The organism is uncultured Campylobacter sp. (assembly GCF_937973075.1).
GTDB lineage: Bacteria > Campylobacterota > Campylobacteria > Campylobacterales > Campylobacteraceae > Campylobacter_B.
Genome location: NZ_CALBWL010000024.1, coordinates 1 through 57,671 on the forward strand (window position 1 = coordinate 1; position 57,671 = coordinate 57,671).

A 57,671-nucleotide genomic window follows, 5' to 3' on the forward strand; every position below is an offset into this window, starting at 1 on the left:
GTTTCTTAAATTTTAAAAATTCCGATGCGTAAAATTTCGTTCGATCCAAAATTTTAAATTCCATAGCAACCCATAAAATTACAGCTTGATTTAAAATTTTAAATTCCATAGCCTGCCGCTAAATTTAAAATTCCAAAGCTTTGCGTTTTGAGATAGCGGATAAAATTCAAAAGTGAATTACGTGTTAAAATTTTAAACGAGATTGCAACCCAAAATTTTATATAAGTTAAAATTTTAGACGAAATCCTAAACGAAATTCGGGATGAAATTCCAAAACCAAGCTCTTGATAAAAATTTTACGCTGTAAATCTAGGTAAAATTCTGCGCCGTAACTTTAGACAAAATTTCGCGCTTAAGCCGTAAGCGTAAGCCGCATAAATGCTTTAAAAACTCTAGCCCGAGCCTAAACACAGTAGCTAAGCAATCTGTCGTAGTCTAGGATCAAAAACTCGTGCTGACTGATTTTTTGAATTACGTTATCTTTTACAAGCTCGTTAAACGCGGTACTCGCGCTTTGACGCTTGAGCCCCACAAAGGATGAAAGCACCTTTAGCGAAAAGGGCAAAAAGACGTATTTGTAGCCGTTTTGATGAAAATTCTGCTCGTTTGCAAGCTCGATCAAAAAGCTCGCGATGCGCCCTTTTGCATTTTCAAAAAGAATGGAGCGAGTGATTTTGCGCTGCAGTAGTATTATTTCGGTTAAAATTTTTATATACGCCTCGCAAAAGCTGCGATTTGCCAAGATCTCCCCGAGTCCGCTCGCATCGATCGTATAAATCTCGCTGTCTTCTAAAAACTCAAGCGCGCAAATTTCATTAAGAATAGTGATATTGTCCTTGTTTAGGTAGTTTATGATGAATTCTTCGCCGTCTTCAAAAAACGAAAGCTTCGCCTGCCCGCTTTTAAAAATAAAAACTTTAGGCGCCTCGCTATAAAAAACATAGCCTTTTTTGATGACTTGGTGCTCGAACATTGCAAGCTCCTCGTCGCTAAGCGTGGCGATAGCCTCGGTTTGCAGTAGACCCAGCCGCGATTTTTCCATATAACCTCCAAAAGCTAAGAATTATACAATGAAATATTTAGATAAAGATAAAGCTGCGCGGATGAAATTTACCATCTGCACTATAGCTGCGCATCTGGGTCGCCGGAGCTAATAAATTTTATAGCTATTAAAATTCTAAATTTTGCCCGCGCTTTGCATCGCGTAAAATTTCAAAAATTAATTGAGCTTTACGCGATAATATTATAGCCAAAGCCCACGGCGCGAATTTAAAATTCTACCTCTAAATAAAAATTCATATCATTTTATTGAAATTTTATTTAGCAAGGATATAATAATGCATATTAAAAATAAGCGGCATTTTGCTCGCGATAATACCGCAAGAGAGGGAGCCTCATGCAAAAGTTAAATTTTAAAAATAACGTCTCCGAGACGTTGCTAATCAACGTTTATATGCGCCATTTGGATTTCAAAGACGTGGATCCGATTCTAAATGATCCGTTTTCAAGCGCCGTCGTAGAGCAGATCGATTATGATTTTGCAAAATTTAACGACGCGCGTCTTAGCAAGACAGGCACCGTGATCCGCGCGAAATTTTTTGACGACGAGGCGCTGCGGCTCGCGGCAGAGTTTGACCACCCTATAATCGTGCAGCTCGGCGCGGGGCTCGACACTCGCCCGCTTAGATTGCAAAAAGCCCTACCGAGCGCCCTATTTTACGATCTCGATCTGCCCGACGTCATAGCCATGCGCGACGCGCTGCTACCCAAAGCAAAGAACAATTTCAGCCTGCCCTACTCGATGCTAGATCTTTCGTGGATGAACGAGCTGGTCGCAAAGCACGGCAGCACAGGTTATATATTCATCTTAGAGGGCGTGAGTATGTATTTTGAGAAAGAGGAATTTAAGAAATTTTTTATCGCGCTTTCGCAAAAATTTAGCGGCTACGTGCTGAGCGACTTTATGAGCGAGTTTTCGGTAAGAAAATTCGACTCCAAGCGCCACGACGCGATGCGGCATATGCAAAACGTGCCCTTTAAAATGGGTATCAGTGGCGGCGCAGAGGTGCAGAGCTGGGAGCCCGCCCGCATCCGCTTCATAAAAGAAGCCGCGATGATGAAAATGTATCGCGAGCACTGGAGCCTCAAAGGGCGCCTATTTAGCCTGATACCAGCCTTTTGCAATGCGTGCAAGATGTTCGTTTTCAAAATCGAAAGCGGTGATGAATAGGCTTAAAATTTCAGTTGATTGCTTTGCAAATTTCGACAGCTAAGGCGCGAATTCTAAGCTGCTTATCTGGCAAGCTGGCATGCAGAGCAAACGGCATATACCGCTTTACTTAATGCTTGAGTAAAATTATAAAAACGCTTTAAAATTTCGCTTAAATTTACCTCGATTTATAGGAATTTAAGAGTTTTTAAAATATATTTTCGCATCTTAAATTCACGGAAAAGATCATGCAAAATTTTCTCGACAAACTCACCGCCACAATTGACGCAATCAACTCCTTTTTGTGGGGTCCATACTTTCTAATCGCCCTACTTTGCGGCACCGGCGCGTATTTTACGGCGCGCTTGCATTTAGTGCAAATTTTTAAATTTAAAATGGGCGCGCGCAAGCTTTTCGGCAACTTCTCCCTGCACGGCGCGGCCGCGGGCAAAAGCGGCATGAGCTCGTTCCAAGCCGTCGCCACGGCGATCGCGGCACAGGTCGGCACGGGCAATCTGGTAGGCGCCAGCACCGCGTTAGTTATGGGCGGACCGGGCGCGATATTTTGGATGTGGTGCGCGGCGTTTTTGGGCATGGCGACGAACTTTGCCGAGATCTGCCTGGCTCAAATTTACCGCACCAAGGATGACAGCGGACATATGATCGGAGGGCCCGCGTTTTACATCAGTCGCGGACTCAAAAGCCCCCTTGCCAAGCCTTTAGCGGCATTTTTTGCTCTAGCCATCATCTTTGCTTTGGGCTTCATGGGCAATATGGTGCAGGCAAACTCCATCTCCGACGGCTTTAGCAGTGCATTCGGGATTCCGAAGTGGGTGAGCGGCGCAGCATTGGCGCTCATCTGCTGCGTCATCTTTTTCGGCGGCGTCAAAGCAATCGCACGCGTAGCCGAAAAGGTCGTGCCACTAATGGCGATCTGCTACGTGCTGGTGGGTCTCGTCATCATCGGCTCAAATTTCGATAAAATTCCATCCGTCATCGCACTGATATTCAAAGCCGCATTCGATCCATCTGCTGCCTGGGGCGGCGCTACGGGCGCTACGATCGCTACTGCGATGAGATACGGCATCGCGCGCGGGCTCTTTTCAAACGAAGCGGGCATGGGCTCGACGCCGCACGCACACGCCGCGGCGAATGTCAAACACCCCGTAGATCAAGCCGTGCTCGGCATAATGGGCGTTTTCGTCGATACATTCATCGTGCTTAACATCACCGTTTTCGTCGTGCTTAGCACCGACGTAGTCACCTTCGAAAACGGCAAGGCGGTATTTTCGGGCATCTCGCTGGTGCAGGAAGCCTTCGGATCGCAAATTTTGGGTCGCAGCGGCGGCTACGGCTTCGTGGCGATCTGTCTGTTTTTCTTCGCATTTACCACGATTTTGGGCTGGTATTACTTTGCCGAGATTAACGTGCGATACCTCCTGGGCGCAAAATTCGTCAAGCTCTTGCAAATTTTAGTCGTCGCATTTGTATTCATAGGAAGCGTGCAAAAGATCGACCTCGTCTGGGGGCTAGCCGATATGTTTAACGGACTGATGGTGATCCCAAACCTAATCGCGATCATCCTACTTAGCCCCGTCGTCGTGCGGCTTTTGAGTGACTTTAACGACGGCAAAAGTTACGACGCGAACGACTACAAATAATGCCGCGCGCTAAATTTCAAGCCCGCGCTTGGAATTTAGCGCAAAATCATCTTAAAATTTAGAATTTTAAAATTCTTTTCGAGCTAAAATTCTTGCCTAAATTTTATGATCTAAGGAGAACGGATGCAAATTTTAAGGAGCAAAAAATGCCAATTTTAAAGGCATTACTGACCGGACAGCCGCGCGCTTACGGCGATGAGCGCGCTACGCAGCCTCTAAAAAAGCGCTGGGAAACGGCGATATTTAAGCAAGCCAGAGCGGGCGAAGTGCGCGCAAATGAGCTTGGATTCGAGGGTGACGCGGTAGCCGACACGCTGCATCATGGCGGGACGGAAAAGGCGATTTTTGCCAACTCGCTGCAAAATTACGCGGCGTGGGAAAGGTTTTTGGGACTTAAAAATCTAGCCTACGGCGCAATGGGCGAGAATCTCACGATCAGCGGACTACACGAACAAAACGTATGCATCGGCGATGTGCACCGCATAGGCTCGCTGGTACTGCAGGTAAGCCAGCCGCGCAAGCCCTGCTATAAGCTCTCGATGCGCTGGGGTAACGCGGAGATGACGGCGGAGATCGCGCGCAGCGGACTTACCGGCTGGTACTACCGCGTGCTAGAGGCGGGCTCGTGCCGCGCAGGCGACGAGATCTACGTCGTGGGGCGCGACCCCGCTATGATGAGCGTGATGGAGCTTAACCGTCTATTTTACGGCGATCGCCTCGATGAAGGGCTGTTAGCAAAATTTAACCTACTTGCGACGCTTACGCCAAAATGGCGCGAGGATATGCGCCGCAAGCTAGAGGGCAGCTACGACGACAGCTTTATGCGGCTATGAAATTTAGCCTGGAAGCGGCGTGATAAAACCAGCAAAGCAGCGCCGCACCTTGTTAGTTTTAATACACACTCTTGGTACGGATTTCAAAAATGCTTTCTTGCGTGCTAGCCTGCAAAATACTTTCTCGACTTGAGCATTTAAAACATCTTCTAGGCTTTCGGTATCAGCGCGCAAAACTACTTCTTAAGTGCGAGCCCTAAATTTGGTTAAATTTCAAAGCTGGAATTTTAATTTAATCCTCGCCTCACGCACGCAAACGATCTATTCTCTCACCATGTTTTGCGGCATGATACAGGCTGCAAGCAGAATTAAAGACGCAAATTCAACCGCACTTAGAATTTAAGCCGCTATGAAATCTAAATTTAATCGCACATTAAAAGCCGCGCGCGCCGCTCTTTGTAAATTTTAAAATTTAAAAGCGGTAAATTTAACTCTCTTGCTGAGCAGTGAATTTTCCATAAAAGCCAAAAAGCAAAAAAGCGAACTATTTTTACTCGCGTGACACTCTCATCTTGCGCATTTAGCGACGCAGCTCTTATGTATGCTGCAAAACGAGCTCCTAAGCTTTTAACGCGCGCCAAATTAGACATGTCAGATACTTCGCCAAGCGCCTTCAAAGCTCATTTATAGCGCTCGCTATAAGTAGAATTTTGCGCGGCGCGGCAACAATTACGACCTTTAAGAGCGCGCACGTAGCTCAAAAGCCTATTTCAGCCTTTAAAAAACCGCGCTCCGTATAGCTCAAAATCCACTTCTGCGCTTAATCAATTACCGCAATCCCCGCATTTGCGCAGGTTTTTTGCGCCTTTTTGGATATGCCGATGCCGGTCGTTTCGATTTTCTTAAGGTTTTTGAATTGCGCAAGCTCGGCGGCGTCAATGTTTTTAATGTCGAAAAGCTCGTCCTCGCCGTCCCAATCAGGCGCGATTTGCAGGTAAATTTCGTTTCCGCCGTCAAGATATAGCTCGCTCACCTGTTCCGCCAAATTTGCGGGGACCGGATAGTCCTTAAACCACTTTTTGGCTTGCGGCAGCGCGCCGAAGTCCGCATACGGATCGATGCCGCGCTCCTCGCAGTACTCAAACACGTCAAATTTGGGCTGTAGCAGGGATTTTTCATACATCAGCTCGTTCATCACGGCGATTTTGAAATTGAAATTTTTAAACGCTAGCGTCTCGCTCGCCGCGCGCGGAAGCTTAAATTTACGCTCGGCTTTCGCTTTACCTTTTTTGCCTTTTGATTGATGCAGACGCGTCCTATCGGCATTTTCGCAGCTCGCACGATATCTGCGATCTCGTCGGTGTCGCGCTTAGCGAAGCGCTCGGCAAAATCCATCGCGCCTATGCGCTCCTGCACAGCCTCGGCTAGAGCTAGCGAGACTTCGAATTTACCAAGGCTAAGCTCCAAAAATATATATGCGCCGCGCAGCTCCTGCTCGGATACGGCCTCAAGCGGCGGCCTGCCCTCAAGCGTGAACGCGCCGCCGTATAGCTTGCGCGGAACCTCATGCTGCACGCCCTTTGTGACCTCAAGCATCAAAATTATCTCGGTAAGCTTCTGCTCTGCGAGCTCGCCCGCGCGCACGAAGGCGAAAATCCCCGCCTCATCCCAAAAATAGCGGCTTTTGCCCTCCCCATCATCGATCACGCGCGGCTGCCCCAAGGCTTCGTTAAACTTAGCCAGATCGAACTCGCAGTTTACGCCGCCGATGAAAATGCCGTCCGAGCGCATGTCGACGTCAAATTTATCCTTTTTAAAAATGTCAAACAGTCCCATTTTATCGCTCCTGATTTTGCGTTAAATTTCGTTTTAAAATTTTTCCAAAAACCCGTAAAAATCGTCTGCGAAAAGCCTATCCTCGCCTTCTACATAGTGCGCACGAAGACCTTATATTCGCACGGCGCGTCATCTGCCCGCTCGCTCGCTATCTCTTTCGTCGCTTCGCTTGCCACCTCATCTGCCGCCTCGCCCATTGTCGCGCCCGCAGCTTTGCACGTCGTTGCGGCATTCATATCGTGCGCCGCATCCGGCGATCGCTCCGCATGCGCTTCGTCGTCCGATGCCCTGTTTTCTGCACCGTCGGCTACCGTCGCGACGACTGTATCGCTCGCAGCTTTGCCACTCGTGCTCTCCGCCGTCTTGCCGTGCGCCGTGTTTGGCGAGCCATCCGCTATGTCGCTTGCGGGCGAAATTTTAAAATAATACTCCTCGTCCTCGAGCTGCAAAAAACACGAGCTCGTCCGCGGCGAATAGCCCGTTTTTTAGATTTACCTCATACGTGTAGCAGATGTCGGCGTCGGCACTATCCGCAAACTCGGGCGGCGCGATCGTTTTTAACTCCGTCCCCGCTGCACTCACGCTGGCGTATCTTAGCAGCATCTGCTTGTAGCTCGCAGGCAGCGCGAAACCGAGCCGCCACTGCGCCTGCGCGATCCATGCGGGCTCTATGTCGCTGCGCCCCGCAGCCGTGATATTTTTAGATTTTTAAATAAGTTTTTCTATCATTTTGATCCCATTTTGAGCGAGAAATTTTAACGCCTTAGCGCACCAGACGCGCTGTTTACATAAAACCACGGGCATTTGGCGCGGCTTTGAAAATCTAAATTTAAAAGCTCGCACAGCTACAAAATCAAAGCGAGCCGTTTAAATTTCGAGCAGCCCGCGTATAAATTTTAACCGCAAACGTGAACTGACAGAGTTCTAGTGATCTAAATTTAGCGCTAAGCCCTAGCCAGCGCTATTACTTCGATCTCCACCAGCGCGCCTTTGGGGAGTTTGGCGACCTGCACCGTGCTGCGAGCGGGCTTGTGCGCGCCGAACGTCGCTGCGTATATCTCGTTCACCGCGGCAAAATCGCCCATATCGGCCAGAAAAATCGTAGTTTTGACGGCATCTTGCAGCGTCGCGCCCGCTTCTTTCAGGATCGCGGCGAGGTTTTGCAAAACCTGCCTGCTCTGCGCCTCCACGCCGCCCGCGACAAACTCGCCGTCCGGTTTAAGCGCGATCTGCCCCGAGGTAAAGATAAACCCACCCGCCTTGATCGCCTGAGAGTACGGTCCGATGGCCTGCGCCGCATCGGGAGTCGAGATAATCTGCATACTAAATCCTTTGTGAAAAATTTCGCCCATTTTATCGCAAAATATTTTAGCATTGCTTTAGACGGCGGAATTTTGCGAGCAAGATTGCGGGCGCAAAGGGTGCGACGGTGCAGCTAAAATTAATGGGCGACGAGGGGTAGATAAATTTTGCCGGAGATGGTAGAGTGAAACGGCACACAGAGTGCGCGGCGTAGCGGTGAAATTTAAAAGGCATGGATAGATAGAATTTCGCCAATCACAGCAAAGCCGAACGGCATACGTATTAAATTTATCGCACAAATACAGCGGACAATATGGCGAGAAGCTAGCGCGGAATAGCGATCCGTGGCGGCGAAACGGCAAATTTAAAAGAGCTAACGGGCGCAACAAAACAGAGTGTGAAAGTGCGGCTAAATTTAATCGATACGGGCACGGCGGCGAATCTGCACAGCAAATGGTTGAACTGTCGGCACGAGCGCAGGGCGAGTAAAACGGCTTGCTAAGGTGGCGTGTATTTTAAAAGGCAAGTAAGCGGGAAAGAGGCGTGCGTGACGGTACCCGATTAAATTTCATAGCACGGGCACGATAGCATTGTGCGCTCGGCAATACGACGACTCTATCGACGACATCGAATGAATGCATGGCGATACAACGAAATAAATACAGACAACGCGGCTAAATTTAACCGATGCGGATGGACGGAACTTCATCGGCATCGTTGCGGCAGCAAATCAAATCCTTGCACCATCAAGACCATCAATGTCGCGACAGCAAAATCAAGCCACCCACGGTAGTGATACGGACGGCGGGGCAGTAAAAGCAGCGCCAAAATTGCTACCATCGCAGCAGAAAAAACAGCGCCGTCATAAAAATCAGTGGGCACCGCACAACGCAATTAAAATCCTCGCAGTAGCAAGCGCGGTAACGAAGTCGTCGATGTAGCGGAGCAAAATCGACGATATCGAAACAATAAAATCAAGACCTCACGACAAGCGAGACCTCCGACGTAACGCCAATAGAATCAACATCGCAGCAGCGGGAAATTAGCGTAGTCGCGATAAGATCAGCACAACGCTACGATAAAATTGACACTACAATTAAAATTTACAGTGTCGCAGTAAATTTGGTGCGACACTGCGGCAAGATGGCACTGCAGCAGTGAAATCGACACTGTCGCGACAGTAAGGATCAGCGTCATCGAAATAGATCGACGAGAGCTCATAAAATTTTACATGAAATTTTATACGAAATCCTGTATAAAATTCTATGATTTTGGCTTGGGATTAGCCTGCGATCAGCCCTCAATCGGTCCTGTAATCAACTCGCAATCAGTCCCAATCAGTCCTGTATTCAGCTTGCGATCAGTCCGTAAAGTAGCTTTAAAATCGTAGCGGCAACGACGAACAGAAGCATCTTGCGCACGAATTTTACGTCGCACCGCATCACCAAGCTTGAGCCTGCGAAGCTGCCCGCGATCTGCCCGACCGCCATCACCGCTCCGACGAGCCATAAAATTTGCCCGCCGATGATAAAAACGCCCAAAGAGACGATGTTTGAGGTGAAATTTAAAACCTTCGTGTGTGCGACCGCCTTTTTCATATAAAGCCCTAAAATTCCCACGAGCGCAAACGTCCAAAACGAGCCTGTGCCTGGGCCGAAAAACCCGTCGTAAAAACCCAAAACAAGCCCGAAAATCGCGTAAAAGCTCTTTTTTGACATCTTGGGTTTGGCGGGCGCTTCGCCTAGGTTTGGCGAAAAAATCATATAAAGCAAAAGCGCCAGCAGCAGGATCGGAATGAGGTAGTTTAGGAATTTCGCATCGACTAGAAGCAGGACATAAGCGCCGACGAGTCCGCCTATGAACGTAAAAATCACGCCGCACAAGATCTCCGCTGCATCGACATAACCCTTGCGGATGAAATTTAAAGCGGCGGTGAAACTTCCGAAACTGCCTTGAAATCTATTTGTGGCGATCGCTACATGCGGCGGAACGCCCACGGCAAGCAGCGCAGGCAGCGAGATCAGTCCGCCGCCGCCCGCGATCGAGTCTATAAATCCGCCGAAAAATGCCGCCGCAAAAAGCACCGCAAACTGCCAAAGTTCAAGCTCCATTTTTGTCCTTTTTTTTCAAATCACGCAGGCACGTGCTATGAACGCCTGTCAGAATTCTCGCAATTACGATCGTAAAACTGCTCATGCACCGCAAAGTGCATACGGGCACCTGCTAGAATTTCGTGAAATCCTATAAAATTTCGCGGAATTATATCGGATTTTACTACACGGCTCCCGCTTAAATTTTATGAAATTTATCGCGCGATTGCCGTTTTAGCTCCATACATTTTATCGCGTCGCGCACAAGCTGCAAAATTCTATAAAATTTTAGCAATGCAAAGCGGCGAAATTTTACTTGAATTTCATAAAATAGCCCTATAAATTTCGCGCAGCTATCCGTGAAATTTGCAGAATTTTATAAAGCGATCTTTTGCTAAAATTTTATGAAATTTCGACGCGCTATACTTAAGGCGCGCGGCAAAATCCATAAAGCCAGCCCTACTTATGCGGCAAAACAGCGCAAAATTCCGCCGCACAGCCGCACTAAAACTTCATAAAATTTCATCGCCCCGCTCGTATCAGATAAAATTTCGCCAATTATTCCGCAGTTTTATCTAAACTCGCCGCTTAGTTCCGGCAAAATTTTATCTATCTCGCCGCTCTGTCCGAGGCGATACAGCGCGAAGTCGTATTTGATGGGATCGCTCGGATCGAAGCGCCTTAAGCTTTGCGTAAGCTGCAAAACCGCCTCAAAATCGTAACTCTTGCGATCGATCAGCCCAAGCTTAAGCGAAACTTTATGCGTATGGGTATCGAGCGGGATGAGGAGGCGCGATTTTTCGATCTTTTTGTACAGCCCCAGATCGATGTCGCTGTCGCGCACCACCCAGCGCAGGAAAAGATTGTAGCGCTTGTACGGCGACGTAGGCTTTTGCGAGAAGCCACGCCCGAAAAAAAACTCATACCCCGGGCTGCGGTAGGGATTTAATCTGTAAATCTCGCCGATTAAAAAATTTATCCCATCCTCGATCCGTCCGCTTTTTTGCATGCCGCGAAGCACGCTCTCTTCGATGCTAAGGCTATTTTTAAGCCGCTTTAAAGTTATAAAAATTTCAGCGACGTCGCGCGAGCTTTGAAATCTATACTTTTTGCTCGCAAGCTCTGCACCAATGCGCTCATCGCTCCCGTCTAAAAGCGAAAAATCAAGCGAGCGAAGAAATTTTAAAATTTGAGCCGCGCTCCCGTAAGCAAACAGCGCGCAGATAAGTGCTACGACGTCGTTTCGATGTCCCTTTGCGACCTGCAGCGGATCGGGCGCGCCGAAAAGATCCGCGTCGCAATTTTTCAAATCGGCGTAATAATCTAAAATCTGCTTTAAGCTTTTCATTTTGCGTAGTAGCTCATCGTCGTAGCGCCGAATTTGCGCGATTTAAGCAGTGCGAAATCGCCGATTTTAAGCGGCAACTCAAGCTCGCTCATATGCTCGATCGCGATTAGCAGCTCGCACTGCGCGGAGCCCAGGCGCGTTATCAGCGCCAGCACCCGCTCGTAAATCCCGCCAAAGCCCTGCCTAATCGCAAACGGTGGGTCCAGATAGACAAACACTCTGCGCGCAGGATCGAAGACGGAATTTTCTATGGAATTCGCAGTAGAATTTTTTCTTGAATCATAGATGAAATTTGCGTTTGAATGTAAATTTTCTCCGTAGCTAGCGTTAAAATTCTCGCCTAAATTTAAGATTTCTTTCTCTTCGCAGCTCGCGCCTAAGCTCGCACCGCGATTTGCGTCAAAATTAGAACTTACGCCGTATTTTGAGCTTAAATTTACGTTGCAATTAGCGGTCTCGACGTCGTTAGCGTCGTATTGCGAAGCAGAGCTAGCATCAAACTTTTCGCTAAAGTTTGCGGCGTCCGTGGCTAGCGAATTCACACAGTATTTTATACTAGAAGCGCTCGCATAATCGCCAATCTGGGCAGAACCGCCAAAGCCCTCGCCCGCGCAATCGTCATTTACGCCGCTCTGCGTACCATTTTGCGTGCCGTAAGACACGCTGTTTTGCGTACCGCATTTTGCAAAATCTTTCACGCCGCTTTGCGTGCCACCTTCCGCTTCTACGCTTTGCGCGGCGCAGTATCCGTTCTCGCCCTGCTCTACGCCGCTAAAGCTTTTGCGACAGCCCTCTTTTTCGCCGTCTAAATTTTTGCGGTAGGTGGCGGCATGGTTTTTGTCTAAATTTTTGCCGCTTAAATTTGGCGAATTCGTGCCCGAGCATCCGTTCATATTCGCTTGCAGCTCGCGCAAAATTTCTGGCAGTCGCTCGAAGCAATCGCCCAAAATCGCGTTTGCGCCTAGTCCGAAAAGCTCGAAATTTTTCCGCATTATCTTATGCGCGGCAGCGTCCTTTTCGATCGCATAAACGTTTTTTGCGCCGTTGCTTAGCGCTTCAAGCGCCATTGCACCGCTGCCGCCGAAGCACTCGATAAACACCGCGCCGCGCAACTCCGCCCGCCACGTATCGAAAAACGAGCCCTTTACGATGCTTTTCGTGCTGCGCGTGCTCGAAAGTGCGGGCAGAGCGGGCTTTTTGCCCTTATAAATGCCGCTTGAAATTTGCGTAAAGAGCGCGCCGGTGGGTTTGGAAAATTTAGCCATTTTGCCTTCTTAAAATTTCGATGATTTTTTCCTTAAACTCATCAAACAGAGCGCAAATTTCCTCTTCCGCCGCGTCGTATTCGCTAAGATCCCGCTTTAGCGAACCTTGGAAATCCTCTAGCCTGGATAGCAGAGTATTCTTTGAAAACGGTAGCGCTAAATCACCGCCCTCGCCGATCAAAAATAGCGGTTTTGCCGAGCTTTGCGGCTCATCGCTTATCACAAAGTCGCAATCCTGCGCACTTGCGGCATGATCTTTTAAAAACAGCTCCAGCGTCTTTTGCAAAATTTCGCAGTCGCAATCGATAAAAGCTTTCATCAAAGCCCCTTTTTAAATTTTATCATCTTAAACTTCTCACCAAACTCCGCGCGCAGGTGATTAAACTGCAAAAGCGCGTTGCGATAGCCCTTCTCGCCGCTTTTTTGCATAAAAAGCTCTAAAAGCTGGACCGCGCCGAAGTCTATGAGAGCCGCGATCTGTCTTTTAAAATCCGCCGTGACGGCGCCTGCGTCCTCAAACGCAGCACGCAAAATTTCAAAATTTACGTCGTAGGTAAGATCGCTCTTGCCGTAAAAATCGCTCAAGTTTTGCACCTCAAAGAAGCTAAAAACTTCGTGATTTCGGTAGATCCGCAGGCTGAAATCGCCGCTAGCGCCCATCTGTCCGTAATCAAAGGCGATGAAATAAAACCGCTGCGCGCTGGCGCAAATTTCGCGGGCGAAGCGAAAGTATTCGACAGGGATTTCGCCGCGCGAGATGCCGAATCTGCGCGCGAGGGTCAAAATTTCGCCTTCTTTTATGGGGGCAAATTTTGCCGCACCGCTCTTTACAAAAAGCATATTTTCACCGTCCACCGCCTCGCATTTAAAGGCGTCGAAGAGTTCATTTGCCACAAAGATCGCATCTTTAAATTTCGCCTCGCGCGCGCTTGTAAAGTGCTTTAGCGCAATTTCATCGCCGAAGCTCTCCGCAAAGCTCGCCCGCTGCAGCTCGCGCAGGCGCTCGTGCGGCTCGATGATCGCAAAGCTAAATTTATCAAGCGCCGCCGCGCCGCCCAGCGTAAAGATAGCTTGCGCTATGTCGCAAAGCAGCCGTCCGTCGTGCGAGCCGATCTCTACGATAGTTATTTTAGCGCTATTTTGCGGCTTTTTTACAGGCGCGGCATTTAAATTTAGCTTGCCAGGATTAGCCGCAAGATTTTGCCGCGACCTATCTGGGTTCGGCGCCGCGTCTAAGCTTAACTCTTGCGCCGCGCAAAAATCCGCGCTTAGGCGTAAAATTTCGCGCGCGATGCAGATCCCAAAGAAACTCCCTACGCTCACGGCAGTGTAAAAATCGCCGCTCTTACCGATTTTAGCGGCATTTGCGTAGTAGCTCTCGTTTAACCAGCCCTCAAAAAAATCGCTAAATTTCACGCCCGCACTATCTCGTCCAGGCTTTTGCGTAGGCGCGCGAAGCCCTCTTTGATCTCGGATTTTTTGATATTTAATGCAGGCAAAAATCTAAGGGTGCGCTTGCCGGATTTTAGGATCAAAAGTCCGTTTTGCAGGGCTTTGTTAAAGATCTCGCCCAAGTTTTTTTCATCGCGTAGCACGAGGCCTTGCATCAGACCGAGCCCCACGTGCTTTTCGATCAGGCTAGGATAGTCTGCGGCGATGGTGTCTAGTTTTTTGATAAATCTTTTTATAGTCTTATCAAGCTTGCCGCTCGCTTTTAAAAACTCTAGCTGCGAAAGCACCGCAAGCGCCGTAGAGGTCGCCAAAAAGTTACCGCCGAAGGTGCTGCCGTGCTCGCCCGGAGCGAAAATATTTTGCTGCGCCACGCACGCGCCGATCGGCACGCCGCCCGCAAGACCTTTGGCAAAGGTGATGATGTCGGGGCGGATGCCGTAAATTTGCGACGTCGCAAACTCGCCCGTGCGATATACGCCGCACTGCACCTCGTCGGTTATTAAAAGCAGCTTTTTCTCTTTCAAAACAGCCGCCAGCTTTTGCACGCTAGCCTTATCCAGAGGCTTGATACCGCCCTCGCCCTGGACTAGCTCGATCATCACGGCGACGCTGTTTTCATCGATGTGCGCGATGATCTCCTCGATATCGTCGAAAAATTTAAATCCGGGCATATAGGGCGCAAAAATTTCCGGATGAAATTTCTCCTGCCCGGTAGCTTGTAGCGTCGCTAGCGTGCGGCCGTGGAATGAATTTCGCAGAGTTAGAATTTCAAATTTTTTATTAGGGAAGTTTACGGTGCCGTATTTGCGCGCCATTTTGATCGCCGCTTCGTTAGCCTCCGCGCCCGAGTTACAAAACACCGCGTATGTGCGGTATCCTAAAAGCTCGCTAATCTTTTGAGCCAGGGCTTCTTGGGGCAGAATTCTATAGATATTTGAGCCGTGGATGATCTGCGCGGCTTGCGTGCCGATCGCTTCCAGCACGATCTCGTTTGCGTGCCCTAGGCAGTTTACGCCGATGCCCGCGCCAAAATCTACGTAGTCCTTGCCCGCTTCGTCATAGACTATCGAGCCCTCGCCTCTTACTAGCGCTACGTTTACGCGCGCGAAATTATCCATCAAATAGTTCATTTTTTATACTCCACTTTAGGCAGATGCCAAGATTTGTAATAAGCCACCATGCGAAACGCAACCCCTAAAACCAGCAAAATAATCACCGAAAAGGCGCCGCTAAGCCCCAACCCATCAAGCACGAAATATATCAAGCCCACGCCCATGCTTATCGTGCCATAAAGCCCCGTATGCAAAAACCACGGCACTTCGTTCAGCAGCACGTCGCGCAAAATACCGCCGCCCACGCCGTTGCAAAACGCGATTAGCACCACGCCAAAAACGTTGTGATTGTAACTTAGCGCGACCATCGCTCCCACGATCGAAAAGCTTACGACGTCGATCGCATCGGTTAGAATAAATAAAAATTTACCCTCTAAATCGCGATTTTCGTAAAGTTTAGCGAAAATAGCTACGGCGCTTACCGCAAGCACGATCGTTACGGGCGCATAGTGCGTAAACGAGTAGATTTCGCGGCTTACTAAGGTATCGCGCATGATTCCGCCACCAAGCGCCGTCAAAAACGCCGCGATAAAGATCCCAAGCCAATCGCAGCCCTTCTTTACGCCGAATAAAAACCCGCTAAGCGCCGCCGAAGCGATGCCCACGCACTCCGTAAGCTCTAAAATACTCATATCACAACCCGCTAAAATCCTTTTAAAAACGCATTTTACAACAACTAAATATAAATTTCGGTAAAGCGCGACGGGCTGGATAAATTTAGACGCGGCGGGATAAATTTCAGAGCGGCGGATAAAATTTGAGCGCGGTGAATTAAAATTCTACGAGATAGAATTTCATATGGCAGAATTTTAAGCGGCTAAAATACGGCGCCGTCGGGGCGTAAATATAAAATTTAGACTTGAAATTTATAAACGACTGCGGAGATAAAATTTCATAAAATTTCATAAAATTTCATAAAATTTCATAAAATTTCATAAAATTTTATCGCAGCTAAAGCATACGGCGTTGCGGCCTAGCAAAAATTTTAGTTTTAAATTTACGGCATAGCTGAGCTAGAAAGAATTTAACGCTACAAAGTCGGCTCTATGCTTACGCCAATGGCGCATAAATTTTAATTTGAAATTACGCCTCTTTTTTGGCGCCGTGTTTTGCCGCTATAAAATTTCATGCGATTTTACGAAGACCTAATCCGCGCGGAATTTTGCGTAAAATTTTAAAATTTAGCGGTCGAATTCTGCGTGAAATGTTACGCCGAGCTCCGCTATATTAGCGCAGCCTCTCTTTTAAAATCTTCCAAGTCCCGGGCATTGCCAGCAGTCCATTATGCCGCGCGTCTGGTATTTCATAAAATATATCGCCCGCCTTAAGAGATCCCGCAAGATCGCGGCAGTGTTGCACCGGTATCAGCTCATCTGCGGCTCCGTGGATGAGCGTGATCTGCGTGCCGCGTGCCGCTTGCAAAAATTCCGCAGTAGGAATCTTATAGCGGATCAAAAATTTAGGCACGAAGGGGGCTTTTTCGTGCGCGAGTCGCTCGAAGCTAAAATAGGGCGCGAGCAAAATCAGCCGCGCCGCATCCCACTTCGCAGCCTGCTGTGCCGCGATGCCGCTTCCGATCGAGTAGCCGATCATCGCGAGCTTTCTTGGCGGATGCTGCGCTAAAACGTAGCGGCTCATCGCATCGGCGCTCGCAAAAAGCTGCTGCTGCGATGAAATTTTGCCGTCCGATTTGCCGTAGCCCGGGTAATCGAAAATATAAAAATCGTATCCCAAAGCCGCAAAATCCGCGCCGTATGCGCCCCAGCCGCTCACGTCGCCGAAGTTGCCGTGAAAGAACAAAATCGCGCCTTTAGGCTCTGCCGCGCTAAATTTCAGCCCGTTTATCGACCCACCTTGAAAGGGGATATTGATCTCTTGAAATTTTATCGCAGCGGCGTTTGTCTTATTGCCCGCTGCGATGTCCTGAGAAGTATTTTCGCCGATATGCTCGCCGCTAGTTTGAGCGCTTTCGTTTTTGATCTCGCCCGCTGCGGCGCCGCTTTCTTTTGTGTCGCTCGCTGCAGAAGCGCTTTCGTCCGCAGCGCCGTTTGTCGCCGCACTATTTTGCGTAGCGGACGACGGCGTATCTAAATGTGCGCCGCTCTCGGGCGCGTTCACAAGTCCAGTAAATTCGGAATTTTCAAAGCTAAATTTGAAGTTTTTATCCAGCGGCTCGCCCAAAAATATTAGCCGTTCTTGAAAGATATAAAGTCCCGCTAGCACGCAGACATAAACACACGCCGCGATAACGCACAGCCTAAGTAAAACCCTCATCGCCGTCCTTTAAATTTAAAGCCGAGACGCAAAAGCGCGCAGCAGCACGCGAAATTCCGTCTCGCCGCTAAGCTTTAAACTCGCTCAAAAACCACTGAAACGCCAAGATCAGCCCCGGCGCGCGCACGATCTTTTCGTCAAACATAAACTCCCGCGCCTTGGCCGCAGGCAGGTAGAAAAGCTCGATCTTCTCGCCGTCCACGCCGCCACCGCGACTGATCTTCATCGATTCGTCGATGCACGCGAAATATAAAATTTGACGGTTCGCCGCAAAGCCAAGGGCGCTGTAGTAGCTCGTGATAAATTTCAGATCCTTCACGGCATAGCCCGTCTCCTCGAGCACCTCTTCGATCGCCGTTTGCTCCTCGCTGATGCCCTTGTCTAAAATGCCAGCGCAAAGCTCATAGGTGTAGCCCTTCTCGGGCGAATTTATTAAATTTTCCTCTTGATAAAACCACACGCTGGGGCGAAACTGCTTAACGAGCAAAAGCGCGTCGCGCTGCGTATGGTAGAGCAAAATCGAGACGCTATCGTGCACCTTGACGCAGTCCCACGCGCGCGCTACGCCGTCCATTTCAAAGCTCAAGCGAAAGGGTTTAACGAAATTCGAGCTTTTAAGCTCGGAAATTTTAAAATTTTTTATAGTAGTATCCATGTCGCAAGTCCTAAAAAGCTAAAAAATCCCACGATATCCGTAACCGTGGTAAGCAGCACGGAGCTGCCGACGGCTGGGTCGATATTTAATTTTTTAAGCGTGATCGGAATGACGGCGCCAAAAAGCCCCGCAAGAGTTAAATTTAGCACCATCGACATCGCAATCACTAGCCCCAAAAGCTTAATGCCGAACCAAAAATACGCCACAAACCCCATCAGCGTGGCAAAAATGAGGCCGTTTATGAAAGCGATCGTGATCTCGCGAAAGAGAACCTGCTTTTTGTCTTTAAACGCTATCTCGCCCAAAGCTAGGCGGCGCACGGTTACCGTAAGCGCCTGCGTGCCGGTGTTGCCGCCCATGGAGGCGACTATCGGCATAAGCACGGCAAGTGCGACCAGCTTTTCGATAGTGGCGTCAAAAAGTCCGATGATCGTGGAGCTTACGATCGCCGTGCATAAATTTACCGCTAGCCACACAGCGCGCGCGCGTCCCGCCTTAAAGATCGTAGTCTCATCGTCCTCCGCTTCGTCATCGACGCCCGCGAGGTTGTAAATTTGCTCGGTGGCGCGCTCTTGGATGAGATCGTGAATATCATCGGCGGTGATACGCCCGATGAGCACGCCGTTAGCATCGACTACGGGTATGACGTTAAGATCGAATTCCTCAAAGTCCTTGATCACGTCGTCGATCTTATCGGTATCGGTGGCGAAGTGGATTTTGTTTTCGGCGCCGAATTTTTGTGAAATTTGCTCCAGCGTGAGCGAAAAATCGTATAAAATCAGATCGGACGTCGAAAAGGTAGTAAGCAAATGTCCCTTTTTATCGAGCACGAAGAGCTGAAAGACGTTTTCGATCTCGTCCTTTTCGCGCATAATGCGCAGCATCTCGACCGCCTGTCCCAGGGTCTGATCCTGCCTCGCGCTAAAGACCTCAGTCTGCATATACGCGCCCGCCTCATCTTCGCTATATTTGGAGATAGTAAGAATATCGTGGCGATCGTCCTCGTCAAGCCCATAGAAAATCTGCTCGGCCTTGTCCTCGTCGATTTCGCCGATATTTTGCAAAAGCTCTGCCTGATCGTCGCTTTCGAGCTCCTCAATCGCTTTGACGATCTTTTCGTGAGGCAGAGTTTCGATGACATCTTCGAGCATATGCTCGGGCATCTCAAGCGCAGCATCGGCAAGATCCTCAGGATCTAGCTTTTTTAAGAATTCTACGTATTTTTCTTCGTCGTGCTTCTTTAGAGTTTTTAAATGCTCCGTAAGATCGGCGGCGCTTAGCTCATGCTCAAGCGTATCGTCCAAGTGCGCATCAAGAAGCGCTTTGGCTTCCTCGACATCGTCCAGCTGCTCTTTATTTTCCATTTTCAGCCTTAATTTATCGTGATAAGCGACTCGTAATTTTCAAATTTAGCAGGGTTTTTCGAGCCGTCTTTAGCCGCAGCCATTCTAGCGTCCATATCTTTGACGAGAGCTTTAAATTTAAGCTCCTCGGCACTTATGACGTTAGTTTTTTCAATCTTGACTACCTTAAGCGGATCTATCGCCTGCTTATTTTTATAAAGTCCGAAGTGCAGATGCGGTCCCGAACTAAGCCCGGTCGAGCCCACGTAGGCGATTAATTGACCTTGCTTGACGCTAACGCCTGCTTTTGTGCCGCTAGCAAAGCCACTAAGATGTGCATAAAGCGTGCTAATGCCGCCGCCGTGGTTGATTTCGACGGTATTGCCGTAGCCGTTTTTACGCCCTACAAAGCTAATCTTGCCCGCTCCTGCTGCATTTACCCTAGTGCCTTTGGGAGCTGCATAATCCACGCCCAAATGCGCACGATATCGCTTTAAAATCGGATGAAATCTTTTAGGGGTAAAATAGGATGAAATTCTAGTATAAACAAGCGGCGTAATCAGCAGAAAAGATTCGACCTTTTTGCCGCTTCGGTCGTAGTATTTATCATCGAAAAAATATAGCGATTTGGGCTTTTTATTTTCCTCGATCATTCCTGCGGTGATATTTACTCCGCCGAAAGGCTTGCCAAGGCGCGTTTTTTGCTCATACAAGATCACGAGCCGATCGCCCTTTTGCAGCTTTTTAAAATTTACCTCATTTTTAAAAACAAGCATAAACTCATTCGCTAAAGCCGCATTGCCCGTAGCTTTGATGATGTCTTGATAGGGCGAGCTTTCGATCTGAATTCCTAAAGAGTAGCTGTTTTCCTCATAAACTATCGGAGTATAAACGAATCTAAAAGTGCCGAATTTATCGCGGTAGATGTGGATCTGAAGCTCCTCACTGACGGGGATTAACAGCTGGGAGACGCGACCTGCTGGATCACGCAAAATTTGACACTCCACGCCCGCTCGCACCTCAGCGGCAAGCTCTTGATCCTCTTTATCCAGGTCGTAATATACAGATGCGGGGATGCCCGCAGTTTCCATAAATTGCAGCAGACTCACGCCATCGGGCCAGGCAAACTTCTCTACGCTAGGGTTGTTCGCAAAAACTACGCCTATCCACAGAAAAAGCAATATAAAAATTCTAGTCATATAAAACCGCTTTGAAATATTATTTTAAGGCGGGATTGTAACGAAAAAACGCTTATATTTCGTAAATACCGCGGAATTTTATCGCTAATTTCAAAGTTTTATGTATAATTAGCCGAAATTTTATTCAGGAGCAGAATTTTGAAAAAAGCTTTACTTATTTTGAGTCTATTTTTAAGCGCGGCGATAGGGGCGGAATTTAACATGCCGCGATACGAGACCGCCCTACTTAGCGTAACTGATGGTTCGGGCGAGATTGCAGATAGCCCTACGATTGCCGTAGGTAGCAGCGGAGTAGTGATGCATAATTTCGGTAGCGGCGCAAGCTCCATCATCGCGCGCGCAGTCGTGACGCAAAAAAGCTCAGGCAAGGCAAAGGTGCGATTTGAGGTCTTTGATATGTTAGCTCAAGAGGCGCTGCCACTGCCTAAAATTTTACCCTCAAGCGGCGATAAAGTGATCTTAAATTTCCTCTATGACCGCGCCATAATCGTCGCACCTAACGCCGAAATTTACGAGCAGGTTATCAAGGCTTTTCCAAATATAAATTTTATCCACCCAGATCTTGGTGGCACCTATCTTAGCTACAACCACAAGCCAAATCCCAGCCGCGACGATTTTCGTAAAATTTGCGCGCAAAACAGCGCCGGACTGATTTTTATCGCGATGGATAAACAAGGCGTATTTGCCGACTGCGGTAGTTTCAAGCCTTTGCGCACGTTCGCTAGCGGCAGCGTGGCTTATTATCAGCTGCCGTTTTACTCACGCGTGGGCGAGATAAAGACCGTCATTTGGGACTTTACTAACGGCCCGATCAGCGATTACGACAAGCACTACCGCTATTTGCTGGGCTTAGACGGCGATGAATAGCGCTGCGCAAGCGTTTTTTACAAATCTATTAGGCGCGGATAATGCCTATTTTGACGAGGCTCATCGCACAGCATACTGCTACGACGCGACGAAAAGACGCTGCCTGCCGGACGGCGTGCTTTTCCCGCAAAGTGAGGACGATGTCAGTCAAATTTTAAAATTCTGCAACGAAAATTTAATCCCCATAGTTCCAAGAGGCGCAGGTAGCGGTTTTACGGGTGGATCTTTAGCCGCAAACGGCGGAGTGATTTTAGCATTTGAAAAACATATGAATAAAATTCTAGAAATCGACATGCAAAATCTACTCGCCGTAGTCCAACCCGGCTGCATAAATATCGATCTGCAAAAAGCAGCCGCAGCGCGCGGGCTTTTTTATCCGCCCGATCCCGCAAGCCAGGATTATTCCACGCTAGGAGGCAATGTCGCCGAAAACTCCGGCGGTATGCGCGCCGCAAAATACGGCATCACCAAAGACTATGTAATGGCACTGCGTGCGGTACTGCCTAATGGAGAGGTGATCCGAGCGGGCAAACGCACTATCAAAGATGTCGCAGGCTTCAACGTGGCAGGAATTTTAATCGCAAGCGAAGGTGCACTTGCCGTCATTACCGAAATCACACTCAAGCTCATCCCGATGCCAAAGCTTAAAAAGACTGCGATGGGCGTCTTTCCTAGCGTAGATGCAGCAATGAATGCCGTGTATAAGACGATGGCTGCCGGTATCACGCCCGTGGCGATGGAATTTTTAGACGCGCTGTGCATAGCCGCGGTCGAGGAGAAATTTCATAAGGGCTTGCCGAAGGGTGCGGGCGCGATTTTGATCTGCGAAACCGACGGCAATTTAGAAGCGGTGCTTTTGGAGGAGCTCGCACTCATAAAAGAAATTTTCGTTCAAAACGGCGCGAGCGACTTTCGCATCGCAGAAAGCGAAGAAGAGCGTGCGGGCATTTGGTTTGCGAGACGCAACTGCTCGCAGGCGATCAATATCTACGGCACGCTTAAGCTAAATGAGGACATCACCGTCCCGCGCTCGCAGCTGCCCGAGCTACTGCGCCGTATCGCGCGCATCGGCGATAAATACGGCGTGCGCGTGCCATGCTTCGGGCATACGGGCGACGGCAATGTCCACACCAACGTCATGGTCGCCGACAAAAAAGATGAAGCTCAAGTGCGACGCGGACATGACGCAATCACCGAAATTTTCAAAGCTGCAGTTGATCTTGGCGGTACGCTCAGCGGCGAGCACGGCATCGGGCTAAACAAAGCAGAATTTATGCCACTAGCTTTTAGCGCAGCAGAGATGGAACTATTTCGCGCAATCAAAAGGGCGTTCGATCCAAAAGGTATCTTAAATCCCGGAAAAATGGGGCTTTAAATTAGGATCGTCATCCAACTTCTACGGTGATTTGAAATCGATTTATCCCACTTATCTCATCTAAAATTTTACTTTCTTACAATATGCCTACTTAAAATTTATCTTGCTTGCAATTTAGCTTATTTACAGGCTACTTCGAGTTAGATTAAGCTTGATCTACCCATTTACAGATCGATTTTGCTTACTTTGCAATTAATAATTTTACTTGTTTATTGATAGATTCCATCCACTTGATAATTGATTTTACTTACTTCGCAGATTGATTATCCGTGTGATCTTTTCGGATATTTTTGCCATATCAGCTGTGATTGCATAGCTACTCGCTAGTTTGCGCAATTTTTTCTCCTTCAACGATATATAATTTAGCACCATGATTATGATGAAATCCCTATATCGCGATGGGTAAGTCTATGACAAATTAAAATTATGTCAATAAAATCCCCAGCATAGATTAAATTCTAAACTTCCAAAATACTGAAATTTTAAAACCACTATCTATAGATATTATCGCAATATGCGGAATTTCAGCAATAAAATTTAGAAATAAAATTCCACAGAATTTCGTAAAATCCCATAAAGCTCCGCAAAATTTCTATACTAATTTCGATCTCGCCGGTATTATCTAGCTAGCCCTGCCATCTATTTAGTCGCATTAGCCTCGCTTGCATTTATTTTATTCATCGCGGCTACTACATTGCAGCTAAACTCAGCTCCCAGCTTGCAGGCCTTGTCGTAGTATATCATCGCCTTATCCAGATCCGGCTCGCCAAATTCCTTCTTTGAATACGCTAGCCCGACCCTTTGGCATCCCTCCGCCAAAGCAGCATCGCAAGATTTGAGGAAAAACTTAAGAGCGCCCTGATAGTCTTTTTCTTCGTAGCTAGCGACCGCAGTATTTAAGCAGCCCTCGCCTAATCCCAAATCGCATGATTTGGCAAAAAATGCGAACGTATTTTTCTTATCGGCATTTTTATAAGAGATTATCGCGGCGTTGTAGCAAGCTTTGGCAGCTCCCAGCTCGCACGCTTTGGAATAAAACCGCGCAGACTTGCCCTTATCTTTCGTAGTTTTATATAAATTTTGCTCGTCGTAATATAAATCCCCCGCGATAGCACAGCTATTTTCCAGCCCCGCTTCACAAGCTTTTTCAAACGGCTTTTTTGCTGCCTCATAATCGCGCTCTTCAAGCAAATACGCTCCATAGTCTTCGCACGAATTAGCCCTACCGACGCCGCATCCGACAAACGAGACCCCTTGCGGGAAAAATATCTGCGCGAGCAAGTAGGCTGCTACGATTAGTGCGGCAATCGATGCTAAAATTTTCATTTTTGCTCCTTTTAAATTTTAAAAATAATTATAGCAAAAAGCGAGGGATAAAATTTTAATTTTTGATAATAGCTGTGAAATTTGCGGCGAAATTCCTGCAAAATTCCTATCAAAATCCTAAGCAAAATTTTAAATAAAATTTTAAACGGAGCTTTGAGCTGAATTTTAAAAAGACAAATTAAAATTTTACTTGCAAGATTGTTTTTATGGCTGGCCGCCCCACTTTTTACTCGCACCGTCTATGCGGCATCCACGGCGCCTGCAGTATTTATAATAACTAAAGCATTTAATCCTTTAGGTCTAAAACGCCTACAGCCTCTGCAATGGTAATTTATCAGGGCGATAATCTAGTGTGTAAAATATTTTGTTGCATACCAAGCCCATGGTGAGCATCTTGCCGCGCCATAGAAAACTTTTGAAAATTTTGCATTGCTGCTTAGAAATTTTAAACAATTTTATACTGCCAGCCTTTAAATTTTATCTTAGAAATAGGCTTGCCTATGCCAAAACTGCAGGCGTAATGCGTCTTTAGGCGTTTTGGCTCCAATACCCAGACTTCTTAGATCGCACCAATTAGATATGGTGAGTCTTAAAATAATCAAGACTGCGCGATATCTGTATTGCGTACGTAAATTTCATCTATGTAGGTTGCGACTGAGATTTCAGCCGCGCAAGCCCAGCTCGTAAAATTCTGCTAGTTTTAAAACCCAAATGCCACGTAGAATTGCTTTACTTCAAAATTTTATTCGCTGCAAAGCGCAAGCCGCGCTCCCTAGCGCTCAAACTCTATCACAGCCTCCTCCTCGCCGAACCACATCACGGAGTTTTTCATATCGCAAAACTTCGCCTCATCCGCCATCAGCTCCGCTAGCACCGCTCGCGCCGCCTCACTGTTTCGCGCATCCGCAAACGCCTGCACGCTCTCATACCACAGCTCGCCCATCGCATCGTAGTCAAACGCCGCCGTCTCGCGCTTGGTGCTCTGCCTCTCTGGAAAGATGGGCATCGTTTTTGCATAGCGGACGATATTTAGTACCTTTTGATTAGCTAAAACCTTTTGTGAATGCGCCGCTCAGTGTGCCACAAACTCCTGCTGCGTGATGCCCGGTGCCCTTTTTACCAACATCGCGATCTTAAACATAACCGCTCCCTAAATGAAATTTATCGCAAAATTTGCGCCCTATTCTATGATGCATCCGCGTTTTTGCAATTTTGCTTAGCATTCTTTGCGTCTAAATAGACCTTTAAAGAAACTTAAATAGTAGCCGTACACGCGAACGCAGATCCCAAAATACATAAGCCTCACTACTTGAAGCTCAAACCACCGTCAATCTCACTTGATTTAACTACATAAAGCGTCATTTACGACTACAGCCAAAATAAATTCCGCAGGCTCTTTGCGGGCAAAGTAAAATTCTGCCAAACCTTAGTGGACAATAAAATTTTACCGACTTTCGGCGCGCATGAATTCCGTCTATTTTAGGCGAGCGAGTAAAATTCTGCGGCCTTTCAAACGGCGACAAAACAGACGAGCGGCGGTTTTATCTTTCACCGCCGCGTGTAAATTACGTTGCTACGCGCCTAACCCTTGCTCGACAAAAACCTTTGCAAAATTATCGTCGCGGCGATGCTATCAAAGCGCGGATCCTTGCCGCCGCCTTTAGCGCCTTTACTCGCAAACTCCGCCGCTTCGGCGCTCGAAAAGCTCTCGTCTTGAAATTTTATCTCGCCATCAAAATCCAGCAGCGAGGCGAAGTGGCGTATGCGCCTGCTCATCTCCTCCTCGCTCGCCCCGCCGCGCGGTACGCCAAGCACCAGCACGCTGGCACCCTTTTCGCGCAGCAGTTCGCTTAGCTCGCGCGCGGCTTGGGTGCGGTTTTTGCGCAGGATCGGCTCGCACGGAAGCGGCGTCTTATCATCCGGTGCCGCCGCCACGCCGATACGTTTAAGCCCAAGATCGATCGCAACTATCAAAATTTATCCTTTGCTAACATCAAATTTTGCGGAATTCCGCCATTAAAATTCTATCGCCGAAATTCCGCGATCGGAATTTCATAGCTAAATTTTATCGCAGAATTCCACCGTGGAATTTTATGAAATTTCATACAAAATAGGCATAATAAATTTCACTCGCTCGCGCCGCTTACGAGCTATTAAATTTAGTGTGCCGCGAGCTTCAAATTCCAAAATTTCGATCGCCGCACCTGGCAGGTACATCCGCACTGAGTCCGCGTGAGCTGCACGTAAGCGACACCCAAACTCACGGCGGGCATAAATCCTGCCGTGCAGGTACCGGACGTGCAACCAACCCACCCCACGTAAAACCAAAATTTTAAAGCAAACCCGCACTCACGCGACGGAGCAGACACAGCCCCTCTGCGCTTTATAGCTCGTAAAATTTTGCCGCCACGCTCAAAATTTTTCCTTGCGGCAAATTCAGCCTACCACGCTTGCGCTGAAATCCGCAGCCAAATTTACCCGCAAAAATTTAGCACGATAGGCAAACAAACATTTAAACGCTATTTCAGAAAATTTGATGCATTTTAAAGCTTAAATTCTGCGCCGCAAAGTATTTATAGATCGCGAGAAGCATTCACAAACCGATCATTACCGCAAGCGGAGGCAAGCGGCGCTGCACAAAAACAAGCCGCGCGGGTTTGTTTTAAGCTCAAGTGCTACTTGCGGAAAGTAAAATTCTACCGAGCAGCCTTTTTCTAAATTTAAACACCGACTGCGCAGACTACGCGCCGTGCAAACACGCTGTGCCGGCGGGCGGCGCCGATTAAATCATGGCGAGCAAGCGCCTGCCGCCGGCTACTTTGCCACGATCTTTGCGCCTAAAATTTCGATCCTGCCTTCAAGCTCGTATTCGTAAATTTTATCTCCGAAGCGCTCGATCGCCGCTTGCAAATCGGAATTTAGAGCTAAAAATTCTATCACCTCATCCTGCGCGCGCTCAGTGTTTTTCGGCGTCTGCGGAGCCAAAGAGGCGACAAACTCGCCAAAATCCGCAATCAGTCGCGCCTGGGATTTTGCGAGCAGATCATTCGTGCCCGCGCTCTCGTCCATTCGGTGCGGCAGCACGTACACGGGCACGCCCATCTCGCGAGCTAGGCGCGCGCTTTGCAGTGAGCCGCTGCGGGGCTCTGCCTGAGCGACGATCAGCGCTTCGGACAGCGCCACGACGATGCGGTTGCGCTGCAAAAACTGAAATCCGCGCGCACTCACGCCGTCCTCATACTCGCTAAGCGCGAGGCTACGCTCGTAAATTTTGCCGATCATAGCAGCGTTTTGCGCGGGATAAATTTGATCAAGACCGTTGCCAAAAACCGCGATCGTGTTTGGAAACGCCCCTTCGTGCGCGGCTATGTCACAGCCGATCGCCGCGCCGCTTACGACGCAAAAGTCCGCATCACTCAAAGCGCGCGCGAGGCGCAGAATCAAATTTTTGCTATAAACGCTCATCTTGCGCGAGCCCACGATCGAGATGCGGCGCTTTTGTAACATCGCCGGCTCGCCCCTAAAATACAGCCGCGCGGGCTCGCTTGCGCCGAGCCTTTTTAAGCCCTGGATTTTAAAACCGAGCTCACTCGTAGTACTCATAAATTTCGTCCAAATAGACCAAATCGACCTCGCTTAGGATGTCGGCGCTGTTTGCAAGCGCGCGCAGAGTGGAGCTTTTGGGATGGCCGATGGCGATGGCATAGCCCTGTTTTTTAGCAAGCGTCACGGCTTCACGCAGCTTTTTACGCACCGCAGCGACGCTGTTTTGATTATCTAAAAACACATCGCGATGCACGTATCGCATGCCGAGCCCCTTCATCGCCGCCTTAGCCTTCGTAGCGGGGCTAGTGCGCGAGTCGATAAATAAAAATCCATGCTCGTTCATCGCGCGCAGCAGGTTTTGCATCGCGCGCTCGTCGGCGGTAAATTTAGAACCGGTGTGGTTGTTTATAAATTTAGCGTTCGGAAAGTCCGCGCGCAGCTTGGCTATGACGCCGCGAAGCTTCTCGTAATTATCCGAGGCTCGCAGCGTCGCGGAGTTATTTTTCGCAGAGCTAGCCTCCATCGGCAGGTGGATCGCGTAATGCTCAAAGCCGCGAGCGAGCGAGCTCGTGTCCTTGCGCTGATATTCGGGTGGAAAGATGGACGGCGTCACGCGCACGGGCAGAGCGGCGATCTTTTGTGCCTGCTCGCCGGTGCCTACGTCGTCGATGATGATCGCTAGCTTTGCGCGAGAGCCTGCGGGCAAAGCCTTGCGCGGCGATTTAGAAAGATCGTCCGCGCCGCTAGAAGCGTGGCTTTGCGCGGTAGAATTTATGGAATTTTCTAAAGCGGAATTTGACGCGGTAAAATTTACGTCCGATCCGTCACTCGCCGAATTTACGGCGGCGAAATTTGAGGAAGCCATAGAATTTACGGAATTTTGCAAATTGCCGTTTGTAGAATTTTGTCCTGCAAAATTCTGCCGTGCGGGCTCTATGCTCATCTTGGGCGCGGTTACGTTTTGCTCGGCGATCTTATCAAGCTCCTTTTGAATCAGCGCTTCCTTCTCCGCAACGCTTAAACGAGGCTTTTTACCGCGAGAATCGGAAGTGCTCTCAGGAGTTTGTTTGCGCGAGCTTTGCTGCAACGCAGCCTTATTGCCCGAAAATACGAGATCCAAAACCCCGTAGGTAACCGCGCCGCTTAAAAAGCATAAGATTACGACAAAGGCGATCGCTATGTAATTGATCGGGCGCTTTTTGCGGCGCCCGCGTGGATTTGTATTAGCCAAAGCTCAGCCGAAATTAGTTTTTATCTTTATTTACGAGCTTGCCTTTGGCGATCCACGGCATCATCGCGCGAAGCTTCTCGCCGGTTTTGCTAAGCAAGCTATTTGCCGTGATGTTGCGCTCGGCGTTCATTCGCACGTAGCCAGCTTTGCGCTCGAGGATGAAGTCTTTTGCAAATTTGCCGTTTTGGATCTCCTTTAGCACCTCTTTCATCGCCGCTTTGCTGCTTTCGTTTACGACGCGGTTTCCGCTTACGTAATCGCCGTATTCTGCGGTGTTTGAGATCGAGTAGCGCATATCTGCCATGCCGCCTTGATAGATGAGATCCACGATCAGCTTCATCTCGTGCTGGCACTCAAAATACGCCATCTCAGGCTCATATCCCGCCTCGACGAGAGTTTCAAAGCCCGCGTTGATGAGCGCGCAAAGTCCGCCGCAAAGCACAGCCTGCTCGCCGAAAAGATCGGTCTCAGTTTCTGCTTTAAAAGTCGTTTCGATGATGCCGGTGCGGCCGCCGCCGATCGCGCTTGCGTAGCTTAGAGCAAGCTCTTTGGCTCTGCCGCTTTCGTTTTGCGAAACAGCGATCAGCATCGGCACGCCGCCGCCGCTTACGAACTCGTTGCGGACGGTGTGGCCCGGGGCTTTCGGAGCGATCATAATGCAGTCAATACCCTTTGGAGGGACGATCTGTCCGAAGTGGATATTAAAGCCGTGCGCAAACGCTATCGCGTTGCCCTCGCTTAAATTTGGCTCGATCTCCGCTTTGAAAATGTCGCTTTGAAACTCATCAGGCGTTAGGATCATCACAAGATCGGCTGCCTTCGTAGCCTCGCCGACGCTCATTACTTTAAAACCCTTCGCCTCGGCCTTGCTCCAGCTCGCGCCGCCCTTTTTAAGGCCCACGATAACCTCTACGCCGCTATCTCGCAAATTTTCGGCGTGAGCGTGTCCCTGCGAGCCAAAGCCGATCATAGCGACCTTTTTAGCTTTAATCAAACCTAAATCGCAATCTTTGTCGTAAAAAACATTTATTGCCATAACGCATCCTTTTTTTTAAAAATTTAGGCGAGATTGTAGCTAAAATTTGCTTTTACGTAGATAAACCGCGCGCCGCAAGGGCGGATAAAGAAATTTTGAGCTATCATTGAGGCATAATTTAGCTTTGAAGGAGCGAAAATGAAAGTGGGATTTATCGGCGGCGGAAATATGGGCGAGGCGATGATCGCGGCACTTTGCGGAGTCGGCGGACGAGATTGCACGGCGGGCGCAGAAAATTTTGCAGAGGATAAAGAAAATTTCGCGCGCGGCGAGCGGAATTTTATGTCCGATACTCAAAATTTTACCGCTTGCGGGCAGAATTCCGAGCCCAATATACAAAATTCCGCTAGCGACGGGCAAAATTCCTCTTGCGCGCAGTCCGGCTCCGATACGAAGTTTCAAGTCCTAGCTTATGCCAGAAGTAAAAACGAATTTTTGCGCAAGCGCTACGGCGTGCAAATTTTACAAGACGAGACGCAGCTGGCGCACGCAGCGGATATGATCGTGCTCGCGACCAAGCCCGCCAGCTACGAGGGGATTTTGCACCTGATCGCGCCCGAGCTTGCGGGCAAAATCCTGCTTCTTTTAGCGCCGAATTTCAAGCTAGAGCGCGCCCAAAATATCGTAGGTGCGGACGTTTTCGTAGCCCGCGCGATGCCAAACGTCGCCGCGGGCATCGGCGCGTCGGCTACGGCGCTGTGCTACGGCGAGTATTTTGATGAGGCTAGTCGGGAGATCGTGCGAGCGCTAGCCGCCAAAATCGGCAAATTTTACGAGATAGACGAGGCTGGCTTTGCTGCATTTACTGGGATTGCAGGTAGCCTGCCTGCGTATGTGTGCGCCTTTATCGAGGCGGCGGCGGACGCGGGCGTGCGGGGCGGACTGCCGCGGGCGCTGTGCTACGACGCGGTAGCGGCGGCGGTAGAGGGCACGGCGCGCCTACTGCAAAGCGGCAAGCGCCCATCGGAGCTCAAAGACGCGGTCTGCTCGCCTGCGGGCACGACGATAGAGGGACTCGCGGCGCTCGAGGCGGCGGGGTTTCGCGCAGCGGTGATGGCGGCGATCGAGGCGTGCATCGCCAAAGCTCGCGGCTAGCCTTTCACCGCACCTCGTCGGTTTCGGATTTCAAACACAGCGCGTTTGCGGTCGCGCTAATATCGGAATTCTTTTCGGGCGCTCTCTAGAGAAAATTTTGTCTTATTTTTATCGAATAAATTCGTCGCTTCTGCGGCGGTGGAGTTTACGAACCTTATAACAAGCGAGCCGACAAGCTCGTATCGCATTTAAAATTTTAAAATTTAGAGATTTTAGAAATTTTAGTTCAAAATTTTACGCTTAAAATTCTAAATTTACAGGATTATAAATTTAGTGATCGCAACAGAGCTAAATTTTGATTTTTAGTGCAGCGAGCTTGGCGTCCACAACCATTAAAATCAAAATTTAGCGCAACATGAACGGATACGTCCACGACTGCGAACTTGAGAAGCAAGAACGCAAGAGCGGAACGTAAGCGCTAAAAGAGCGCGTCCTGCGCTGCGGTCTTGCGAGATACAAATGCAAGCCGCGAATTTAGCCGCTCACGCAAACAGCAAAGCAAAACAAGCCGCGCCGAAGCGTATTTTACTACCAAAGCGAGCCGCATCAAACATATTCCGCCGCCCAAGCAAGCATTAAATTTAAACTGCGTTTCGCCGCCGAGTCGCAAACCAAATCCATGCGCTAAATCCTGCCGAGTTGCGCAATAAAATTTAACTTTTCATCCGGCCAGAACTTCGTACGCAAAACCGCGATAAGCAAGATCAGATAAATTCCTTCTCTAAAGGCTGCATAGCATTGCCGTCTGCGTCGAAAAGTACCCGCCCGCACACCTCGCAAACCTCATCTCTAGGAGAGAGCTCGTCCGCATCCAGCTGCCACGCGGACATCTCGCCGCACTCGCAGTTTATGACGTAAAGGATCTGCCTTTTGCGGCGCTTGCCCCACGGCGCGATATCCCAAAATAGCTCCTCGCGCTTGCCTAGCTTTTTAAAATCTTTCTCGGCGTCCTTGTGCGCGACGAGCAGATAATAAGCGTCGCTATGAAGATCCAAAGTAAAGAGCCTAAAATCGCTCTTTTTGAGCGCCTTTTGAAACTCGTTCATCAAAAATAGGCTCGCATCGCCGCGCTCGAAACCCTCTTTTTTCGCTTCTTTTTCGAGCCTTGCGTAAATTTTATCGCACTCTAGTGACACGCCGCCTTGCAGCGCACCAAGCCTAGAGCGGACAAATTTACCCACATCGCCCGTCTCGTCCTCGCCGGCCCAGTCAAGCATCCAAACAAGCCCTTTTCCGATAAGCGCATCCAAAAACTCGCCGTCATTCATCTCGCCTATCTTGTCAAAACCGCCCGTATCGCCCGCCGTCAAATGCTTTAGGACGCAGCACTGATCTTTCGTCATTTTCGCTCCTTTGATTAAATTTACCGCCTGTGTGACCCACTTAAATTCTACTCCCAAAAAGCTTTAAGCTTACTTTTCGCAACTCCTTGCGCTGCAAATTTAGCCCGCAGCGGCAGGTAAAATTTCGCTATAATTTTGCCAATTTAACAAAGGAGAAAAGGGTGAGCGTAGAATTTAGCGTCAAAAATAAAAAGCGCCCGCTATTTATGGGCTATTCGGACGCCATGAGCGTAGGCAAGGCATTGGATCTCCTGCCCGATCTATCGGTATTTGACATAGACGAGAGCGCCGAAGGCTTTGACGAGAGGGCGTTTTTAAAATCACCTTTGAGCGAGCAGGAGTGCTTGATTTTGGGCGTGCAGGGCAAGAGCGGGCGCGGAATGGAGCTAAGATATGACGAGGAGCGACAAGGCTACGCCGTGCGCGTAAATACGCCCGCGACGGTCTTTGATTGGGTTTTGGCGATCTCATATCTGCAGGCGCTATCCAAGCAGCTACAAAGCGAGATCGCGGATGAAAACGGCGAAATTTACACCCACGACAGTATAGAACAATTCGACTACGAGCGCGATATATCGGCGGGACTGCATTCGATAGATCAGCATTTAAGCGGCGATACGGAGGTAAATTTTTGCTACTGGGTAGAGAGGCCTTTTGCGATAAACCGCGCGATGATGGATGAAATTTTAGCCTCATACAACCCCTCTGCCGAGTTTAGCAAGCGACTAACCGAGGTGCAGTACCTTGGCGCTTACAGCGCGCACCAAAGGTTTTATCGAAATGGGGATGACGGCACGATAATGGGCTCATACGCGCTCACGCAGGACCTACCTACTATCCTGCCCTACAAACCGTTTGTGGAATGGCAAAACACCGAGATGCTGAAAAATAACGACGTAGCGCGCTGGCAGATCGCACTCATAGGCATAGAGGGCGACGAAAACGACGCAGGTAACTACCGCGCGATCGCCGAGCTGGAATACGACGAGTTTATCGCGCGCCTACCGAAGCAAAACTACCGCTTCATCGATGCAAGCTATATTTTGGTGGATGGGCTAAGCGCCGAACAGCTAAAGGCGCTGGCAGGTTAAATTTTACTTGCAGTGAAATTCTACAGAATTTTACCGAGGATTGACGCCGCAAAATTTAAAGGGGCGGAATTTACAGCAAATTTCGTGGCGCATGGAATTTTAAAATTCTAAATCTGGCTTACAGAATTCTATCTCAGTAAAATTTTAAGAAAGTAGAATTTTATCGCGGCAGAATTCCGTAGATATAAAATTTAGAAAGGTTAAAAATGGAAATGACTTATTATGATTTAAAAATTTACGATAACGGCACAATGCGAGGTGTACTGCAAGATGACATCGAAGCGTTGCCGTTTTTCGACTACTGGCAAAAGATGAGCCTATGCTCGACGCAAGGCATCTACATAGACGAAAATGGTAAAGAGCACAGGCTCGTCTATCTGCACGACTGGGAAAAATTTTGCAGATTATTCGCTCGAGAACAGGAGCTACTTAAGCACGCCCCCGCCGGTAGCAAAAATGAGCGATCTGATCCGTAGCGCATCTCGGTAAGTAGCATAGAAGCAATCCAGGCTTTAGCGCATTTTGGTAGGCGGTGGAGAATACGACCAAAGCGTAGCACATTTTAGCTGGTGGAGAAATAGCACTCGAGCGACAATGTATTTCGATAGTCGACAAGTAATGCGCTCTCTTACAGTGCAAGCGGATTTTATCCGCCAAATAGCGGCGCGCGTTAATCAGCCAAAATCGCCGCCCCGCTTAAATCCGGGTTCAAATTTAGCTCGTCTATGATAGATAAAAGCTCTGAAATTTCCTTTTTGATCCCTGCGGCGTCCTCAAGGCTCGGCGGCGGTGAAAAAAGCGTCGTCTCAAACTTATTTTTCGCTCCGTTTAAAAATAGGTAAAATTTATCGTCCATAAACGCCGCGCTCACGCCCATTTTCCCCGCGAATTTTTCCTTTAGCTCTCGCAGGCGCTCCATAAGCGCGGGCGTCAAAAGATACCTCGCCTCTACTTTATCATCCGCAAAAACTCGAAATTCTTTGCTAAAAAACACGTCGTCCATCTGCTCTTTTTCGCCTAAAAATCTGGTGTTTAGCGTGCGGCTCGCGACTATAGTTTGCCCGCTAAATTTCTTGTAAAACTCGCAGACCAAGACCGAGCCGCTGAACGCCTGCATATCCTTCATGGCCTCCCATGCAAAAATTATCGCGGATAGCAAATTTAGCGCCGCCGAGTCGCCGATTTCCAGCGTCGCGCCGTTTGGGATGCGGATCGCTTCGCTAAGGTTAAATTTGACGCCGTTATAAATGCCACTGATTTGATCTTCAGCGCGAAACTCACCTGGCGAATAGATGCCGATTTTGCGAAATTCTTTACGGCTGATGCCGGCATTCGGATCGTAGTTAAAATTTGGATCTGTGCTCCGAATAGCGGCGCGGACGAAAACATCTTTATAAAACGCTTTGTAATCCCCCAGCTCGCTGGTCACTCGGCCCCTGTTAGCCATTAGCGCGGCTTGAAAAAACGGGATATAGATAATGATGAAAAATAGCGGTGCAAGGCGATTTTCAAAAAGATATCCTACGGCAAATCCGCCGCCCACGGGCAGTGCTATTATAAATAAAATTCCCAAAAACAGATACTTTAGAAATGCTAGTCGACACTCTTTTTGCTTTTTGGCGGTGGCAACTATGGCTTCGTTTATATTCAAAATTTTACTTTTTTCTAAATTTACGCAGCGGATTTCGCGCTCGGAGCGAATTTTAGCAAAATTTACGCCGCAAAGATACGGCGGCGCGAGTAAATTTTATTCGGCGGATTTGTAAATCTATGAAATTTGCGTCGCGGCGGCGATCTACTCGGACGTGCGCTGATTTAGCCACATTTTAAGATTGCCCGCGCCCTCTTTTAGCACCCCAAATCCTGCGGCGGCAACACAGACAAAATTAATTAGAGAGCCCCTCCCGCCGACGTTTAAAATCCCAAAGCCTACAATCCACAGCGCCGCGCCGAAACCCAGCGTGCACACGGCGGTCGCGATCCCCAGCTTGCGGCGCAAAGGGCTTGGTTTGCACACCACCTGAACTCGAGTGATCACGTAGCTGCCCGCATATCCTCCGCGGATGAAATACGCGCGCGCAAGCTCGCCCTCCTCCACTGGGATATCGTTAAACTCGCCGCGCAGCTTCACGCCGTCTATTTCGAAAAATACCCAAATTTTGCTATTTCCTCTTGCAGCGTGGACGCGGAGATTTCGAACCTCGCCCGTGATCTTATATTCCAATTTACCTCCTCAAACACAGCTTCGCGCTTTGCTTCCGCACTAAATTTCGCGCCGTAAAATTTTAAAATCTAAAATTTGCCTTGCTCGCAGCGCTGCCCATGAAATTTTAAAGTTGAGATTCTGCAAGCCCTGAATTTAGAGCTAAGCTTTAAAATTTCATAGCGATAGATTTCAAGTAAAACTCCGCCGCTAAATTTAACTAATCGCATGCATGGGCTATCTACGCCTTGCCGAATTTCGCACGTCGCAAAATCGCGGCGAAATTGCACGCGCTGTAAAAGCTCATAAACCCGTCGCGGCAATATCGCAGACAACCTCATATCGCAAAATGAGCATACTATGACTAGCAGCGCAAATATGCGGTGCAAGGCAGACAGCGTAAAACAGACGGCGCGCACGGCAGGCAGTACAAACCGAAACATGAACGGGGCTACCAAGCGCCTACTTCTTTAAAATTTGCTCTTTCATGAATTCGTAGAGCTGGCAGGATTTTTTATTGCCCGCGTCGCAGCCCTTTTTGACCCATCCAAGCCCCTTGGAAAATCCGCGCAAATCCCCCTTGCTCACATACAAATAGCCTAAATTATTGCAGGCATCGCCGTAGCCCAGCTCGCAGGATTTGGTGTAAAGCTTCTCCGCCTTGTCGCGATCCTGCGGCGCGCCGAGGCCCTTATCATACGCAACGCCGGCGTTATAGCAGCTATCCACTAGCCCGCCGTCGCAACCTCGCTCAAAAAAGCTCACTGCCTTTGCCGGATCCGCCGCAAACCCAAAACCGCCCGTGAAATAGACCACGGCCGCATTGTGGCAGCTTTTGGCATAGCCCAAATCGCAGGCCTTGACATAGTACCGAGCTGCCGCGGCGAAGTCTCTACTCAGGCGCCCTCGCTGATATAGGTTGCCTAGCTTGTGGCAGGCTACGGCGACATTTTTATCGCACGCTGCGGCATAAAATACGCCCGCTTGCGTCGCATTGCCCTCGCCGTCGTATAGGGCACCCAAATCAAAGCAGCTATCTTTCTCACCCGCCTCGCAAGCTTTAGCAAGAGCGAGCCTGGCGCCGTCGTAATCTCCGCGGGAGAGTTTGTCGCGCCCCAATTGCGCGCAGCTTACGCCATCGTCGCGGTAGCACTTAAACGATAAAACGGGCGACGGCCAAAAAAGCACCATAACCAAGATGCAAACGGCAATCGAAAGCGCCGCTATGTCGATGATCTTTCTCATATCTATCCTTTTTGCGCCGATGCGCAAATTTTAAATAACGCACAAGTAAACCTATAGTGCATTATTGCAAGCAAGACGTTAAAATTTAAATAGCACAAGAAAGCGCCTAGTTTAAACCAACCCGCAAGTCTATGATATTTTTTACGCAATAGCTTATCGCATTAAATTTAAACTGCTCAACCGTCTTTTGTGCCAATGATGAAGTAAAATTTTAATTTTGCGGTTGATCTATTGAAATCGTGTCTTTTATCCATTGAAGCTTTTCACAAATTTTTTCATTCCCTAAGTCGCAAGCCCTCACAAAATAGTCTAACGCCTTGCGGAGATCTTGCTTTACATTCTGACTACCGCCAACGTACAAAACTCCGAGATTACCGCAAGCATAGGAAAAGCCTAAATCGCAGGCTTTCGTGTAAAATTCTATAGCTTTATCATAGTTCATCTGCGTCCCGTCGCCTTGCTGATATGAAAATGCGACGTTATAGCAGCTATCGGGTAAGCCACTTTCACAGCCTTTTTTAAAAAGCTCAAACGCCTTTTCGTGATCTACTTCTAGTCCAAAACCGCCCATAATGTATACACTTCCACCGTTGTGGCAACTTTTGCCATAGCCTAAATCACATGCTTTTTCATAAAATTTTACTGCTTTTTTATAATCCTTCTCTAGGAGACCTTTTTGGTATAAATTTCCTAGCTTGTGGCAACTTACTACTTTACTTTTCTCGCATGCTTTTAAATAAAATTCGCTTGCTTTTATAGCATCTACTTTATCGCCGTTATCATACAAGATACCCACTTCAAAGCAGCTATCGATATCTCCTAAATCACATGCTTTTGCGAATATTGTCCTTGAGCTTTCATAATCACCTCTTGATTGTTTATCTCGCCCTAGCTCCACGCAGCTTTTATTGTCGTCAAAATGGCATTTTAACGATAAAATCGGCGTAGGAAAAAGAATTTTAATTAAAACGCAAACGGCAATAACAAGAGCTACGATGCTAATTGTCTTTCTCATATCTAATCCTTAAATTATCCACTCATATCCATTAAAATTTGCCAGCAACTTTATGCTTATTGCAGAAAAACACAAACGGAAAAGATTTCATATCGAAACACGATTTGAGTGAAATTAATATAAAATCAACTGATATGAGCCTACATCTTCTCTTTTGCGCTTAGGCCCATCAGAGCAAACGCCGTGCGGATACTAAGCGCCACGAGCGCGAACAGCTTGAGTTTCGCGTCCTCGTTCTCGCTACCTACGACGCGGTTTTCGTTGTAGTATTTGTGAAAGTCCGCCGCGAGCGCCTTTAGGAAATCTGGCAACTTCTGCAAGCCGCGCGAATTAAAAGCGTCGTTTAAAATTTCATTCAAGCCAAGCGCCGCAAAAGCTAGGACGAGCCCCGCTTCATCTAGCGTGCCGAAGTCCGCGCCCAAGACGTCTGCCTCACGCTTGCCCGCTTTGGTAAAAATTTGATTGACCCGCGCGTGAGCGTAGTTGATGTAAAAGATCGGATTGCTGTTGTCCTCGCGCGCGAGCTCGTCCACGTCGAACTCAAGCGGCGTCTCGCCCTTTTTGCTGATGAAGATAAATCGCATCGCGTCCCTGCCGATCGCGGCGAGCACGTCGCTCATCAAAATCGCGTTGCCCGCGCGCTTACTCATCTTGTAGGTCTGCCCGTCTTTGAGCAAATTTACCATCTGCATTAGGATGATCTCGAGCCTGCTTTCGTCGTAGCCCAGAAAATGCACGGCGGCCTTTAATCGCGCGATGTAGCCGTGGTGATCGGCCCCCCAGATGTTGATGCAGCGCTCATATCCGCGCTCAAATTTGTTGTTGTGATAGACGATGTCGCCCGCAAGATAGGTCGGGCGCGCATCCTCGCGGATGACGACGCGATCTTTTTCGTCGCCAAGCTGCGATGAGCGGATCCAAATTTTGCCATCCTGCTCATACATCTTGCCGCTACACTCAAGCTTCCTAATCGTTGGCTCAAGCTCGCCGTAGAGGCTCTTTTCGCTAGCCCAGTTTTGGATATGGATGCCCGCGTCTGCGAGATCTTTTTGGATGATCTTTAGCACTTCGTCCTTAGCAAACTCCGCAAGCTGCAAGATCCGCGATTCGTCGCGGAAAATTTCATCGCCGAATTGGGCGCGCACAAGAGGGATGATCTCGTCGATATACTCGCCGCGATAGTATTTCTCGGGATAGCTCACGTCCTCGCCCGCAAGCTCGCGCGCACGAAGCGCGATCGAAGTGCCCAAAAGTTCGATCTGATTGCCCGCGTCGTTGATGTAGTACTCGGTATCGACGCGGTGCCCTAGATAGCCTCCGATGCGCGCGAATGTATCGCCGTAAACGGCGCCGCGCACGTGCCCGATATGAAGCGGGCCTGTAGGATTAGCGCTAATGTATTCAAGCAGAATTTTTTGCGGCATAGCGGCGGAATTCCGCGCCTCATCGTAATTTGATGCTGCGATGGAATTTCTCGCCTCTTCGGAATTCTGCGAAATAAAATTTTGCCTAGCGTCGGAATTCTGCGATTTAGCGGCGTCATTGCCGCTCGCAGCCAGATTTGCAGCGGAGCTTTTGCTAGCAAGCTCGCTCGCGTAAATCCTTTCCGAAGCTGGTAAAATTCTGCGTCCAAGCTCGGCGTCGTTTTTTGCAAAATCGCCGCCCAGTCTAAGGGCATTTTCAGCAAGAGCGCCCAACACGGCGGGCTTTAGATGAAAATTTAGATAGCCGTTCACCGCCGTAGCGCTTAGAATTTCGCTATCTTTAAATTTAGCCGCAAGCTCCTCAGCGATGAGCTTAGGCGCCTTTCGCAGCTCCTTAGCCAGCGCAAAAGCCTCGGGCGAGGCGTAATGAGCCAAACTTTTATCTTTGGGTTTTTCTAAAACGACTTTGCGAGATAAAATTTTAAAAATTTCATTTAAGACTAAATTTTTCAAATCCTTTACGCCTTTTTAGTATCGCTGATTTCGGCGTCTTTAACCTCTTGCTCCATCTTTTTCTCGACCTTTTGCGGTTCGTCGTCCTCTTCCATCTCTTTTTTGAAGGTCTTTATGCCCTGTCCTAGACCCTTTGCAAGCTCTGGGATTTTTTTTGCTCCGAACAGCAACACAACAACAATCAAAACAATCAGCCAGTGTCCAATACTCATAGAACCCATTTTTTCTCCTTTAAATTTTCCAAATTTCGATTAGCTTGCCTATGTCGCGGCTCGCCGTTTCTAGTTTGATAGTTTTGTAGATTGATCTTAAATTTTCATACGCCGCTTCTAGGCGGTCGTTTATTATGAAATAATCATACTCACCTAGGCGTTCCATCTCCTCTTGCGCGTTTTGTAGGCGCAAAGCAATATCGGCAGGATCATTATCGCCACGAGCGCGCAACCTATCTCTAAGCTCCGACAAGCTCGGCGTAGTAATAAATACACTAGTAAGTTCGTTTTTAGGTACTTTCCCGCGCACGATCTCATAGCCCTGAACATCGATGTCAAAAATCACGATCTTACCCCGCTCAAGCTCGCTCGTAGCGGCTTTTAGCGAAGTACCGTAGTATTTGCCGTGGACCAACGCCCACTCTAAAAACTCCCCGCGCTCAATACCTGCGCGAAACTCGCTCTCGCTTATGAAATGATAATTCACGCCGTCCGCTTCACCCGCACGCATTTCACGCGTCGTAGAGGAGATCGAGAAGTATATCTGCTCGCCAAATTCTGCGATAAGACGCTTTATGAGCGTGCTTTTGCCGCTGCCGCTGGGACCGGAGACGAGCAAAATTTTGCCTTTCACTATCTATCTCCAAACGATATGTCAATATTGATCTTAAAGTCCTTCAGCGCGTCTTTAGCATCCTTACTGCCCGCAAATTTCTCGATCGTGTTTGCGATGCCCGCTTCCAGATCATCGCGCAACTTGGTTTTCAGCTCCTCGGCGCTCGGTTTTTTACCATGCTCGTTACGCAGCAGCTCGCTTTTAGAGCTAGGCTCTAACTCGCTTGCCATAAGGCTGGCAAACTCCGCCGCAGCCGAAGCGGCAAGCTCATTCGACATAGCTTGCGCGCCAAATTTCATCTCATTTGCCTGCTCGGACGCACCGAATTTAGGAGATTTAAATTCTGTGCGCTCCGAAGCCTTTGATATAGGCTTTGAAGCATTAAATTTTATCTGCTGCGCGGCGCTCTTTGCGAGCTTACCGGATTTAAATTGCTCACCATCCGCAGAGTTTGCGGCAAACGAATTTGCAAAATCGCCCTCCATAGCGCGCAAAAATCCATCCGCAAACCCGCTAGCAACACTATCAGCTTGCTCGCTTTGCTTCGGTAAATCTGAGGCATCTAATATGTGCGGCAAGTTTAGCTCCGAAAAATTCGGCGCAGGAGTAGAATTTATAATCCCGGTATTGCTAGAATTTGTAGAGGCTACGGAATTCGCGGAAGCCGCAAAATTTGCGCCAATTGAATTCCATGCTTCATTATGAGCAGACATAGGCGTATTCTGTGCAAGTCCATCAGTAAATTCCATGCTTTGAAACGGAACGGCGTTATAAAGATTTTCACGAGGTATATCGCCCGCACCCGCTAACGCAATCGGCGTATCTGAAGCGACCTCGTATTGAGACGAAATTTGCGTTTTTTGAAAATCCGTAGCCGCTTTATTTTTATCATGCGCAGATTTTTTATCCTCTTTTTCATCGGAAGCAAACGCAGCCGCGGCAAAATTATCATATCCGCCAAACTCCTCCACGGGCATGCCGGCACTATCGAAAAGCCTAGAAAAATCCATATCAAATCCACTGTTAACAGACGCGCCAGCCGCATCTTGCACTACCTGCGAGGCAGAATTTTTTTCATCTGTTTTATAGGCAAATGAGCCGTCTGATTCATGCTGTTTAAGCGTAACATCCGCAGGATCTTTCGCTTCCTCTAGATTAGGCGCAGCGTCTGCCTTTTTTTCAACAGCAGTTTCATTAGAGCTGCCAGCTCTTTGCGGCTCATCTTGCTGCGCAAGCGGTAGAGTTTCGCTTGCCCGTGTGGCAGGAATTTCATCTTCTGTCTGCGATTTATCTGTTTTGAAATTCTTAGGATTTTCATCATCTAGCGCCGCTAGAGCTATCGGAGCGTCATCCTTTGCGAGTGGAATTTCGCCCTGGAGCGTATGATTATTTTCAGCAGGCTCGCTTGTGCCGATACTATTTAGCGGCACATCCTCAGGGATATCGCTAGCAGCCAAGCTTAGAGGCATATCGTCTGCGATATTATCCGCAATCTTTTCTGCGACGGCGTTAAGCGGCGTATCATCGGCGATGGTGTCCGCAAGAGCCGCTTCATCTACAAGCTGTGAGAGCGGAATATCATCTGCGATCTCGTCCGTGCGCGGCATATCACCTACCAACTGCGAAAGCGGCACATCATCTGCAATCTCGGGCGCTATATCGTTTGCCAGCTGCGAAAGCGGTATATCTTTGCCAGAGTCATAAAAGCTATCCACAAGCTCTTCAAAATTACTGCCCGAAGCGGAATTTGCCTGGTCAATCGCATCGATCTCTTTCATTACAGAGCTTGCATCGGCAAATTCTTTCGCCATTTTTTCTTTCGCCTGCACGCTCATATTTTGAACCGAAAACTCGCTGATAAATGTAATGAGCTCAAGCGGCGAAAAAGGCTTAGTAAGGGTATATCGCGCTCCTGGCACCGAGACATTTTTAGGCGTCAGAAACAGCGTCTTATTAAGATCAAATTTTGAAATATCATCGCCATCTTCATAATTTTTTATCGTCAAATCATATTCACTCTCGTCTGCACTATATGCTACCAGGTCCGCACCGATGCGCTCGCAGCAAATATTTACGACACTTGCAACCTGCTCATTGTGATTGTCAAGTAGAATTTTCATTTATGACCTTTTAGAAAGAATTTGGGCTATTGTAAGATATTTTTGGTTATTAATTGCTTATATTTGCGCTAAATTTCGGTTATTTAGGCGATAAACTTTGCAGCATTTTTGCGCTAAATTCTCATCGTGAGTCACAAGCACGAGTGCGCCACGGCTGGATTTTACGTAATCAAAGATCACGCCCATGACCTCGTTTGCGGTATCCTTATCTAAATTTCCAGTAGGCTCGTCGGCGAAGATTATGCGCGGCTTTTTGCAAAGTATACGAGCGATACTCACGCGCTGCTGCTGCCCGCCGCTAAGCTCGCCCACGCCTTGCTTTAAAGTATGTTCGATCTGAAGCTTTTTTAAAATTCCATCATCTATCGCATTATTCGTAAGTTTAGCAGCGAGTTCAATATTTTCGCCAGAGGAGAAACCCTTAAAAAGGTAGTGGGATTGAAATATTATGCCAAAGTCGTTGCGGCGGACTTTAAGTCTCTCATCGGAGTTTAGTTCGTAAATACTGCGCCCGTTATAGATTACCTCGCCCGAGTTCGGTTTTAAGAGCGTGCATAAAATATGAAGCAGGGTCGATTTGCCGCAGCCGCTAACGCCCAAAATAGCGATACTCTCGCCCTCCCCAACGCTTAAGCTTACATTTTCAAAGAGCGTATAATCATACGCGTGAGTAAGATTTACGCCCTTTAGAAGTTCCATATTTAGCCGATTTGAGCCGCTACTTCGGCTGCGAAGTCTTCGCTCTTTTTCTCTAGGCCTTCGCCCACTTCGAAGCGGACGTATTTTACGATCTCGATCTTGCCGCCTAGTTTTTTAGCTTCTTCGTCGATCACCTGCTCGACGGTTTTCTTGTCGTCCATTACATAAAATTGCCCTAGCAGCGTGAGGCGCTGATCGATTTGAGTATTATCGGCGATGAAGCGATCGATCTGACCCGGCAAAATTTTATCCCAAATTTTTTCAGGTTTATTTTGCTTGCGAAGCTCGTCTTTTAAAGCTTCGATCTCTTTGGCTAAAATTTCATCGCTTAGATGCGCGCGCGAGCCGAACTGCGGGATCTTATGAAGCGGTTTGCCCAAGCGCACGAACTCCTCATTTTCCTTCTCAAACTCGCCTTTAAGAGCTAAGAATTCTTTTTCGATAAAATCGGGGTCAAGTTCTTTATAACTGATGACCTGCGGTTTCATAGCAGCTGCGTGCATGCAGAGATTTTTTATAAACTCCTTCGCACCCTCCGCAGTCTGCTCGCTATCGCAAGCTGCGGCGATGATGACGCCTACGCGGCCGTTTGAGTGTAGGTAGCCGTTTACCACGCCGTTTGCGCCGGCTTTGATCGTCTCAAATCTTCTAACAACCAAATTTTCTCCGATCGTAGCGATCTGGCTCTTTAGATGCTCATCAAATTTAACGCCGTTAATGACGCTGGAATTTAGCTCTTCAACGCTGCTAATACCCTTAGTTTGGATATGTAGAGTGGTGTTTTTAACTAAATTTATAAAATTTTGATTTTTAGCTACGAAGTCGGTTTCAGAATTTATCTCGCTTATGGTTGCGATTTTATGATCCGCGCTCACTTCGACGCTCACTAGGCCCTCGCTAGCTAGGCGGTCAGCTTTTTTAGCGGCCTTTCCGAGGCCCTTTTCGCGAAGTAGATCGACGGCTTTGTCCATATCGCCGTCTGTTTCAACCAAAGCCTTTTTGCAATCCATCATCCCTGCTCCGGTGCTTTCGCGGAGCTCTTTTACCATTTGTGCGCTAATTTCCATTACTCTTCGTCCTCGCTCACTTCAAAATCCTCTTCGCTCATCGCCTCGGCTACGACTTCCTCTTTCTCCTCGTCGCTGACGGCTTCGCTCTGCTCGCCATCCTCGCTCGCATCTTGATCGCGAAGCGCCTTGCCTTCGTTGATAGCCTCTGCCATCTCTTGGCAGAAAAGCTGAACCGAGCGGATCGCATCGTCGTTGCCCGGTATTGGAAAATCGACTACGTCCGGATCGCAGTTCGTATCCAAAGGCGCGATAACCGGCATTTTTAGGCGGTTAGCTTCCGCTACGGCGATCTTTTCTTTAACTACGTCGATGACGAAGATCATATCAGGAAGACCCTTCATATTGCGAATGCCGCCTAAATAAAGCTCAAGCTTCTCTTTTTTGCGGCGAAGCATTAGCGCCTCTTTTTTGGTTAGTAAATTTATCGAGCCGTCCTCTTCCATAGTCTCGATTACTTCGAGCTTGCGGATCGATTGCTTGATAGTAGAAAAATTCGTCAGCATGCCGCCTAGCCATCTGTGGCTTACATAAGGCATGCCGCATTTTTCGGCGTACTCTTTTAGCGTCGCGCCGGCTTGTTTTTTGGTGCCTACGAAAAGTATAGTCTTGCCCTCGGCAGCCGCGTCGCGCACGATATTATAAGTGTAGCGAAAGTAGCGGATAGTTTTTTGTAGATCTATGATATAGATACCTTTTCTCTCGCCGAAAATGAATTTTTTCATCTTCGGATTCCATCTGCGCGTTTGATGTCCGAAATGAACGCCGCACTCTAGCAAATCTCTCATTGTTACCATGAGTTTTCTCCTTGTGGGTTGCCCCGAAATTTAGGTTTCTCCTCCACACCCGTTAACATTTGTTTTTGACAAACGCAACCAAATTTTAGGATTGGTGTGTGTGAATTGAAGGTGGGATTATATTTAAAAATAGCTAAATTAAAGCTAAATTTAATATAATCCAGGCCCCTGCGCGGTTAAATTTTGCGCTGCAAAGATGAGATGGCTGCAAGTGGCGTGAGCGAAATTATTCATTCAATTTAGCGAGCGCAAACCGCCCGCGAAATTTAAGAAAACGGCAAATTCGCTCTAAATTTTACTCAAAAAATCCCTTTTTCACGAGCTTGCCCTCTTTCACGCAAAACTCCCCTTTCGCGATCACGCTATCTAGGTTTAGAGCTTCGTCAAATACCGCAAAATCAGCGTCAAAACCTACTTTTATCTCGCCTTTGCCGTTTAAATTTAGATATTTTGCGACGTTTTTGCCCATCATGCTTAGCGCTTGCGGGATGGTTAGGATTTTATTTTTCACGCAGGCCTGCAAGACCTCCAAATTCGTCTCGCACGAAGCGCAGCCGTAGCCGACCAATGCGCCGTTTTCGTCAAATCTAGGCACGCTACCGTTGCCGTCGGAACTCATCGTTAGGCGCTCTAAATTTAGCCCGTTAGCAAGCCCGTAGGCGATGGCTTCGTGAAGCGGCATAAACTGGCTTCCGCCGCTCGTGATGTCGATGTAGCCGCCCATTTTTTGAAATTTAATCGCCTCGTCAAAGAGCTCCTTCGTCCGCGCGCAGTGCGTCGGCGAGAAGTAATTAACCGGGAACGAATAATCCTTGATCACGCTAAAAATCAGGTCAAATTTATCCGCAAGCCCGCCCATGTGCATATGCAGCACGCCGCCTTTTTTCGAGATCATGCCGCCGATGCGTATCTGCGTCAGGGTTTTGATGAGCTCCTGGGAGGTCGGGTAGCTGCCGCGGTTGTCGCTCATCGCGATCTTACAGCCGATGACCTTGTCGATGAGCACCAGATCGCGCGTGACGGAGCCCGTAAATGTAACGCTAGGCAGCGCGTAAGAGCCCGTGTGGATGAAGGTCGAGATGCCCTCGTACTCAAGCGCCTTAGCCTTTGGGTAGAGATTCTCTAAGCTCCTCGTGCACCCGTCCGTACCCAGCGTGCCTACGACCGTCGTCGTACCGTAGCGGATGATTTGCGATAGCGTTATTTCGGGCGTGCGCGAGTGATAACCCGCCTCGCCTCCGCCGCCCGTGATATGCACGTGCTGATCGATGAGACCGGGCGCTAAAATTTTGCCATCCAGATCGTAAATTTCAAGCCCATCGACTCGAAAATCAAGCCCCTTGTAAACGGCTAAAATTTTACCTCCGCCGAGCAAAACGTCGCTCCTGCCGATATGCTCGGGCGCGTATAGATCGGCATTTTTAAGTAACAGCATATTTTCTCCTTTGCTTTGGATTTTTATAAATTTTACGTTTTTTGGCTTTCTTGACTGCGATGTCACGCCACAATCTCGCCTCTTTTTCGCCGCTTCGTTTTACAGCGCCTCTACGTCAAATTCTATAGTGCTTCGAGAAATTTTAGCAGGCTTTACGGAGAAATTTTATATCCTGTTTTGCTTTTCATCGGCATGGCTTATTCATCACAAAGCCGCAGAAGCGCCCCGTGACGCCGTCTCTACGGTATGAAAAATGCCGCTCGCTCTCAAAAGTGCAGCGCGGATCAAATTTAACGTTTCGTACTCCCGCAGCTGCGAGCTCGTCGCGCAGCGCAGCGTTTATATCGAAACACCCCTGCGTTTTGTAGCGCTCAAACTCGCCCAGATCAAGCCCGCCTAGCTCGTAGTTTCGCACCTTGATATTCGCGCCTACGAATACCTTCAGCTCCGCAGCGACGCAGCCGAAGCGCTCGCTCATCAAATTTATCGCATTCGTGCAGATCCGCCCTATCACGCCCGCGCGCCCCGCATGCACCGCGGCAACCACGCCGCGCCGCTCATCGGCAATCAGCACTGGCGAGCAGTCCGCTACCAGCACGCACAGCGCCGCGCCGCGCAAATCGGTCACAAGCCCGTCGCAGGGCGGGATTTCATCGATAGCTGCGCGTAAAATTTCAACTTTGTTTGAGTGGATCTGACGCATAAATTTTAAATTTCGCGGCGCGATACCGAGTGCGGCAGCTAAAATTTCACGATTTTGCGCGACGTTTTGCGGATCATCGCCCACGTGATCTCCTAAATTTAAGCTCGCGTAAGCTCCGCTGCTTACGCCGCCTTCGCGCGTGCTAAAGCCCGCCAGCACGCCGCGTCCGTCTAATACAAACTCAAGATTTTCTATACAAATTTCGATTTTAGCCATCATGCGCCGCTTAATACAGGCTCAAAATTTTATCTACCGCATCCCACGAAAGCCCCTCTTTTTCGCCCTCAGCGTTCATATCGCGTGCCGCGACAGTATCGCAACCGACGAGCTGTCCGCCGGCAAAGCCCAGCTGTGCCGCGACGTATCGCGCGAGCAGATCGGTTTCGATATTTACGCGGCGCCCGATTTTGTAGGATCCAAAGAGTGTATCTTTGAGCGTCAGCGGGATGATCGTAAGGCGAATGGCGCAGCTTTGCGCTCCGCTTTTTAAATTTACGCCCAGTGAGCTCGGATCGCAAACGGAATTCGAGCTGCTAGAATTTGGCCCGTGCGAGCTTGCGCCGTTAAAATTTGCGCCGCGCAGCTCTTTATGAGTAAAATTTCCGCCGTCAAGACCTTGGCTGTTAAAATTTCGCCCGGGCGTGCCGCTGCCCTCAAGCACTTCGTTGATCGTTAGGCTCACGCCATCGATCGCCACCGAGCCCTTCGGCGCTAGTAGCGGCGCTATGTGCAGCGGTGCGCGGATAAAAAAATCGACGCCACTTGCAAGCTTTGAAATTTTATAAATTTCGCCCACGGCATCGACGTGCCCTTGGATCAAATGCCCGTCTATGCGATCTCCAATCCGCATCGCAGGCTCGATATGCACAGGTCCGCGCAAGTTTTGTGTGGCGATGACGCGTGCTGTCTCGCTCGAAAGCTGAACCGCAAATCCGTCCGCAAAAAGCCGCGTCACGCTCAGGCATGCACCATTTACCGCGACGCTATCGCCGAGCGCGGGGCGGTATCTCGCGCGCAGTCGCAGCGAATCACCGCTAAAGCTCGCGACCTGCGCGATCTCTCTGATCAGTCCGTTAAACATTATGAGCCTTTGGAATTTTTACGTGATATTAGCGTAGAATTTTGAAATTTAAGGTTAAGCGAAGCTCGGCGAGCGCGAAGCCCGCCGAATGAAGTTTTGAAATTATTTTTTAGAGACGATGAAATCGGCTAGCGCTTCGATCGATTCGTCGTTAAGCGAAGCTGCTTGACCTTTCATAACACCCATCATGCCAAATTTTCCCTTGCCTTCGCCCAAGCTGCCGTCTTTGTAGCCTTTTAGGCTAGCGATGATATCTTCCTTGCTTAAGGTGTTTAGCGCAGGTACTTTGCCGCCAAGATAAGGCTTCTCGGCGTTAGCTCCATGACAGGCCACGCATTTTTTATATAAAGTAGCGCCGTCAGCGGCGAATACACTCGAACTAAACGCCGCAACCGCAGCACATGCAATAAGAACTTTTTCCATTCCTATCCTTTCTTTTTAAATTGTGGGTGCAGTATAATCAAAATTTAGTAAATTTCGGCTAAATTTTTGCAATTTGCGCTAAAGAGGCGAAATTCTATCTACTGCGAACTTTAGCGTAGGGGCTTGAAGCGGAATTTGCGCTGTAAAATTTTAAGCGAATTTCGCCTTGCCACTTAAATTTCAATCGTAGAATTTCGTGGCAAAATCCTAAGGCGGAATTTCATCTAGACGCCAAATTCCATCGCGAAGTTCTGCGTAGAATTTTAAAATTTCGCCTCTTTACTTTATGCGCGAAATTTCGCCTTTTTGCATCTTATAAATTTTATCTGCGGCGCCGAAGTATTTATCATCGTGCGAGATCGCAAAGATCGTGTATCCGCGCGATTTCAGCTCGGGCAAAATCCGCTCGTAAAACTCCGCGCGAAACTGCGGATCGAGATCGGCCGCAAACTCATCGAGCATCAAAAATTTTCGCCCGTCCATCAGCACACTTACGAGCGCCAAACGCTTGCGCTGCCCGCTAGATAGGCTCGTGGTGCTAAATTTAGCCCCCTTTAGCTCAACCTTATCCTTCAGGTGCGTAAGCGCTAGCCACTCGCGCGCGATGTCCGGATCGCCAGTAGCGTAGTCGAAAAGATAAAAATCGCTGAAAACCGCGCTTATGTTGTTGCTGTAGGCGCGCAGATCAGAGGGTTTAAGAGCCGCGCCGTCGGCTAAAATTTCGCCCGCTTGCGGCGTATAAAGGCCCGCTAAAATCATAAAAAGCGTCGATTTTCCGCTGCCGTTTTCGCCGATTAAAAACACCGTCTCGCCCGCATTTAGCTGTAAGTTTACCCCTTTGATGCCGAATTTCCCGTCGGGATACGAAAAGCCCACGTCTTTAAGCTCCAGGCTGCGCCACGGCTGCATTTGCGCAAACTCAAAGCCCTGCACGAATGGGTCTAAATTTAACTCATTGATCTTTGCGTAGGCGATCTTGGCGCGCAGCACGCTAGGAAGCGAGAATATGAGCATCATCAAAGGCGCGCGCAAAAAAAGCACCGTAAGCGCGATCGTTACGGCGTTTGCAAGCTCCGCTTTGCCGCCGCTAAGCCCGAAATAAAGCACAAATCCCACCGCGCCGAGCATCATTACGTTCATAAAATTGCTCGCAAACGCGCCGTAGACCTCGGCTTGCAGCGAGCTTTGGCGTAAATTTTGCGCGTTGGGCAAAAAGTCGTTTTCGTATAGGCTCTTTGCTTTGGCTAGGCTTAGCGACAGCTCCTTGTGCCCCTCGATCGCCGCGGCGTAGTTTTTATACAAAACGTCCTCATTTTGGCGATACAGATCGTAATTTTGCATGACCTTTTTCATCAAAAAATGGTTGAATATCATCAGCGCGCCGATCCAGACGAATAAAAACGCAAACATCATAGGCGCGATGTACAGCACGTAGATGCCGCAAAATAGCACGATCATCGCGCCTTGAATGAGCTCTGAGATGCGCATAAAGCCCTCGGTCAAGCGCGAAATATCGCTGGAGAGGGACGCAAGCAGGTTCGCCTTCGACGCAGCCTCGATGCGCTCGAACTTCGTATCGATGATCTGCTTGATGATCTTGGTGCGCAGATCGAATACGAAGTCGTTTTCCATCTTGCAAAGCATGATGCGGCTTAGCACCGAAAGCAGCAGAAATATCGCCAAGAGTGCAAAAAATAGCGCGATGATGCGCCCGCCTCTTTCGGCGCCGTCAAGTAGATATTTATTGATAAAGCTTAAAATCAAGATCCCCGAGCCGCTGTAGATCGCGTTTAGCGCGAGCATCGCGAGGATTTGTTTGGTATATTTTTTCATCTTTCGCCCCAACAAAATTTGAGCGCAATTGTGGCAAAATTCGCTTGAAAAAACGGTTAAATTTTAAATCCGTTCTCATTTCGCGAATAAAATTTTACCCGGGACGCGCAAAATTCCGCCGCCAATCTGCGCGGGATTGAGCGGCAAGCCCGCGTGAAATTTCATCGCGAATCTGCGTTAAATTTCATTTTAATCACGCACCTTTTGCAGAGCATACGCGCTGTCGTTTATATAACGTAATTCTGCGCAAAGCAACGCGCAAAAACAAAATTTACCGCAAGTACGTTAAATTTTACCTTCTCACGCCAGACGCGCAGCTTATTTCAAGCCAAAATTTTGCTTGATGTAAATGTGCAAAATATCGATCGCGGCGGGCGTTACGCCGCTGATCTCGCTCGCGGCAAAAAGCGTCGGCGGCGCAAAGCGATTTAGCTTCTGCACGATCTCGTTGCTAAGCCCTCCGATCTTGCTAAAATCGATCTGCGGCGGGATCGCGACGCCCAGCAGCCCCTTCATCCTCTCGACCTCGGCGCGCTGCATCGCGATGTAGAAATGATACTTGCACTGCGTTAAAATTTCATCCAAAACCTCATCGCTAAAACTCTCAAAATGCGGCACCAGAGCAAGCAAGCTCGCCTTTGAAAAGCCGCTTTTGGCTACAATTTTTTGCAAGCTGCAGCTTTGCGAAATGGGCCCTGCGCCGATACTTTGTAGCAGGCTAAGCGTCTGTTTCGAAGGGGTAATCTGCGTTTTTAGCAAAAATTCCATTCCGCTCTGCGCGTCGTGCTTAAACTTGCGCGCCCGCTCGTAGCTCGCCTCGTCTAAAAGCCCGATCTCGCGGCCGTATTCGCTTAGACGCAGCACGGCGTTACCCTCGCGCAGCAGCAGGCGAAATTCCGCGCGCGAAGTAAACATTCGGTAGGGCTCATTCGTGCCCTTGGTAACCAGATCGTCGATCAAAACGCCGATATACGCCTCATCCCTACGCAAAATCAAAGGCTGCCGCCCGCGCAAATCAAGCACGGCGTTGATGCCCGCCATCAGCCCCTGCGCCGCGGCTTCTTCGTAGCCGGTGGTGCCGTTGATCTGGCCTGCCAAAAACAGCCCGCGGATCTTTTTGGTATCGAGGCTGTGTTTAAGCTCGGTAGGATCGATAAAATCGTACTCGATCGCATATCCGGGGCGGACGATTTTAGCATTTTCAAAGCCCCTGATCGTGCGCAGAAACGCAATCTGCACGTCGTAAGGAAGGCTCGTAGAAAGGCCGTTTACGTAATACTCCGTAGCCTCGCGCGTCTGCGGCTCGACGAAGACGTGGTGGCGGTCGCGATTTGGAAATTCATAAATTTTAGTCTCGATGCTAGGGCAGTAGCGCGGGCCGGTGCTTGAAATTTGCCCCGTAAACATCGGCGCGCGGGCGAAATTTTCGCGGATGATCTCGTGCGTGCGCTCGTTCGTATAAGCGATGAAGCAAGCAAGCTGCTTCGGCGCAAAATCTTTGCTGCGGAAGCTGAAAGGGCGCGGATCCGCGTCGCCGTCTTGGCGCTCAAGTACGCTAAAATCGATCGTCTTAGCATCGATCCTTGGGCAGGTGCCCGTCTTTAGCCGCCCCATTTGCAGACCCAAGCTTCGCAGCGACTCGGCTAGCTCGACGCTTGCTAGCTCGCCCACGCGCCCCGCTTGCAGCTTGTTTTCGCCCACGTGAATTAGCCCGTTTAAAAAAGTACCGGCGGTGATTATCAGACGCTCGGTCTCATAAACGTTGCCAAGATGGGTCTTAACGCCGCAAACGCTCGGAACGCCATCCTGCTCGCAGGTTAAAATTTCGCTCGCGATCTCTTGGCTTACATCCAGCCCCTGCGTGTTTAGCAGCAAATTTCGCATGTAGATGCGGTATTCGTCCATATCGATCTGAGCGCGCGAACCGCGCACGGCTGGACCCTTGCTCTCGTTTAAAATTCTAAACTGCAGCCCGCACGCATCCGCCGCAAGCCCCATTTGACCACCCAGTGCATCGATCTCCTTTACTAGATGCCCCTTAGCAAGGCCGCCGATTGCGGGGTTACAGCTCGCAGCGCCGATCTGCTCGGCTAAGATCGTAATTAGCAGCGTCTTTGCGCCCATTTTTGCGGCGGCTAAGCTCGCCTCGATACCAGCGTGCCCGCCACCCACAACGATAACGTCGTATTTCATTTTTTACCTTTAAATTTAAAGCCGCATTTTAGCCAAAATAAAATTTCAAAACGATAAATCGCGCGCAGATTTCGCAGATAGCGGCTCGATATGTATTTTCATACGCGTAAAATTTTACCGCGCCGCGACTTTTAAGTGATTTTAATTTGCGTCGCCGAAGCGCACAGACAAACCGTCCGCAAAAGCTACGGCACAAAATCGGCGCGCAAAGGGCATAAAATTCCGCGCAAAATTTTTAGCGGAAAATTCCTATGCCAAAATTTCGCGCTCGAGCTTTGCTTTAAATTTAGCGTTGTATAATTACGCATTTTTTCAAAAAGGCTAAGTATTGATAGACAAATTTTATATTTCCGAGCTGAAAGATCGCGTGATAGGCGGCTGCGAGATTGCAAAGCAGCAGGCGCTAGAGCTGGCGCGATGCGAGGATTTGGGCGCGCTTTTTGCGGCGGCGGATGAGATCAGGCGCGCTTTTTGCGGCGATAAATTCAATCTCTGCACGATCATAAACGTAAAATCGGGGCGCTGTAGCGAGGACTGCAAATACTGCGCGCAGTCGGCGCATTTTAACACGGGCTGCGAGACTTACGGAATTTTGAGCGAACAGCAGGTGCTAAGCGCCGCGCTTGCAAACGAAGCCGAGCAGACGCACCGCTTCTCGCTCGTCGCCAGCGGGCGCGGAATTTCTCAAAAAAACTCCGATCTAGGGGCATACTGCGAGATCTATGAGCGGCTGCGAAGTAAGACGCGGCTGCATCTGTGCGCCTCGCTGGGAATCGCCTCAAAGCCCGCGCTAGCGCTGCTTAAAGCTAGCGGCGTGCAGACCTATCATCACAATCTCGAGACTTCGCGCAAATTTTATCCGCAGATCTGCACGACGCACAGCTACGACGACCGCATTCAAACTATCGAGAATTGCCGCGCCGTAGGGCTTGACGTATGTAGCGGCGGGATTTTCGGGCTGGGCGAGGGTATGGAGGATCGCATCGATATGGCACTGCAGCTGCGAGAGCTGGGCGTTAGCTCCGTGCCGATCAATATCCTGACCCCGATCAAAGGCACTCCGCTGCAAAACGCCGCACCGCTAGCGCACGATGAAATTTTAAAATCGATCGCAATCTACCGCTTCATCTTGCCGCGCGCGTATCTGCGTTTCGCAGGCGGCAGACGGAATTTGGGTGAGCATGTGCGCACGGCGCTTGGATGCGGCATCAACTCGGCGCTTACGGGCAATTTCCTAACCACCACCGGCGATAGCATCGCAAGCGACAAAGCGCTTGTGGCGCAGTGCGGGTTCGACCTCGCAAAGGGCGCAGATTAGCGGCTGCGGGGAATTAAAGATAAAATTTAAGAGGCGGCTATGAAGTTAAAATTTTTCCTTGCCCTTATTTTGGTCGTCTTGCTTGGCGGTTGCTCGCTACTCTCACAGGACGACGAGGAGGCTCCATTCTTGGCGGACGCGAGCAGATGCGACGTCGCAAGCCCGCTAAGCAAGGAGCAGCCAAACCGCTGCGCGAAGCGGCAAAAAATTGACGCCGAAGTCGCGCGAGCGGAGCAAGAACAGGCAGTGTCGCGAGACACGTTTAATTCATTCAAGGAGAATAGCGCGCAAGCTCAGCAAATAGCGCAAGAGCAATATATTGCCGCGCGGCAAAGCCTAATGCAACAGCAATCGCAGCAGCAACTGGAGCAGATGCAGCAGCGGCAAAATATGAGAAATTTGCAAAACGAACAAAACTGGAACAGGCTGCGTAATCTTGAAAATATAAGCAGCGGCGGGATTTAGCCGCAAGCGCTAGCTAAATTTATAAAACGCGTAAAATTTAGATGCGAGAGCTTTAGAGGCTGCGGCGAAATTTTGAAATTTAATTTAGCCAAGATTTAAAGGAATTTTTGAGCCAAATTTCGCCAAGAAATTTATGTAGCAAAATTTAATTTATCTGCTTTATCTGCGGCGCGCCAAATCACAAAGCTGGCACAGCGATGAAATTTTAATCAAGACGAAGCCTGGTCGTATTGATCCGCATTTGCCGCCGAATTTTAAAATTTATTTCACCGGCACTTCAAATCCTACCTCTATCTGCGGCCACGTCTTTTTGCCGTGAAGCCCCTGGATCACCTTGTCCGCGGCGAATTTATCGAAGGCTTCTTTGACGTCAAAGTCGTTTTGCAGATCGATCTGCCCCATCGCGACGAGCTTGCCGCCTTTGATCTCGTATTTGAGCGCGACCTCTTTTGAGGCGCCGTTGAAGTTTATTAATGCGTTCGCAGTGCCGCTCGTATCGTCGCCCGCGACGGACACGATCTTACCGCTGACCTTTTGCGTCGTAAGCAGCGCGAAAAATTTACTCTTTACGTTGTTATCGCGCACGACGTTTTTGCCAGTATCGATCGAGCTCAGATCAAACTCCACGCTCGCATCCTGCAGGATTTCCGCCACGCTACCGCTAGTTTTTGCGAAGCTAAATTTCGCGTCTTTAAAGGTAGCCGGCGCGCCGCTTTCCGGCACCCTGATCTTACTAGCCATCTTATAAGAGATAAAATCGATTCTAGCGGCATCTGCGTCGATTTGCAAGGCGCCGCACGAAGCCCACATAAATAGCGCAACGGCGCAAAGCGATAAAGATAACTTTTTCATTGCAATCCTTTACGATGGAATGAACCAAATTATCAAACATTCCGCCTTAAAATTCTATTAAATAAGATATTGGCTAAAAAATACTTTTAAATTTTGAAATTTAGAAAAACAAACGACCTTTAAAGGCGATATGCGATTGGAATACGATGATTGTAAAGTTTGAAAATGGTGACCCACAGGAGATTTGAACTCCTGTTACCGGCGTGAGAGGCCAGCGTCCTAACCACTAGACGAGTGGGCCGTGAAATTGAAAATGGGATAATAGCGAAGTGTATATAAATTTTGGATTAAATTATATATTTTCGGCAAAAATAACGCAAAATAAAATTTCATAAGCCCTATGAAATGCCGCTTTAGGCGTAGGCAACTTTATTTTAGCTTCCAGCGCGACGGATCTAATATGGATGACAAATTAAATTTAGCCCGCACCACGATTCTATCGATATCAAAGTAAAATTTTATGCCTTAAATTTAGCACTTCTTTCAAAAATAAAATCCAAAATTTTGATATAAATTTATTTTATCTTAAACTTTTTTTGCATAAAATCACCGCCAAATTTTACTCGAAAGGTACGCTATGAAAAACGATATGTGCGACATGTGTTGCTGCGAAATGAAAAAGCTAGGGCGCTAGGCACGAATATCTTTTTAAGTGCTTAGCAAGTCGCTAAACATTTAAAAAGATATTTTCAACTCCGCGCTCGCGGGCCTTTTTAGATGAATAGCCAACGATAAATTTAAAAAGGACAAAAAATGAAAAAACTACTAAAATCTTCTCTGCTTGCTTTGGCGAGCTTCGCTCTTTTAACCGGTGCAAATGCAAAAACTCTCGAAAACGGCGTTTTGAAAATCGCGACAGAAGGCACGTATTCGCCCTACTCCTACCACGATAAAAACGACGCGCTAACCGGCTACGACGTAGAAGTAGCACGCGAAGTGGCAAAGAAGTTAAATTTAAAAGCGGAATTCGTCGAAGCTCCGTGGGATGCTATGCTGGCGGCATTTGATGCAGGCAAGGCCGATATCGTGTTCAATCAAGTAAGCATCACGGACGAGCGTAAGAAAAAATACGATTACACCGTTCCCTACACCGTCGCCTACGCCGCGCTAGTCACGCACAAAGATAACAACGAAATCAAAAGCTTCGAGGATCTAAAAGACAAGAAAAGCGCGCATTCGGCGACTAGCAACTGGACCGGCATCGCGCAAAAATACGGCGCGCAAATCGTCACCGTAGACGGCTTTAGTAAAGGGGTGGAGCTCATCATCAGCCGCCGTGCGGATGCGACGATAAACGATAGCGTGACCTTCTACGACTACATAAATCAGCGTCCAAACGCCCCGCTAAAAATAGCCGCTAGCGGTAATGAGCCGATCTACTCCGCAGCCATCGTAAAAAAGGGCAACGAAGAGCTCGTAAACGACGTAAACAAGGCTCTTAGCGAGCTAAAAAGCGAAGGCAAGCTAAAAGAGATTTCGGTCAAATATTTCGGTAAAGATATCTCTGAGTAAAATTTACTCGCATAAAAGCAGCTAAATTTAAAGGATAAAAGATGGTTTCAAAACTACTAAAAATTTTGGCTCTAGGTGCGCTTCTTACGCTAAATTTAAACGCCAAAACCATAAAAGAGGGCGTTTTAACGATCGCTACGGAGGGCACTTACGCGCCGTTTTCATACTACGACGATAAAAACGAGCTAAAGGGCTACGACGTAGATATCGCCCGCGAAGTCGCTAAGAAGCTAAATTTAAAGATCGAATTCTTAACCGCTCCGTGGGATGCGATGCTTGCGGCATTTGATGCGGGTAAGGCCGATGCGGTGTTTAATCAAGTAAGCGTTACCGATGAGCGCAAGAAAAAATATGATTACGCGCAGCCCTATACGGTCGTGCACGGCGTTATCATCACTCATAAAGATAACGACGATATCAAAAGCTTTGATGATCTAAAAGGTAAGAAAAACGCCGACTCCGCTACCAGCAACTGGGCGAAGGTGGCTGCTAGCTACGGGGCGCAAAACGTCACGG

Annotated in this window: 55 protein-coding genes, 1 tRNA gene and 4 pseudogenes (1 of these 60 running past the window's edge); 12 read left to right on the forward strand and 48 right to left on the reverse strand. The window is 48.7% G+C overall.

Going from position 1 to position 57,671, the window contains the following annotated elements; translation table 11 throughout:
- Positions 1-403 precede the first annotated feature (403 nt).
- A complete protein-coding gene (locus tag Q0274_RS02535; RefSeq protein ID WP_005871915.1) occupies positions 404-1,042 on the reverse strand; it encodes a Crp/Fnr family transcriptional regulator in 639 nt (212 codons plus the stop codon).
- 354 nt (positions 1,043-1,396) lie between these two features.
- Between Q0274_RS02535 and Q0274_RS02540 the strand changes: the two genes are divergently transcribed.
- The 3 genes from Q0274_RS02540 to Q0274_RS02550 all read left to right on the forward strand — a co-directional run bounded on the left by Q0274_RS02540 (position 1,397) and on the right by Q0274_RS02550 (position 4,703).
- Positions 1,397-2,230: a class I SAM-dependent methyltransferase gene (locus Q0274_RS02540; protein WP_298027453.1), complete on the forward strand. Its 834-nt coding sequence runs from the start codon at positions 1,397-1,399 to the stop codon at positions 2,228-2,230.
- A gap of 227 nt (positions 2,231-2,457) precedes the next feature.
- Complete coding sequence (locus tag Q0274_RS02545; RefSeq protein ID WP_298027454.1) at positions 2,458-3,870, forward strand: sodium:alanine symporter family protein; 1,413 nt, start codon at positions 2,458-2,460, stop codon at positions 3,868-3,870.
- Between the two features lie 146 nt (positions 3,871-4,016).
- Positions 4,017-4,703, forward strand: a complete 687-nt coding sequence (locus tag Q0274_RS02550; RefSeq protein WP_298027456.1) for an MOSC domain-containing protein — start codon at positions 4,017-4,019, stop codon at positions 4,701-4,703.
- Positions 4,704-5,463: 760 nt separating this feature from the next.
- On the opposite strand, the gene Q0274_RS02555 is transcribed toward Q0274_RS02550, so the two are convergent.
- The 18 genes and pseudogenes from Q0274_RS02555 to Q0274_RS02635 all read right to left on the reverse strand — a co-directional run bounded on the left by Q0274_RS02555 (position 5,464) and on the right by Q0274_RS02635 (position 20,519).
- Positions 5,464-5,838 carry a hypothetical protein gene (locus tag Q0274_RS02555; protein ID WP_298027457.1) on the reverse strand — a complete coding sequence of 125 codons (375 nt, stop codon included), beginning with the start codon at positions 5,836-5,838 and terminating at the stop codon, positions 5,464-5,466.
- A 32-nt stretch (positions 5,839-5,870) separates the two neighbouring features.
- Positions 5,871-6,479 carry a hypothetical protein gene (locus Q0274_RS02560; protein WP_298027458.1) on the reverse strand — a complete coding sequence of 203 codons (609 nt, stop codon included), beginning with the start codon at positions 6,477-6,479 and terminating at the stop codon, positions 5,871-5,873.
- Between the two features lie 89 nt (positions 6,480-6,568).
- The gene (locus tag Q0274_RS02565; protein ID WP_298027459.1) at positions 6,569-6,928 is read right to left on the reverse strand and encodes a hypothetical protein; all 360 of its coding nucleotides are present in this window, start codon (positions 6,926-6,928) and stop codon (positions 6,569-6,571) included.
- Positions 6,897-7,082 carry a hypothetical protein gene (locus Q0274_RS02570; protein WP_298027460.1) on the reverse strand — a complete coding sequence of 62 codons (186 nt, stop codon included), beginning with the start codon at positions 7,080-7,082 and terminating at the stop codon, positions 6,897-6,899. The genes Q0274_RS02565 and Q0274_RS02570 overlap by 32 nt, the downstream gene beginning before the upstream one ends.
- Before the next feature lie 341 nt (positions 7,083-7,423).
- On the reverse strand, positions 7,424-7,801 hold the full coding sequence (locus tag Q0274_RS02575) for a RidA family protein (RefSeq protein ID WP_298027461.1): 378 nt from the start codon (positions 7,799-7,801) through the stop codon (positions 7,424-7,426).
- 1,329 nt (positions 7,802-9,130) lie between these two features.
- Entirely contained in the window at positions 9,131-9,892 is a 762-nt protein-coding gene (locus Q0274_RS02580; RefSeq protein ID WP_298027462.1) for a TSUP family transporter, read from the reverse strand.
- Positions 9,893-10,442: 550 nt separating this feature from the next.
- Positions 10,443-11,219, reverse strand: a complete 777-nt coding sequence (locus Q0274_RS02585; protein WP_298027463.1) for a TIGR02757 family protein — start codon at positions 11,217-11,219, stop codon at positions 10,443-10,445.
- Positions 11,216-12,112 carry an RsmD family RNA methyltransferase gene (locus Q0274_RS02590; RefSeq protein ID WP_367271905.1) on the reverse strand — a complete coding sequence of 299 codons (897 nt, stop codon included), beginning with the start codon at positions 12,110-12,112 and terminating at the stop codon, positions 11,216-11,218. Before Q0274_RS02590 ends, Q0274_RS02585 begins: the two co-directional genes overlap by 4 nt.
- Positions 12,113-12,130: 18 nt before the next feature.
- Positions 12,131-12,484 (reverse strand): annotated as a pseudogene (locus Q0274_RS11080) (RsmD family RNA methyltransferase); the annotation flags it as partial.
- A complete protein-coding gene (locus Q0274_RS02595) occupies positions 12,477-12,803 on the reverse strand; it encodes a hypothetical protein (RefSeq protein ID WP_298027465.1) in 327 nt (108 codons plus the stop codon). The gene Q0274_RS02595 and the pseudogene Q0274_RS11080, both read right to left, overlap by 8 nt.
- Positions 12,803-13,900 (reverse strand): SAM-dependent methyltransferase, encoded by a 1,098-nt coding sequence (locus Q0274_RS02600; protein WP_298027467.1) that lies wholly within the window; start codon positions 13,898-13,900, stop codon positions 12,803-12,805. The genes Q0274_RS02595 and Q0274_RS02600 overlap by 1 nt, the downstream gene beginning before the upstream one ends.
- On the reverse strand, positions 13,897-15,066 hold the full coding sequence (locus tag Q0274_RS02605) for an acetylornithine transaminase (protein ID WP_298027469.1): 1,170 nt from the start codon (positions 15,064-15,066) through the stop codon (positions 13,897-13,899). Before Q0274_RS02605 ends, Q0274_RS02600 begins: the two co-directional genes overlap by 4 nt.
- Complete coding sequence (locus Q0274_RS02610) at positions 15,063-15,680, reverse strand: TRIC cation channel family protein (protein ID WP_297963907.1); 618 nt, start codon at positions 15,678-15,680, stop codon at positions 15,063-15,065. Before Q0274_RS02610 ends, Q0274_RS02605 begins: the two co-directional genes overlap by 4 nt.
- A gap of 139 nt (positions 15,681-15,819) precedes the next feature.
- Positions 15,820-15,954 (reverse strand): hypothetical protein, encoded by a 135-nt coding sequence (locus Q0274_RS02615; RefSeq protein ID WP_298027475.1) that lies wholly within the window; start codon positions 15,952-15,954, stop codon positions 15,820-15,822.
- A gap of 321 nt (positions 15,955-16,275) precedes the next feature.
- The gene (locus Q0274_RS02620) at positions 16,276-17,322 is read right to left on the reverse strand and encodes an alpha/beta fold hydrolase (RefSeq protein ID WP_298027477.1); all 1,047 of its coding nucleotides are present in this window, start codon (positions 17,320-17,322) and stop codon (positions 16,276-16,278) included.
- A gap of 67 nt (positions 17,323-17,389) precedes the next feature.
- Positions 17,390-17,977 (reverse strand): NUDIX hydrolase, encoded by a 588-nt coding sequence (locus tag Q0274_RS02625; protein WP_298027478.1) that lies wholly within the window; start codon positions 17,975-17,977, stop codon positions 17,390-17,392.
- Complete coding sequence (gene mgtE / locus Q0274_RS02630; protein ID WP_298027480.1) at positions 17,962-19,341, reverse strand: magnesium transporter; 1,380 nt, start codon at positions 19,339-19,341, stop codon at positions 17,962-17,964. The genes Q0274_RS02625 and mgtE overlap by 16 nt, the downstream gene beginning before the upstream one ends.
- Positions 19,342-19,349: 8 nt before the next feature.
- Positions 19,350-20,519: a peptidoglycan DD-metalloendopeptidase family protein gene (locus Q0274_RS02635; protein WP_005871954.1), complete on the reverse strand. Its 1,170-nt coding sequence runs from the start codon at positions 20,517-20,519 to the stop codon at positions 19,350-19,352.
- 138 nt (positions 20,520-20,657) lie between these two features.
- On the opposite strand from Q0274_RS02635, the gene Q0274_RS02640 reads away from it, so the two are divergent.
- A complete protein-coding gene (locus Q0274_RS02640) occupies positions 20,658-21,386 on the forward strand; it encodes a plasminogen-binding N-terminal domain-containing protein (RefSeq protein ID WP_298027482.1) in 729 nt (242 codons plus the stop codon).
- Complete coding sequence (locus tag Q0274_RS02645) at positions 21,379-22,761, forward strand: FAD-linked oxidase C-terminal domain-containing protein (RefSeq protein ID WP_298027483.1); 1,383 nt, start codon at positions 21,379-21,381, stop codon at positions 22,759-22,761. The genes Q0274_RS02640 and Q0274_RS02645 overlap by 8 nt, the downstream gene beginning before the upstream one ends.
- 639 nt (positions 22,762-23,400) lie before the next feature.
- Here the strand turns inward: Q0274_RS02645 and Q0274_RS02650 are convergent.
- The 6 genes and pseudogenes from Q0274_RS02650 to ilvC form a co-directional block, all read right to left on the reverse strand.
- Complete coding sequence (locus Q0274_RS02650; RefSeq protein ID WP_298027485.1) at positions 23,401-24,087, reverse strand: tetratricopeptide repeat protein; 687 nt, start codon at positions 24,085-24,087, stop codon at positions 23,401-23,403.
- Positions 24,088-24,859: 772 nt separating this feature from the next.
- Positions 24,860-25,144, reverse strand: a pseudogene (locus Q0274_RS02655) (EthD domain-containing protein); the annotation flags it as partial.
- A 524-nt stretch (positions 25,145-25,668) separates the two neighbouring features.
- On the reverse strand, positions 25,669-26,061 hold the full coding sequence (gene ruvX, locus Q0274_RS02660) for a Holliday junction resolvase RuvX (RefSeq protein ID WP_297960499.1): 393 nt from the start codon (positions 26,059-26,061) through the stop codon (positions 25,669-25,671).
- Positions 26,062-26,901: 840 nt separating this feature from the next.
- A complete protein-coding gene (locus Q0274_RS02665) occupies positions 26,902-27,690 on the reverse strand; it encodes a DNA-processing protein DprA (RefSeq protein ID WP_298027487.1) in 789 nt (262 codons plus the stop codon).
- Complete coding sequence (locus tag Q0274_RS02670; RefSeq protein ID WP_298027489.1) at positions 27,674-28,864, reverse strand: divergent polysaccharide deacetylase family protein; 1,191 nt, start codon at positions 28,862-28,864, stop codon at positions 27,674-27,676. Before Q0274_RS02670 ends, Q0274_RS02665 begins: the two co-directional genes overlap by 17 nt.
- Positions 28,865-28,877: 13 nt before the next feature.
- A complete protein-coding gene (ilvC, locus tag Q0274_RS02675; RefSeq protein WP_298027491.1) occupies positions 28,878-29,900 on the reverse strand; it encodes a ketol-acid reductoisomerase in 1,023 nt (340 codons plus the stop codon).
- Positions 29,901-30,038: 138 nt separating this feature from the next.
- Here ilvC and proC point away from each other — a divergent pair, with 138 nt between their 5' ends.
- Positions 30,039-30,995: a pyrroline-5-carboxylate reductase gene (gene proC / locus Q0274_RS02680; protein ID WP_298027493.1), complete on the forward strand. Its 957-nt coding sequence runs from the start codon at positions 30,039-30,041 to the stop codon at positions 30,993-30,995.
- A gap of 418 nt (positions 30,996-31,413) precedes the next feature.
- On the opposite strand, the gene Q0274_RS02685 is transcribed toward proC, so the two are convergent.
- Positions 31,414-31,605, reverse strand: coding sequence for a hypothetical protein (locus tag Q0274_RS02685; RefSeq protein ID WP_298027494.1), 192 nt, complete (start codon positions 31,603-31,605; stop codon positions 31,414-31,416).
- Positions 31,606-31,699: 94 nt separating this feature from the next.
- A complete protein-coding gene (locus Q0274_RS02690) occupies positions 31,700-32,338 on the reverse strand; it encodes a hypothetical protein (protein ID WP_298027496.1) in 639 nt (212 codons plus the stop codon).
- 161 nt (positions 32,339-32,499) lie between these two features.
- Between Q0274_RS02690 and Q0274_RS02695 the strand changes: the two genes are divergently transcribed.
- Together Q0274_RS02695 and Q0274_RS02700 are read left to right on the forward strand one after the other, a co-directional pair.
- On the forward strand, positions 32,500-33,429 hold the full coding sequence (locus Q0274_RS02695; protein WP_298027497.1) for a DUF4299 family protein: 930 nt from the start codon (positions 32,500-32,502) through the stop codon (positions 33,427-33,429).
- 206 nt (positions 33,430-33,635) lie between these two features.
- Positions 33,636-33,905, forward strand: a complete 270-nt coding sequence (locus Q0274_RS02700) for a hypothetical protein (protein ID WP_298027498.1) — start codon at positions 33,636-33,638, stop codon at positions 33,903-33,905.
- Between the two features lie 194 nt (positions 33,906-34,099).
- On the opposite strand, the gene Q0274_RS02705 is transcribed toward Q0274_RS02700, so the two are convergent.
- The 19 genes and pseudogenes from Q0274_RS02705 to mnmG form a co-directional block, all read right to left on the reverse strand.
- Positions 34,100-35,080 carry a DUF3137 domain-containing protein gene (locus Q0274_RS02705; protein WP_298027500.1) on the reverse strand — a complete coding sequence of 327 codons (981 nt, stop codon included), beginning with the start codon at positions 35,078-35,080 and terminating at the stop codon, positions 34,100-34,102.
- Between the two features lie 144 nt (positions 35,081-35,224).
- Positions 35,225-35,653 carry a hypothetical protein gene (locus tag Q0274_RS02710; protein WP_298027501.1) on the reverse strand — a complete coding sequence of 143 codons (429 nt, stop codon included), beginning with the start codon at positions 35,651-35,653 and terminating at the stop codon, positions 35,225-35,227.
- Between the two features lie 68 nt (positions 35,654-35,721).
- Complete coding sequence (locus Q0274_RS02715; RefSeq protein ID WP_298027503.1) at positions 35,722-36,090, reverse strand: hypothetical protein; 369 nt, start codon at positions 36,088-36,090, stop codon at positions 35,722-35,724.
- A 4-nt stretch (positions 36,091-36,094) separates the two neighbouring features.
- Complete coding sequence (locus Q0274_RS02720; protein WP_298027504.1) at positions 36,095-36,877, reverse strand: tetratricopeptide repeat protein; 783 nt, start codon at positions 36,875-36,877, stop codon at positions 36,095-36,097.
- 211 nt (positions 36,878-37,088) lie between these two features.
- Positions 37,089-37,892, reverse strand: a complete 804-nt coding sequence (locus Q0274_RS02725; RefSeq protein WP_298027506.1) for a tetratricopeptide repeat protein — start codon at positions 37,890-37,892, stop codon at positions 37,089-37,091.
- Between the two features lie 140 nt (positions 37,893-38,032).
- A pseudogene (argS, locus tag Q0274_RS02730) lies at positions 38,033-39,346 on the reverse strand (arginine--tRNA ligase); the annotation flags it as partial.
- Between the two features lie 195 nt (positions 39,347-39,541).
- A pseudogene (locus Q0274_RS11085) lies at positions 39,542-39,829 on the reverse strand (arginine--tRNA ligase); the annotation flags it as partial.
- 5 nt (positions 39,830-39,834) lie between these two features.
- On the reverse strand, positions 39,835-40,050 hold the full coding sequence (gene tatA / locus Q0274_RS02735; RefSeq protein WP_177388991.1) for a twin-arginine translocase TatA/TatE family subunit: 216 nt from the start codon (positions 40,048-40,050) through the stop codon (positions 39,835-39,837).
- A gap of 10 nt (positions 40,051-40,060) precedes the next feature.
- Entirely contained in the window at positions 40,061-40,675 is a 615-nt protein-coding gene (gmk, locus tag Q0274_RS02740) for a guanylate kinase (RefSeq protein ID WP_298027510.1), read from the reverse strand.
- The gene (locus Q0274_RS02745) at positions 40,675-42,777 is read right to left on the reverse strand and encodes a hypothetical protein (RefSeq protein ID WP_298027512.1); all 2,103 of its coding nucleotides are present in this window, start codon (positions 42,775-42,777) and stop codon (positions 40,675-40,677) included. The genes gmk and Q0274_RS02745 overlap by 1 nt, the downstream gene beginning before the upstream one ends.
- A 57-nt stretch (positions 42,778-42,834) precedes the next feature.
- Positions 42,835-43,476 (reverse strand): ABC transporter ATP-binding protein, encoded by a 642-nt coding sequence (locus tag Q0274_RS02750; RefSeq protein WP_298027514.1) that lies wholly within the window; start codon positions 43,474-43,476, stop codon positions 42,835-42,837.
- 2 nt (positions 43,477-43,478) lie between these two features.
- Positions 43,479-44,543, reverse strand: a complete 1,065-nt coding sequence (tsf, locus tag Q0274_RS02755; protein ID WP_298027515.1) for a translation elongation factor Ts — start codon at positions 44,541-44,543, stop codon at positions 43,479-43,481.
- Positions 44,543-45,340, reverse strand: coding sequence for a 30S ribosomal protein S2 (rpsB, locus tag Q0274_RS02760; protein ID WP_298027516.1), 798 nt, complete (start codon positions 45,338-45,340; stop codon positions 44,543-44,545). Before rpsB ends, tsf begins: the two co-directional genes overlap by 1 nt.
- Before the next feature lie 295 nt (positions 45,341-45,635).
- A complete protein-coding gene (iadA, locus tag Q0274_RS02765; RefSeq protein ID WP_298027517.1) occupies positions 45,636-46,775 on the reverse strand; it encodes a beta-aspartyl-peptidase in 1,140 nt (379 codons plus the stop codon).
- Positions 46,776-46,959: 184 nt separating this feature from the next.
- Positions 46,960-47,694 carry a polyphenol oxidase family protein gene (locus tag Q0274_RS02770; protein ID WP_298027519.1) on the reverse strand — a complete coding sequence of 245 codons (735 nt, stop codon included), beginning with the start codon at positions 47,692-47,694 and terminating at the stop codon, positions 46,960-46,962.
- Positions 47,695-47,704: 10 nt separating this feature from the next.
- The gene (locus tag Q0274_RS11090; protein WP_367271904.1) at positions 47,705-48,559 is read right to left on the reverse strand and encodes a riboflavin synthase; all 855 of its coding nucleotides are present in this window, start codon (positions 48,557-48,559) and stop codon (positions 47,705-47,707) included.
- A gap of 102 nt (positions 48,560-48,661) precedes the next feature.
- Complete coding sequence (locus tag Q0274_RS02785) at positions 48,662-48,982, reverse strand: c-type cytochrome (RefSeq protein ID WP_298027520.1); 321 nt, start codon at positions 48,980-48,982, stop codon at positions 48,662-48,664.
- 279 nt (positions 48,983-49,261) lie between these two features.
- Positions 49,262-50,815 (reverse strand): cyclic peptide export ABC transporter, encoded by a 1,554-nt coding sequence (locus Q0274_RS02790; RefSeq protein WP_298027522.1) that lies wholly within the window; start codon positions 50,813-50,815, stop codon positions 49,262-49,264.
- Between the two features lie 318 nt (positions 50,816-51,133).
- Entirely contained in the window at positions 51,134-53,008 is a 1,875-nt protein-coding gene (gene mnmG / locus Q0274_RS02795) for a tRNA uridine-5-carboxymethylaminomethyl(34) synthesis enzyme MnmG (protein WP_298027523.1), read from the reverse strand.
- A gap of 328 nt (positions 53,009-53,336) precedes the next feature.
- Between mnmG and bioB the strand changes: the two genes are divergently transcribed.
- The gene (bioB, locus tag Q0274_RS02800; protein ID WP_298027525.1) at positions 53,337-54,326 is read left to right on the forward strand and encodes a biotin synthase BioB; all 990 of its coding nucleotides are present in this window, start codon (positions 53,337-53,339) and stop codon (positions 54,324-54,326) included.
- Positions 54,327-54,365: 39 nt separating this feature from the next.
- A complete protein-coding gene (locus Q0274_RS02805) occupies positions 54,366-54,791 on the forward strand; it encodes a hypothetical protein (RefSeq protein WP_298027526.1) in 426 nt (141 codons plus the stop codon).
- A 261-nt stretch (positions 54,792-55,052) separates the two neighbouring features.
- Here Q0274_RS02805 and Q0274_RS02810 read toward each other — a convergent pair whose 3' ends face one another.
- Together Q0274_RS02810 and Q0274_RS02815 are read right to left on the reverse strand one after the other, a co-directional pair.
- Entirely contained in the window at positions 55,053-55,643 is a 591-nt protein-coding gene (locus Q0274_RS02810; RefSeq protein WP_298027527.1) for a YceI family protein, read from the reverse strand.
- Between the two features lie 166 nt (positions 55,644-55,809).
- A tRNA-Glu gene (locus tag Q0274_RS02815) sits at positions 55,810-55,884 on the reverse strand.
- Positions 55,885-56,396: 512 nt separating this feature from the next.
- Between Q0274_RS02815 and Q0274_RS02820 the strand changes: the two genes are divergently transcribed.
- A complete protein-coding gene (locus Q0274_RS02820) occupies positions 56,397-57,155 on the forward strand; it encodes an amino acid ABC transporter substrate-binding protein (protein ID WP_298027529.1) in 759 nt (252 codons plus the stop codon).
- A gap of 41 nt (positions 57,156-57,196) precedes the next feature.
- A protein-coding gene (locus Q0274_RS02825; protein ID WP_298027530.1) for an amino acid ABC transporter substrate-binding protein crosses the window boundary here: on the forward strand, positions 57,197-57,671 show its 5' portion. The gene runs 278 nt beyond the window's last position; the window shows 475 of its 753 coding nt (coding positions 1-475); its start codon is at positions 57,197-57,199; its stop codon lies beyond the right edge, outside the window.

Bases quoted from the DNA above. Each gene is read 5' to 3' on its own strand.
- Q0274_RS02535 (WP_005871915.1), bottom strand. From the start codon at position 1,042: ATGGAAAAATCGCGGCTGGGTCTACTGCAAACCGAGGCTATCGCCACG.
- Q0274_RS02540 (WP_298027453.1), top strand. From the start codon at position 1,397: ATGCAAAAGTTAAATTTTAAAAATAACGTCTCCGAGACGTTGCTAATC.
- Q0274_RS02545 (WP_298027454.1), top strand. From the start codon at position 2,458: ATGCAAAATTTTCTCGACAAACTCACCGCCACAATTGACGCAATCAAC.
- Q0274_RS02550 (WP_298027456.1), top strand. From the start codon at position 4,017: ATGCCAATTTTAAAGGCATTACTGACCGGACAGCCGCGCGCTTACGGC.
- Q0274_RS02555 (WP_298027457.1), bottom strand. From the start codon at position 5,838: ATGAACGAGCTGATGTATGAAAAATCCCTGCTACAGCCCAAATTTGAC.
- Q0274_RS02560 (WP_298027458.1), bottom strand. From the start codon at position 6,479: ATGGGACTGTTTGACATTTTTAAAAAGGATAAATTTGACGTCGACATG.
- Q0274_RS02570 (WP_298027460.1), bottom strand. From the start codon at position 7,082: ATGCTGCTAAGATACGCCAGCGTGAGTGCAGCGGGGACGGAGTTAAAA.
- Q0274_RS02575 (WP_298027461.1), bottom strand. From the start codon at position 7,801: ATGCAGATTATCTCGACTCCCGATGCGGCGCAGGCCATCGGACCGTAC.
- Q0274_RS02580 (WP_298027462.1), bottom strand. From the start codon at position 9,892: ATGGAGCTTGAACTTTGGCAGTTTGCGGTGCTTTTTGCGGCGGCATTT.
- Q0274_RS02585 (WP_298027463.1), bottom strand. From the start codon at position 11,219: ATGAAAAGCTTAAAGCAGATTTTAGATTATTACGCCGATTTGAAAAAT.
- Q0274_RS02590 (WP_367271905.1), bottom strand. From the start codon at position 12,112: ATGAACGGATGCTCGGGCACGAATTCGCCAAATTTAAGCGGCAAAAAT.
- Q0274_RS02595 (WP_298027465.1), bottom strand. From the start codon at position 12,803: ATGAAAGCTTTTATCGATTGCGACTGCGAAATTTTGCAAAAGACGCTG.
- Q0274_RS02605 (WP_298027469.1), bottom strand. From the start codon at position 15,066: ATGAACTATTTGATGGATAATTTCGCGCGCGTAAACGTAGCGCTAGTA.
- Q0274_RS02610 (WP_297963907.1), bottom strand. From the start codon at position 15,680: ATGAGTATTTTAGAGCTTACGGAGTGCGTGGGCATCGCTTCGGCGGCG.
- Q0274_RS02615 (WP_298027475.1), bottom strand. From the start codon at position 15,954: ATGAAATTTTATGAAATTTTATCTCCGCAGTCGTTTATAAATTTCAAG.
- Q0274_RS02620 (WP_298027477.1), bottom strand. From the start codon at position 17,322: ATGAGGGTTTTACTTAGGCTGTGCGTTATCGCGGCGTGTGTTTATGTC.
- Q0274_RS02625 (WP_298027478.1), bottom strand. From the start codon at position 17,977: ATGGATACTACTATAAAAAATTTTAAAATTTCCGAGCTTAAAAGCTCG.
- mgtE (WP_298027480.1), bottom strand. From the start codon at position 19,341: ATGGAAAATAAAGAGCAGCTGGACGATGTCGAGGAAGCCAAAGCGCTT.
- Q0274_RS02635 (WP_005871954.1), bottom strand. From the start codon at position 20,519: ATGACTAGAATTTTTATATTGCTTTTTCTGTGGATAGGCGTAGTTTTT.
- Q0274_RS02645 (WP_298027483.1), top strand. From the start codon at position 21,379: ATGAATAGCGCTGCGCAAGCGTTTTTTACAAATCTATTAGGCGCGGAT.
- Q0274_RS02650 (WP_298027485.1), bottom strand. From the start codon at position 24,087: ATGAAAATTTTAGCATCGATTGCCGCACTAATCGTAGCAGCCTACTTG.
- Q0274_RS02665 (WP_298027487.1), bottom strand. From the start codon at position 27,690: ATGAGTACTACGAGTGAGCTCGGTTTTAAAATCCAGGGCTTAAAAAGG.
- ilvC (WP_298027491.1), bottom strand. From the start codon at position 29,900: ATGGCAATAAATGTTTTTTACGACAAAGATTGCGATTTAGGTTTGATT.
- proC (WP_298027493.1), top strand. From the start codon at position 30,039: ATGAAAGTGGGATTTATCGGCGGCGGAAATATGGGCGAGGCGATGATC.
- Q0274_RS02690 (WP_298027496.1), bottom strand. From the start codon at position 32,338: ATGACGAAAGATCAGTGCTGCGTCCTAAAGCATTTGACGGCGGGCGAT.
- Q0274_RS02700 (WP_298027498.1), top strand. From the start codon at position 33,636: ATGGAAATGACTTATTATGATTTAAAAATTTACGATAACGGCACAATG.
- Q0274_RS02720 (WP_298027504.1), bottom strand. From the start codon at position 36,877: ATGAGAAAGATCATCGACATAGCGGCGCTTTCGATTGCCGTTTGCATC.
- Q0274_RS02725 (WP_298027506.1), bottom strand. From the start codon at position 37,892: ATGAGAAAGACAATTAGCATCGTAGCTCTTGTTATTGCCGTTTGCGTT.
- tatA (WP_177388991.1), bottom strand. From the start codon at position 40,050: ATGGGTTCTATGAGTATTGGACACTGGCTGATTGTTTTGATTGTTGTT.
- Q0274_RS02745 (WP_298027512.1), bottom strand. From the start codon at position 42,777: ATGAAAATTCTACTTGACAATCACAATGAGCAGGTTGCAAGTGTCGTA.
- Q0274_RS02750 (WP_298027514.1), bottom strand. From the start codon at position 43,476: ATGGAACTTCTAAAGGGCGTAAATCTTACTCACGCGTATGATTATACG.
- tsf (WP_298027515.1), bottom strand. From the start codon at position 44,543: ATGGAAATTAGCGCACAAATGGTAAAAGAGCTCCGCGAAAGCACCGGA.
- rpsB (WP_298027516.1), bottom strand. From the start codon at position 45,340: ATGGTAACAATGAGAGATTTGCTAGAGTGCGGCGTTCATTTCGGACAT.
- iadA (WP_298027517.1), bottom strand. From the start codon at position 46,775: ATGCTGTTACTTAAAAATGCCGATCTATACGCGCCCGAGCATATCGGC.
- Q0274_RS02770 (WP_298027519.1), bottom strand. From the start codon at position 47,694: ATGGCTAAAATCGAAATTTGTATAGAAAATCTTGAGTTTGTATTAGAC.
- Q0274_RS11090 (WP_367271904.1), bottom strand. From the start codon at position 48,559: ATGTTTAACGGACTGATCAGAGAGATCGCGCAGGTCGCGAGCTTTAGC.
- Q0274_RS02785 (WP_298027520.1), bottom strand. From the start codon at position 48,982: ATGGAAAAAGTTCTTATTGCATGTGCTGCGGTTGCGGCGTTTAGTTCG.
- Q0274_RS02790 (WP_298027522.1), bottom strand. From the start codon at position 50,815: ATGAAAAAATATACCAAACAAATCCTCGCGATGCTCGCGCTAAACGCG.
- mnmG (WP_298027523.1), bottom strand. From the start codon at position 53,008: ATGAAATACGACGTTATCGTTGTGGGTGGCGGGCACGCTGGTATCGAG.
- Q0274_RS02805 (WP_298027526.1), top strand. From the start codon at position 54,366: ATGAAGTTAAAATTTTTCCTTGCCCTTATTTTGGTCGTCTTGCTTGGC.
- Q0274_RS02810 (WP_298027527.1), bottom strand. From the start codon at position 55,643: ATGAAAAAGTTATCTTTATCGCTTTGCGCCGTTGCGCTATTTATGTGG.
- Q0274_RS02820 (WP_298027529.1), top strand. From the start codon at position 56,397: ATGAAAAAACTACTAAAATCTTCTCTGCTTGCTTTGGCGAGCTTCGCT.